This is a genomic window from Streptomyces sp. NPDC048507, from assembly GCF_043199995.1.
Taxonomy (GTDB): Bacteria; Actinomycetota; Actinomycetes; order Streptomycetales; family Streptomycetaceae; genus Streptomyces.
This window is the reverse complement of sequence record NZ_JBICWZ010000003.1, coordinates 103680-158740: the sequence shown is the minus strand read 5'-3', so window position 1 is coordinate 158740 and position 55061 is coordinate 103680. Positions and strand designations below refer to the sequence as shown.

The following is a 55061-nucleotide window of genomic DNA, read 5'->3' as shown; positions in this document are numbered from 1 at the left end:
CGTCCTCCGCGGTCAGCACCTCCTCGGTGCCGACGCCGGTGTGCACGCTCAGCCCCATCGACTCGATGGTGCGCAGCAGGGCCGCGCCGCCGCCCTCGTCGACCTGGACGGGCATCAGGCGGGGCGCGAACTCCACCACGCGCGTGTCCAGTCCGAGACCCTTGAGCGCGCCGGCCGCCTCCAGCCCGAGCAGCCCGCCGCCGACCACGGCCCCGCTCGCGCGCGTCTTCGCGTAGGCCTCGATCGCGAGGAGGTCCTCGACCGTGCGGTACACGAAGCAGCCGGGCGCGTCCCGCCCGGGGACGGGCGGCACGAAGGGGGAGCTGCCGGTCGCCAGGACGAGCACGTCGTACGGGAACACCCGCCCGGAGCGGGCGGTGACCGTACGGGCGTCCCGGTCGATGCTCTCGGCGGGGTCGTCGAGGTGCAGCGCGATGCCGTGGCGCTCCATGAACCCGTCCGGGGTCACGGAGAGGTCCTCGGGGGTGTTGCCGGAGAAGTACGAGGTGAGGCGCACGCGGTCGTAGGCGGGCCGGGGCTCCTCGGCGAGCACCGTGACGCGGTGGGTCGCGGTGGCGCCGCGCTCGGCGAGGGCCTCCAGGTAGCGCTGGCCGACCATGCCGTGGCCGATCAGTACGATCGCGGGCAGGGGCTCGGTCATGTCGGGGGCCTCCGTCGTCGGTGAGAGGGCGGAACGGGACGTCGTGTCCTCGAGCCTGCGCGCCCGCTGTTTCCCCGCCGCACCACCCCTGTTACCCGGACGGAACGCCGTCCTCAGCGCCGGGATTAAGGGTCGGTGAGGCCTCCCTCAAGGCCGTCTTAAGGATCACCGCGAGGGCCCCGGGCCCGCTTAGCGTGGCTGCCATGCGAGATGCGGCGGTACGGGTCAAGGGCGGGATGCTGGGCGGGGCGGGGCTGGTCGCCCTGCTCTGGGCGGCCCAGGTGCGCCCCTCGGCCCGGCTCGACGCGCTGTTCGCCACCGCCGCGCACCTGACCGGGCTGCTCGCCGGGTACGGGATCCTCGTGCTGCTGTTCCTCATGGCCCGGGTGCCCGCCGTGGAGCACGGCGTCGGCGCCGACCGGCTCGCCCGCTGGCACGCGCTGGGCGGCCGGCACGTGGTCCTGCTCTGCTTCGGCCACGGGCTCCTGGCGCTGCTCGGCTTCGCCGTCCACGAGGGGGTCGACGTGCTCACCGCCGTGCGGGACCTGCTCGGCTATCCCTGGCTCGGGGCCGCCGCGGCCGGGACCGTCCTGCTGGGCGCGGTCGGCGTGACCTCCGCCCGGGCGGTACGCCGCCGGGTCGCGCACGAAACCTGGCGCGGGGTGCACCTGGCCGTGTACCTCGCCGCCGCGCTTGCCTTCGGCCACCAGCTCGCCGGGCCTGACCTGGCGGCCGCCGCCTGGTTCTGGGCCCTGGCCTACGCCGTGGTGGGCGTGCTGCTGGTCTGGTACCGGGCCGTGGTCCCCGTACGGCAGGCCCTGCGGCACGCGCTGCGGGTGGCCGAGGTCAGGGTGGAGGGGCCCGGCGTGGTCTCCGTCGTCGTGCACGGGCAGCACCTCGCGGAACTGCGCGCCGAGCCCGGACAGTTCCTGCGCTGGCGGTTCCTGACCCGGCGGCTCTGGTACACGGCCCTGCCGTTCTCACTGTCGGCGCCGGTGCGCGGCACCGCCCTGCGGATCACCGTCAAGGGGCTCGGCGGACACTCCCGCCGGATCCGCCGGCTGCGCCCGGGTACGCGCGTCCTCGCCACCGGGCCGTTCGGGGCGCTCACCGCCGCCCGGCGGACCCGGCCCAAGGTGCTGCTGATCGCGGGCGGGGTCGGGATCACTCCGATGCGGGCCCTGTTCGAGACGCTGCCCGGCGGCCCCGGGGACATCACCCTGCTCTACCGGGCCGGTGCGGAGGACCAGCTCGTGCTGCGGGCCGAGCTGGAGGCCATCGCCGCCGGGCGTCAGGCCGGCCTGCACTACCTGCTCGGGCCGTCCGACGGGGCCTACGACCCGCTGGCCCCGCGGGCGCTGGCCGCGCTGGTGCCGGACCTGGCGGAGCACGACGTGTACCTGTGCGGGCCGCCCGGGATGACGGAGGCCACGCGGGGCGCGCTGCTGCGGGCCGGGGTGCCGGCCGGGCGCGTCCACACCGAGTGCTTCACCTTTTGAGGGGCCCGCGCGGTCCGGCCCGCGTGCCCGCTTCCGCTTCCGTTTCCACTGCCGCTTCCGTTCCCGCCCGTCCGTCGTGAAAGGCCCCCGCGTCATGCGCCACCCCCTGCACGTAGCCGTGCCCGTGACCCTGCCGGGGGCCCGCCCCGCCGCCCGGCACCGGGGGTCCCGCAGGTCACGCGGGTCCCGCGGGCTCCGCCGGGACTCCGCCCTGCGGGCCTGGGCGGCCGGGGTGGCCCGCGTACCCCCCGCGGGGCGGCTCGCGGCGGGGCTGGGGCTGGCCAGCGTGCTGGCGGCCAGCGCCCTGACGGCGCTGGTGGAGCCGGCCGCTCCGGTGGCCCCGGACCGGGTGCCGGCCCGGCAAAGCTCAACCTTTGCGCAAGTTTCCGGAGACTGATGGCTCCTGCATGGATCCGGTCCATAGGGTCGGCCCGTGCCTGACATATCACTGACCATGATCATCGTGCTGTGCGTCGCCGCGGCCGCCGCCGGCTGGATCGACGCCGTCGTCGGCGGTGGCGGACTGCTGCTCCTGCCCGCCCTGCTGCTCGGCCTGCCGCACGCCCACCCCGCCACCGTGCTCGGCACCAACAAGGCGGTGGCCATCGTCGGCACCACCGGGGCCGCCGTCACCTTCGCCCGCAAGGCCCCGGTGGACGTGAAGCTCGCCGTCCGGATCGGCCTGGCCGCGCTGGCCGGGTCGATGGGCGGGGCCGCGCTGGCGGGCGGGATCAGCAAGGACGCGCTACGGCCGCTGATCATGGGGGTGCTGGTGGTGGTGGCCGCCGTGGTCATCTTCAAGCCGGGCTTCGGCGCCGCACCCTCCACCACGCCCGTCTCCCGGCAGCGGGTGCTGCTCGCCATCGGCCTCGCAGGTCTCGGCATCGGCTTCTACGACGGCCTGATCGGACCCGGCACGGGCACCTTCCTGGTGCTGGCCCTCACCGCACTGCTCCACCTCGACCTGGTCACCGCCTCCGCCACCGCCAAGATCGTCAACGTGTGCACGAACGCCGGGGCGCTCGCGATGTTCGCGTACCAGGGGATGGTGCTGTGGCAGCTGGCCGCGCTGATGGCGCTCTTCAACCTGGCCGGAGGCATGATCGGCGCCGGCATGGCGCTCAGGAAGGGCAGCGGATTCGTCCGGGGCGTGCTGCTGACCGTGGTCGGCGCCCTGGTGATCAAGCTGGGCTTCGAACAGTGGGGATGACGCGACGCCGCCGCTGACGGCGGGCGGCGTCCTCAGTACGTCCCCGTGAGGTGGGCGAAGACGACCACGTTGCCCTGGTAGCCGGTCCGCGGGGAGAATCCGCCGCCGCAGGTGATCACCCGGAGCTCGGCGCGCGGCGCGGGGCCGTACACGCGCCCGTCCGGGAAGGCCCTGGCGTCGTAGACCTCGACCGCGTGGACCGTGAACACCGCCGTACGTCCGTCCGCGCGGGCGATCTCGATCTGGGCGCCCCGGCGCAGCGCGCCCAGGTGGTAGAAGACGGCCGGGCCGCCGGCGTCGTCGACGTGGCCCGCGACGACCGCGGTGCCGGTGGCCCCGGGCGTGGTTCCGTCGCGGTACCAGCCCGCGAGCTCGCGCCGGGTCGGCGGGGGCACTTCGAGGCCGCCGTCGCGGTCGAGGCCGAGGCCGGTGAGCGGGGCGTCGACGCGGATCGAGGGGATCCGGATCCGGCTCGGAGGGGAACCGGGGAGCGGGGCGATGGCCCCCGGGTAGCGGGCCCCGGCGCTCAGCGCCTCGGCGGCGGAGGGCAGCGGCGGCCCGACCGGCTCGCGGGAGCCGCTGGTCACGAGCCAGATGCCGATGACGGCGATGATCGCGACGAGTCCGGCGGGGCCGCGCAGGGCGCCCTGGGTGCCAGGGGCCGCTCCGGCCTCGAGGTGCCCGTGCGGGAGCCGGAAGCCGCCGTACATGCCTGCCCCCTCACCTCGCCGTTCGGGTCTGCCTCGCCGTTCGTGGGACTGGCCGTCGCCCGGCCCCGCGAACGGGGGGGACCTCGCGGGGCGGGCGACGGGGGGCGGTACCGGTCGGACCGCGGCCGGAGCCGCGGTGGGCGCCCGTCAGCTCCGCGTGCCGCTCGCCCGGCGACGCAGGAGCCAGGTACCGCCGACGGCGGCCGCGGCCAGTGCGGCCGCTCCCGCCGTGATCGTGGCGGGGTCGGCGGCGGTGGTCGTGCCACCACCCACCCCGGACTGCACGTGGCCTCGGGGGCCGTGCTCGCCGACGACCAGGTCGCCGGTGGCGAACTTGCCGTTCGCGCAGGTCGCGCCGATGCCGTAGGTGCCCGGCTTGAGCCCGCGCTCGACCCGGAACTGGCCCTCGACCACTTCCTTGTGGGTGCCCGGGACCAGTTTGAAGCGGCCGCCGCCGACCGTGCTGGCATCGCCCTCGGCCCGGCTGCCGGGTCCGCAGGCCTTGGTGTTCACCGTGACCGTGGTGCCCGGGACGGCGGACTTCGGCCAGACCTCCAGTACGGCGAAGTCCCCGGGGGCGAACGGGGCCATGCCGAGGTCCGCGGCGGCCACCGCTCCGGCCACCGGGCCGGCGAAGGCGGCCGCGGTCAGCGCGGTGGCGGTGAGCACGTGGGCGGTGCTGCGGCGCATGACTCACTCCTGGGGACACGGGGTCGTGTCTCGAGGAAAACCGGCGCCTCCGCCCCGCGCCTGCTGATGGTGCGTCAGATCACGCCCCGAGCGCCCCTCCGGAGGGCCCAGGCGCAGGTCAGAGGCCATGTGAGGGCATCGGGGTCCCCCCACCCCGTCCGAGTGACGCCGGGGACGCCCGCCGTCAGGCCCGGGGCAGGGCCACCGAGGCGGCCGCGCCCGAGGGGGCCGGGTTCGAGAGGGTCACGACGGCGCCGATCACCTGGGCCTGCCCGAAGGCGATCGTCAGGCCGAGCCCCGTGCCCTGGCCGCGTTCCGCCGTCCCCGTCCTGAACCGGCTCGGCCCCTCCCGCAGCAGGCTCCCGGGGAAGCCCGAGCCGTGGTCCCGTACCGTCACCGAGGCGCCGGACACCGTCACCGTGACCGGCCCCGACCCGTGCCGCCGGGCGTTGACCAGCAGGTTCGTCAGGATCCGCTCCAGCCGCCGGGCGTCGGTCCGCACCAGCGCGCCGTCGCCGTCGCCACCTGCCTGGTCCGACGGCCCGTCCTCGCCGGACGCGCCGACGAGTTCCGCCGCCACTCCCGAGCGCCGGGTGATCGAGGCGACCAGCGGCCCCAGCCGGTGCTCCTCCAGCCGCGCCTCCTCCCGGTTCGCGTCCAGCCGCGCCACCTCCAGCAGATCCTCCGTCAGCGTCCGCAGCGCCCCGACCCGGTCCCGCACCAGCTCCGTCGGCCGCCCGGGCGGCAGCAGCTCGGCCGCCGTGTGCAGGCCGGTCAGCGGGGTCCGCAGTTCGTGCGCCACGTCCGCCGTGAACCGCTGCTCGGCCTCCAGCCGGTGTTGCAGGCTCGCCGTCATGGTGTCGACCGCCGAGGCCAGCTCGACCACCTCGTTGCGGTTCCCGGGCGCCGCCGTGAAGCCGATCCGGGCATCCAGGTCGCCCGCGCTGATCCGCCGTGCCGTCTCGGCGGCCGACCGCATGTCCTTGCTGAGCCGGCTCGCCATCAGCGCCCCGCCCACCGCCGCGAGCGCCACCACCCCGGCCCCGGAGGCGATCAGCGTCCCGTCCAGCTCCGCCAGTTCGGCCTGCTCGGCGGCGAGGGAGTGCCGCACCGTCAGCACCTGGCCGCCCCCGACCGGCCGCGCCGCCCACACCGCCGGATCGGATCCGGTCAGCTCCAGATAGGTGGTCCGCCGGCCCGCCAGGGCCGCCGCGCGCAGCGGCTCCGGTGTGCCGGGGCAGTCGATGCGGGCATTGGCCTCCCCGACCTTGTCGTAGTCGAGACGCCCGGTGAGCTCGTACACCTGCCGTACGCGGACCAGCTGCTCGGTCGCGCTCTGGCGGGCCGCGTCGGCGATCTGCCGCACGCGCGCCTCGTGGATCAGGACCCCGATGGTCAGCGCGACCAGCGAGCAGCCGACCGCCAGCAGGGCGGCGATCTTCCAGCGCAGGCCGAGGGCCCGGACCCGCGCACGGCCGCGGCGCAGCGGGGCCCTCACCGGGAGGTCCCCGCGGGCGCGGTGGGGGCACCGGGCACCTTGTTGTAGCGGCGCTCGTCGCTGACCACCGTCATCCGTTCGCCGTCCCAGCGGTAGCGGACGGCCTGTTCGGAGCCGTCGTCGGCGGCCGTGTGGATCAGCAGGTCCCGGCCGAGGGACTCGGCGGCCATCCCACGCCCGATGGTGAACAGGACGGGGACGATCCGGGTGCCCTCGGCGGCGTAGACGCTCAGCGCGGTGCGGCCCGACTCGGTGTCGGCGGCGATCAGCAGTTCCTTCTTCCCGTCGCCGGTCACGTCGAGGAGCACGGGCGGGCGGATCCCGGCCCGCCCGGGAGCGTTGATCTTCCCGGTGCCCAGGAACTGTCGCATCCGCTTGTCCGCCCGTACGACGTCCAGCTCGTTCACCGCCCCCAGGCCCCGCGCACCGACCGCCGGCCCGTTCGCCAGCGGTGACGGAGCGGGCTGGCGGGTGCCGGTGGCGACGCCCGTGCCCGGGGAGGAGCCCTCGGCCCAGGCGGGCCAGAGCGTCTCCGGCAGCGGCTGCGGGGACGCCGGAGCCACCGGCTCGCCCGTGGCGAGCCCGTCGGGCGAGGCGCAGCCGCCGAGGGCCAGCGCGGTGGCGCAGAGCAGCAGGGCGGCGGTGGAACGGCGGGGTGATGGCGTCATGGAGGAGGGAACCGTGGGGTCGGGGAGGGGTCGGCTCCCGACGGTAGCCGGGAGTCGTCACGGGGGCCGGGAGATCGTGTAACAGCGGTGCGTACGGTGGGGGTGCGCGGCCGGGACGGGACCTTGGACCCGGGCCGTGCACAGCCAGTCGTAGTCGAGGGGAGGGCTCCGTGACATCGGTCGAACGGCCGGAACCGGCCCAGCTGCCGTTCTTCGTGTACGGGACGCTGCGGCCGGGGGAGGTCAACCACGACCTGTTCCTGCGCGGCCGCACGACGGCCGAGGAGCCCGCGTCGCTGCCCGGCGCGGTGCTCTACGAGGGCCCGGGGTACCCGTACGCGGTCGAGCGGCCCGGCTCCGCCGTCGCCGGGGAGCTGATCACCGCGTCGCCGCAGGCGTACGGGGAGCTGCTGACCGCGCTGGACCGGCTGGAGGAGTACCGCGGCCCGGGCCGCCCGGACAACCTCTACGACCGGCTCGCCCGGGTGGCCGTCCGCCCCGACGGCGTCCGCGTCCGCGCCTGGGTCTACCTGGCCGCCGCCCCGCTGGCCGGCCGCCTCGCGCGATCGGGCACCGAGATACCCGGCGGCGACTGGCACCGCCGCGCCGGGGCCGGGAGTTCCTAGAGGCCCTCGGCGCCGCGGTTGCGCAGCCGCCGGCCGTACTGCTGGAGGACCCACAGCTCCTGCTGGACCGCCGCGTGCTGCTCCGGCGGCGCCTGCGGGCTCAGCCGGGTCATGGTGCCCTGGATCTCCAGGACCCGCCGGTCGACGGCGCGCAGGCGGACCTGGACGAGCTGGACGCCCGCGTAGATCTCGTCCACCGTCTTGGCGTGGATCGCCTCCACCGCCAGCTCCGTGACCATCGCGCGGACGGTGTCGTTCGGTGCGGCCTCGCGCACCCGGGCCAGGTAGTCGTCGGTGCCCTGCGCGGCGCCGCCGGCGTCCTGGATGGCCTGGCGGACCGCCGCGTACGGCGGGGCGGTGAACTCGTCGATCCCGTACGCGTCGAAGGCGGGGGAGACCAGGGCCGGGCGCTGGAGCGCCAGCTTGAGGAGCTCGCGCTCGGTGCGGTGGGCCGGGCTGCGCAGGTTCAGCGCGGGTCCGCCGCCGTTCGGTGCCGGGGGCGCCGGGGCCGGCTCCTGCTGGCGGGCCCGGCCCTGCTGCTGCGGCTGGTTGCCGCGCTCGCGGGCCCAGCGGGCCAGCTGGGCCACCCGCTTGACGACGAACTGCTCGTCGAGGATGCCCAGCATCCCGGCGAGCTGGACCGCCGACTCGTGCTGGATCGAGAGGTCCTTGATGCTGGCGACGACCGGCGCCGCCTCGGCCAGCGCGGCCGCGCGCCCCGCCGGGTTCTCCAGGTTGTGCCGGGCCACGATGTGCCGCAGCGCGAACTCGAACAGCGGGGTACGGGCGTCCACCAGCCCGGACACCGCCGCGTCGCCCTGCGCGAGGCGCAGGTCGCAGGGGTCCATGCCGCCGGGGGCGATGGTGATGGAGGTCTCCGCGGCGAACTTCTGGTCGTCCTCGAAAGCGCGCAGGGCCGCCTTCTGTCCGGCCGCGTCCCCGTCGAACGTGAAGATCACCTCGGCGGTCGCGTTGTCCATCAGCAGCCGGCGGAGGATCTTGATGTGGTCCCCGCCGAAGGCGGTGCCACAGGTGGCGATCGCGGTGGTGACCCCGGCCAGGTGGCAGGCCATGACATCGGTGTAGCCCTCGACGACCACGGCCCGGGAGGTCTTCGCGATCTCCTTCTTGGCCAGGTCGATGCCGTAGAGCACCTGGGACTTCTTGTAGATCGCCGTCTCGGGGGTGTTCAGGTACTTCGGCCCGTTGTCGTCGTCGCGCAGCTTGCGCGCGCCGAAGCCGACGACCTCGCCGCTGATGTCGCGGATGGGCCACATGAGACGGCCGCGGAAGCGGTCGATGGGCTTGCCGCTGCGGCTGTCCTGAGCCAGGCCGGAGAGGATCAGCTCCTTGTCGCTGAAGCCCTTGCCGCGCAGGAACCGGGTCAGGTGGTCCCATCCGGCCGGGCTGTAGCCCACGCTGAAGTGCTCCGCCGCCGCCTGATCGAAGCCGCGCTCCGCCAGGAAGCGGCGGCCGATCTCCGCCTCGGCCCCGCCGAGCTGCTCCGCGTAGAAGAGGGCCGCCGCCTTGTGGGCCTCGACCAGGCGGATGCGCTCGCCGCGGCCGCTGGTGCCGGCGGTGTAGCCGCCCTCCTCGTACCGCAGGGTGATGCCGGCCTGTCCGGCCAGCCGCTCGACCGCCTCCGAGAAGGAGAGGTGGTCGATCTTCATGATGAAGTCGAGGGTGTCCCCGCCCGCCTGGCAGCCGAAGCAGTGGTAGAAACCCTTGCTCGGGCTGACCTGGAAGGACGGGGACTTCTCGTCGTGGAAGGGGCACAGGCCCTTGAGGTTGCCGCCGCCCGCGTTGCGCAGCTGGAGGTACTCGGAGACCACGGCGTCGATCGGGACCGCGTCCCGTACCGCCTTCACGTCGTCGTCGTTGATCCGTCCAGCCACCCGTGAAGTCTACGGCCGTGCGCGGACAGTGCGGTCAGCCCCCCTGGGCGGCGAGCAGCGAGTCGAGCGGAACCTCCGGGTCCGTGAGCTGGTCGGCGTTCACCGTGCGCCCCGACCTGATCAGGGCCTGGATGTGCTCCGTGACGTCCCACACATTGACGTTCATCCCGGCCAGCACCCGGCCCTCGGAGAGCCAGAAGGCGATGAACTCCCGCTTGCCCACGTCCCCGCGGATCAGTACCTGGTCGTAGCTCCCGGCCGGGGCGTAGCCCGAGTACTCCAGGCCGACGTCGTACTGGTCGGAGAAGAAGTACGGGACCCGGTCGTAGCTGACTTCCTGCCCGAGCATCGCCCGCGCGGCGGCCGGGCCGCCGTTGAGGGCGTTGGCCCAGTGCTCCACGCGCAGCCGGGACCCGATCCAGGGGTGGTGGGCGGCGGCCACGTCCCCGGCGGCGAAGACGTCCGGGTCGGAGGTGCGCAGGGACTCGTCGACCGCGATCCCGCCGCCGTGCTCCCGGTCGACCAGGGCCAGCCCGGAGGTCTCGGCGAGCGCGGTCCGGGGGGCGGCGCCGATCGCGGCGAGCACCGCGTGCGCCGGGTGCTCCTCGCCGTCCTCGGTACGGGCGGCCAGCACCATGCCGTCGTGCCCGACGATCTCGGTGAGGCGGGCCCCGAAGTGGAAGCGGACCCCGTGCGCGGCGTGCAGGTCGGTGAAGAGCCGGCCCACCTCCGGGCCGAGCACCGCGTGCAGCGGGGTGGCCTCCGGTTCGACGACGGTGACCTCGGCCCCGTACTCGCGGGCCGCCGCCGCGACCTCCAGGCCGATCCAGCCCGCGCCCGCGATCAGCAGGTGGCCGTTGTCCCGGCCCAGGGCGGCCAGGACGCCCCGCAGCCGCTCGGCGTGCGCGAGGCGCCGCAGGTGGTGCACCCCGGCGAGGCCCGTCCCGGGCACGTCCAGGCGGCGCGGCTCGGCGCCGGTGGCCAGCAGGAGCTTGTCGTAGTGCAGCAGGGTGCCGTCGCCGAGGCGGACCGTCTTGGCCTCGCGGTCCAGGTGCACCGCGGGCTGCCCGAGGTGGAGCTCGATCTCGGCTCCGGCATACCAGGACGGTTCGTGGACGAAGACGCTGTCGCGGTCGTCCTTGCCCACCAGGTAGCCCTTGGACAGCGGTGGCCGCTCGTACGGATGCTCGCGCTCGTCCCCGATCAGGATCACCCGCCCCGTGAACCCCTCCGCCCTCAGCGTCTCGGCGGCTTTCGCCCCGGCGAGCCCTGCGCCGACGATGATGAACGTCTGGTGTGCGTCGACCACCTGATGCCTCCTCATAACCTCTTCGTCACATGCGACCACATGCGAGCGTCCCGCACCGAGCCTGCCGCGTGAAGGGGGGATGGCCCGATCGGCTCACCCTTCGGCGCGTCGTCCGCGTCTGGTGAGACGGGCGTGCAGGGAGCGGGCCGAGGAGTCGGTCAGGCACGCGATCTGGTCGACCACCGCCCGCTTGCGCGCCTTGTCGTCGGGCGCGGCGTCGAAGATGGCCCTGAACTGGGGGTCGAGCCCCTCGGGCGCGCGGGCACTGAGGGCCTCGGCGAGTTCGGTCAGGACGACGCGCTGGTCCGCGCGCAGCCGCTCCTGTTCGTCGCGCTGCATCACGTACAGGTCGGCGACCGCCTTGAGGACGGCGCATTCGTTGCGCGCCTCGCGCGGCACCACCAGCTCGGCCTCGTACCGGGTGAGGCGGCCGGTGCCGAACGCCTCGCGGGTGGCGCCCTCGGCGGCCAGGCAGAAGCGGCCGATGAGCTGGCTCGTGGCGTCCTTCAGGCGGGCCTGGGCCACGGCCGAGCCGTCGTACCCGTGCGGCCACCAGTCCTGTTCCATCAAACGGTCCAGGGCTTCGCGCAGTTCCTCGGGGGCGGTGCCGGCGGGCACGTAGCGGCCGATGGCGACCTGCCAGATCGCGGCCCGCTCGGGCTCGGCGAAGAGCAGGTTGGGGTCGAGGTGCCCGGCGTGCAGACCGTCCTCGAAGTCGTGCACCGAGTAGGCGACGTCGTCCGCCCAGTCCATGACCTGGGCCTCGAAGCACTTGCGGTCGGCGGGGGCGCCGCGGCGCAGCCAGTCGAAGACCGGCAGGTCGTCCTCGTAGGCGCCGAACTTCACCGAAGCGGGATCGGTGGGGTGGTCCCCGCGCGCCCAGGGGTACTTGGTGGCGGCGTCGAGGCAGGCGCGGGTGAGGTTGAGGCCGACGCTCATCAGGGTCCCGCCGTCCGGGCCGGTGACGAACCGCTTGGGCTCCAGCCGGGTCAGCAGCCGCAGCGACTGGGCGTTGCCCTCGAAGCCGCCGCAGTCCTTGGCGAACTCGTTGAGGGCTTCCTCGCCGTTGTGCCCGAACGGGGGGTGGCCCATGTCGTGGGAGAGGCAGGCCGCCTCGACCAGGTCGGGGTCGCAGCCGAGGGCCGCGCCGAGCTCCCGGCCGACCTGCGCGCACTCCAGGGAGTGGGTCAGCCGGGTACGGGGGCTCGCGTCCCAGTCGTAGGAGCGGGTGCCCGGGGTGACGACCTGGGTCTTCCCGGCGAGCCGGCGCAGCGCGGCGGAGTGCAGCACGCGGGCGCGGTCGCGCTGGAAGGCGGTGCGGCCGGGTCGCTTGTCGGGCTCGGGGGCCCAGCGCTCGGTGGCTGAGGGGTCGTAGGAGTCGTAGGCGGGAGCGTGCGCGGTGCCTTCCATGCTCAGACGTTAACCGCAGTCACCGACAATCCGAGCAATCCGAACGAACACAGCCTTTATGCGGTGGCCAGTTCCCGGCGCCCGCCGGCGCCGCGTGCGAGGGCCTCGTCGTAGCGCCGCAGGACCAGCCGGGCCAGCGCCGGGTGGTCGCCGAGCGGGGCGGCGGCCGGGCCGGGCGCGGCGGCGGCGCACGCGGCGGAGAAGCGGCCCGGGGCGGCGAAGTACGAGGCCACGGCGACCCGGTGGTGGCCCCGGGCGGCCAGGGCGCGGACGGCGTCCGGTACGGAGGGGGCGGTCGCGGAGGCGTAGGCGGGGACCACCGCCGCCGCTCCGAGGCGTTCGGAGAGCAGGGCGGCGGTGCGGCGGGTGTCGGCGGCCGCGTCCGGATCGCGCGACCCCGCGGCGGCCAGCACCACGGCCGTGCCCGGAGTCCAGCCGGCCTCCAGGAGCCGCTCGGACAGGGCCTCCACCAGCAGCGGGTGGGGGCCGAGCGGGGCCGCGATCCGGACCCGCAGGTGGCCGGCCCGGGCCGCGGCGGCGGGCAGGTCCCGCTTGACGTGGGTGCCCCGGCCGAGCAGCAGCGGTACGAGCACCGCCGCACCGCGGGCCCCGCCCAGGGCCTCGCCGAGCAGGGGCCGGTTCAGCTCGATGTGGCCGAGGCGCACGTCGAGGCGCGGGCGGAGCTCGCGGACCCGTTCGAGGAGGGCGAGGGAGGCGTGCGGGGCGCGGGGGTCGCGGCTGCCGTGGGCCACGGCGACGAGGGTGGGCTGCATGGGCGGTCTCCGTGGTGCCGGGCGCGGGGCGGGCGCACTCCGCTGAGCTGGCTGCCGAGCTGGTCGGTGATCCGGGTCAGCAGCTCGGCCGCGCCGCCGAAGGGGAGGGGATGGCTTTCGGGAGGGTGCACCGGCTCCGTCATGGACCGATCCTGCGCGGTGGAGGTTGCGGTGGCGTTGCGCAGGGGTGACGGGTCGTTTCCGCCCCGCTCACTCGCTCATTCGTACGAGTGAAAGGCGGGGCGGACGGAACTGGCGGGGCCGGGTGGTTCGTCAATCCGTGCGAACGGTGTGTGGAGCGAGGGGGCGGTCATGGGGAAGTCCGGGCAGGTCACGGGGGACGGGCGGGGCGGCGAGCCGGTGGCGGGCGAGCCGGGTACGGGGCGGTGGCGGACGGCGCGGTGGCGTACGGGGCGGTGGCGTACGGTGCGGGCGCGGCGGCGGGCCGTCCAGACCGTGATGGGGCTGTGCGTGCTGGCGCTGCTGCCCTCGGCGTGGACCCACGCGGCGGCCGACGGGCGGCTGCGGAGCACGGCCCGCGCGCCCGACGCGGGGGTGGCGGTGGTGTTCGGGGCGGGCCTGTGGAAGGGCCGCCCGACCCCGTACCTGGCCGCCCGGCTGGACGCGGCCGTGGAGCTGTACCGCACCGGCAAGGTGAAGGTGGTCCTGGTCACGGGGGACAACGGCCGCACGGAGTACGACGAGCCCGACGCGATGCGCACCTACCTCACGGGGCACGGGGTGCCGGACGACAAGGTGGTCAGCGACTTCGCCGGCTTCGACACCTGGGACTCGTGCGTGCGCGCCCGGGAGATCTTCGGGGTGCGCCGGGCGGTGCTGGTGAGCCAGGGGTTCCACATACACCGGGCGGTGGCCCTGTGCCGGGCGGCGGGGCTGGACGCGTACGGGGTCGGGGTCGCCGACGAGCACGACGCCACCTGGTACTACGGCGGGGTCCGTGAGGTGTTCGCGGCGGGCAAGGCGGCCCTGGAGGCGGCGTTCCGCCCGGATCCCACTTTCCTCGGCCCGAAGGAGGAGGGGGTGTCGCGCGCCCTGGGGGCTCTGGCAGACTGACGCCGCGATCGGCTTATGCCGATTAGTCATATACCTATCTGTACGGCAGGGGCGTGGAACCGTGGCTGTTGTGGATCTGAGCGGCAAGGTCGTCGTCATCACCGGTGGGGCCCGCGGCCTCGGTGCGGCGATGGCGCGGACGGTCGTCGACGGTGGCGGCCGGGTGCTGATCACCGACGTGCTGGAGGAGGAGGGTGCCGCGACCGCGGCCGGGCTCGGCGACGCGGCCCGCTTCCTGCGGCACGACGTGACCAGCGAGGACGAATGGCGGGCGGCCCTGGAGTACGCCGTCGCCGAGTTCGGCCGGATCGACGGGCTCGTCAACAACGCCGGGATATCCACCGGCCAGTTCCTGGAGCACGAGAGCGTCGAGCACTTCCGCCGGGTCGTCGAGATCAATCTGGTCGGCGTGTTCATCGGCATCAAGGCGGCGATCCCGCTGCTCCGGCAGAGCGGCGGCGGTTCCATCGTCAACATCTCCTCCGCCGCCGGGCTCACCGGCCTGGCCCTCACCGCCGGGTACGGCGCCTCCAAGTGGGCGGTGCGCGGCCTGTCGAAGATCGGCGCCGTGGAACTCGCCGAGGCGCGGATCCGGGTGAACTCCGTCCACCCGGGCATGACGCTGACCCCGATGACGGCCCCGGTCGGCATCCAGGCCGGCGAGGGCAACTACCCCGGAGCCCCGCTCGGAAGGGTCGGGGTCCCCGAGGAGATAGCCGCGGCCGTCGCCTTCCTGCTCTCGGACGCCGCCGGGTACATGACCGGCGCCGAGCTGGCCGTGGACGGCGGCTGGACGGCCGGCCTGACCGTGAAGTACCTCACCGGCCAGTAGCCCCGGCCGTCGGGCGGCCGAGACCATCTCTTGCCGGAGTCTTGGCCGCCGCTTTGGCGAGCGGTCAACCCGCCCGAACTACCGTTCCCGCCATGGTCTTTCGCCCCGCGCAGCCCCAGGCCTCCCGCGGCCTTCCGGTGCTTCCGTACCGCAAGCCGACCCGCGGCCGCGACTACTGGGTGCTGGACGACGTACTGCCCGACCCGGACGCCGTGCGGGCCCGCTGCCTGGCCAAGGAGGACTGGGTCCAGGGGGCGCCGCACAGGCCCGAACCCTGGCCCGGGCTGCGGGCCATGCCCGGGCTGGAGCCGGCCGAACTGGCCCGGGTGGAGCGGCTGGTGCGGCAGGCCACCGGAGCGGGGCGGATCTGGGCGCAGGACCCGGCGGGCGCGGGCACCTTCAACCACAACTGCGTCCAGGTCGTCGGCAAGGACGAGTGCGAGCCCCGCCCGCACACCGACTCCCGCACCCTGTGCCGCTACGCGGCCGTGCTCTACCTGAGTCCGGACACGCCCATGGACTGCGGTACCAGCTTCTACCGCCAGAGCCTGCCGGGCGGAGTCCTCGGCGGCAACCAGGTCCTCGCCCCGCACAACAACCTGGTCGACGCCCTCGGCACCCGCTTCGTCCCGGAGGACTCCTTCACCGAGGACGTCCGCGTCCCCCACCGCTACAACCGCCTCCTGCTCTACTCCGCCCATCTGATCCACAGCGCGACCGGATACTGGGGCACGACCCTGGAGGACAAACGGATGACGGCCGTCTTCTTCTGGATGGCCTAGGTCCCCTCCCCGTCCGCCCCCTCCCCGTCCGCCCCCTCCCCGTCCGTGTCCGCCTCCGCCGACAGGTCGCTGTCGTACAGGACGAGTTCGCGCTCCTCCGAGCGGATCTCGTAGCCCGCCGCCACCAGCTCCGCTATCAGCGTGTCGCAGGCCGCCGTCGCCCGCGAGGCGGAGCTGCGGACCCGCTGGGTGACGTAGCGCTCCTGGTGCCCGCCGGGGCCCGGCGGCACGCGGCGGGCGTTCCACGACACGTGGGCCCCGTGCAGGCGCACCAGGCCCTCCAGCACCGCGTGGTCGTAGCCGGCCGGCAGCAGCAGCTCCAGGCGGTGTTCGAAGTAGCCCCCGCCCGGCCCCGCGGGCTCCGTGCTCCAGGGCACCGTCTCGATCGTCACCCGCACCGGGTCGAAACCCGCCGCCCTCAGCTGCGGCACCAGCCGCTCGTGGCCCGTGCGGTCGGGCAGGGTCAGCATCGGCTGCGCGCCCGGTCTGCCCCGGGCGGACACGAGATGCGTGATCGTCAACTCCCGTGCCCCGGCCCAGGATTCGAGACGGTCCAGCTCCGCGGCGTCCGGGCAGCGGACCGTCACGTGGGTTTCGTGGGTTCCGTACGAAGACATGATGTCGATCATCTCGGACATGCGTCCGATCCGCATCGGGGTTGCCGCCGGGGGGTAACCATCCGGTCACGCACCGGACTCAGAAAGTGCTCGCACGCCCCTCGTGGCGGCGATGTGTCGTACCCCACACTGAGGTGCGGTGCTCGAGTCCTCGCCAGCCCTGGAGGTCGCCCCCGTGCAGACCCAGACCCTGACCGTGAACGTGAGCCACCCCGCCGGGACCGCGCTCTTCCCGGAGGACGAAGCAGCGGACGAAGCAGCGGACGAGGCCGTGGACGAAGCAGCGGACCAAGCAGCGGACGACCAAGCGCCCGACCCCGCCGCTGACGCGGCCGCCGACGCCGCGGGCGACGACGAACCCGAAGTCGTCGAGCTGATCGAGCAGGTCCCCGCGCAGCGCGCCCGCGCCGCGGACGCGGCCGGGGCGGCCGGGCCCTCCGCCGACCTCTTCCGCCAGTACCTGCGCGAGATCGGCAGGATCCCGCTGCTCACCGCCGCCGAGGAGGTCGACCTCGCGCGCCGTGTGGAAGCCGGCCTGTTCGCCGAGGAGAAGCTCGCCGGCGCGGACGACCTCGACTCCCAGCTCGCCGTGGACCTCGACCGGCTCGTCGTCATGGGCAGGATGGCCAAGCGCCGGCTCATCGAGTCGAACCTGCGCCTGGTCGTCTCCGTCGCCAAGCGCTACGTCGGGCGCGGACTCACCATGCTGGACCTGGTCCAGGAGGGAAACCTCGGCCTGATCCGGGCCGTCGAGAAGTTCGACTACGCCCGCGGCTACAAGTTCTCCACCTACGCCACCTGGTGGATCCGGCAGGCGATGTCCCGGGCGCTGGCCGACCAGGCCCGCACCATCCGCGTCCCCGTCCACGTCGTCGAGCTGATCAACCGCGTCATCCGCGTCCAGCGCCGGATGCTCCAGGAACGCGGGTACGAGCCCACCGCCGAAGAGGTCGCCGTCCACCTCGAACTCACCCCCGAGCGGGTGCTGGAGGTGCTCCGCCTCGCCCAGGAGCCGGTCTCCCTGCACGCGCCGGTCGGCGAGGAGGACGACGTCGCCCTCGGCGACCTCATCGAGGACGGCGACGCCGCCTCCCCCGTGGAGTCCGCCGCGTTCTTCCTGCTCCGCGAACACCTGGAAGCCGTGCTCTCCACCCTCGGCGAACGCGAACGCAAGGTCGTCCAGCTCCGCTACGGACTCGCCGACGGCCGCCCGCGCACCCTGGAGGAGATCGGCCGGATCTTCGGCGTGACCCGCGAGCGGATCCGCCAGATCGAGTCCAAGACCCTCAACAAGCTGCGCGACCACGCCTTCGCCGACCAGCTGCGCGGCTACCTCGACTGACGCGCCGCAGCCCCCGGACCCGCCCGGACACACGGAAGGGGGCGCCCCGCAAGGCGCCCCCCAGCCCGTCGTGCCGCCCGAGGCCCGAGGCCTAGTCGACCTCGGCCACCGCCTGCGCGAACTGCGCCGCGTACAGCCGCGCGTACGCGCCGTCCGAGGACAGCAGCTCCTCGTGCGTGCCCTGCTCCACGATCGAGCCGTTCTCCATCACCAGGATCACGTCCGCGTCGCGGATCGTCGACAGCCGGTGGGCGATCACGAAGGACGTGCGGCCGTGCGCCAGGCGCGCCATCGCCTTCTGGATCAGCACCTCGGTACGGGTGTCCACCGAGCTCGTCGCCTCGTCGAGGACCAGGATCACCGGGTCCGACAGGAACGCCCGGGCGATGGTGATCAGCTGCTTCTCGCCCGCGCTGACGCCCGCGCCCTCGTCGTCCAGCACCGTGTCGTAGCCGTCCGGCAGGGTGCGTATGAAGCGGTCGGCGTGCGCCGCCCGCGCGGCCTCCTCGATCTCCTCGCGGGTGACCTCGCGCGAGGCGCCGTAGGCGATGTTCTCCGCGATGGTCCCGCCGAACAGCCAGGTGTCCTGGAGCACCATGCCGATCCCGCCGCGCAGTTCCTCGCGGGTCATCTTGGCGATGTCCACCCCGTCCAGGGCGATCTCGCCGCCCGTGACCTCGTAGAACCGCATCAGCAGGTTGACCAGCGTGGTCTTGCCCGCGCCGGTCGGCCCGACGATCGCGACGGTCTGGCCCGGCTCCACGCTCAGCGAGAGGTTCTCGATGAGCGGCTTGTCGGGCTCGTAGCGGAACGCCACCTTGTCCAGCGTCACCTGGCCGCGCAGCACCTCCGGACGCTCCGGAACCTCCGCGTCCGGCTCCTGCTCCGCCGCGTCCAGCAGCTCGTACACCCGCTCCGCCGAGGCGACGCCGGACTGCACGAGGTTCGCCATCGAGGCCACCTGCGTCAGCGGCATCGAGAACTGCCGCGAGTACTGGATGAAGGCCTGCACGTCACCGATCGACAGGGTGCCCGAGGCCACCCGCAGGCCGCCGACGACCGCGATCAGCACGTAGTTGATGTTCGAGACGAAGAACATCACCGGCTGCATGATGCCGCTGACCAGCTGCGCCTTGAACGAGGCCCGGTACAGCTCCTCGTTCTGCTCGGCGAAGACCGCCGCGGACTCCTTCTGCCGCCCGAACACCTTCACCAGCGTGTGGCCGGAATACATCTCCTCGATGTGGGCGTTCAGTGCGCCGGTGCTCTTCCACTGCGCCACGAACTGCGGCTGCGACTTCTTGCCGATCTTCGCCGCGATCACCACCGACACCGGTACGGTCGCCACCGCGACCAGCGCGAGCAGCGGCGAGATCCAGAACATCATCACCAGCACGCCGACGATCGTCAGCAGCGAGTTGAGCAGCTGCCCCATCGTCTGCTGGAGCGTCTGCCCGATGTTGTCGATGTCGTTCGTCGCCCGGCTCAGCACCTCGCCGCGCTTCTGCTGGTCGAAGTACGACAGCGGCAGCCGCGACAGCTTCGCCTGGAGCTCCTCGCGCAGCCGGTACACGGTGCCGTTCATCACGTGGTTCGACAGCCGCGTCGCCACCAGCATCAGCAGGCCCGCCAGCGTGAACGTCACCAGCGCCCAGAGCGCCACGACGCCGACGGCGCCGAAGTCGATGCCCTCGCCCGGGGTGAAGTCGAGGCCGGACAGCATGTCCGCCATCCCGCCCTGACCCTTGGCGCGCAGCCCCTCCAGGGCCTGCTCCTTGGTCAGCCCGGCCGGCATCTGCCGGCCGACGATCCCGCCGAACACCAGGTCGGTGGCCTCGCCGAGGATCTTCGGCCCGACCACCGCACAGCCCACGCTGCCGACCACGGCCGCGACCATGCCCCACAGCTTGGCCCGGTCGTACGCCAGCTGGCGCAGCAGCCGCTTGCCCGAGCCCTTGAAGTCCATGGACCTCTGGACCGGGCCCGCCATCATCCGTCCTCCGGGCCCGCTCATGCGGCCTCCGCCTCCGTCAGCTGGGAGAGCACGATCTCCCGGTAGGTCTCGTTTCCGGCCATCAGTTCGTGGTGCCGGCCCTCGCCCACCACCTGACCCTCGTCCAGGACGATGATCCGGTCGGCATCGCGGATCGTCGAGACCCGCTGGGCCACGATCACCACCGTCGCCTCCTCGGTCTCGCGGGCGAGCGCCGAGCGCAGCGCCGCGTCCGTCGCGTAGTCCAGGGCGGAGAAGGAGTCGTCGAACAGGTAGATCTCGGGCCGCTGCACCAGGGTGCGGGCGATGGCCAGGCGCTGGCGCTGGCCACCGGAGACGTTCGTACCGCCCTGGGTGACGGGCGCGTCGAGCCCGCCGTCCAGTGCCGACACGAAGTCCTTGGCCTGGGCCACCTCCAAGGCGCGCCACAGTTCCTCGTCGGTCGCGTCCGGGCGCCCGTAGCGCAGGTTCGAGGCGACGGTCCCGGAGAAGAGGTACGGCTTCTGCGGAACCATGCCGACCGTCCGGGCCAGCAGCTCCGGGTCGAGGCGGCGTACGTCCTCACCGTCTACGAGGACGTCGCCGCCGGTCGCGTCGAACAGCCGGGGCACCAGGCCGAGCAGCGTGGACTTGCCGCTGCCCGTGGAGCCGATCACGGCGGTGATCTCGCCGGGGCGGGCCACCAGGTCCACCCCGCGCAGCACCGGGACCTCGGCCCCCGGGTAGCGGAAGTCGGCGCCGCGCAGTTCCAGCTGACCGCGGCGCAGCAGCTTGCGTACCGGATCCGCCGGCGGCACGACGCTGGTCTCGGTGTCCAGGACCTCCTGGATGCGCTCGGCGCAGACCTCGGCGCGCGGCACCATCATGAACATGAAGGTGGCCATCATCACGGACATGACGATCTGCATCAGGTAGGCGAGGAAGGCCGTCAGCTGGCCGATCTCCATGCCGCCGCTGTCCACGCGCATCGCGCCGAACCAGATGACGGCCACGCTGGAGACGTTCACGACGACGATGACGGCCGGGAACATCAGCGCGAGCAGCTTGCCCGAGGCCAGGGAGACGCCCGTCAGGTCGGCGTTGGCGGTGCGGAACCGCCCCTCCTCGTACTCGTCGCGGACGAAGGCCCGGATCACGCGGTTGCCGGTGATCTGCTCGCGCAGCACCCGGTTCACGGTGTCCAGGCGCTCCTGCATCTGACGGAACAGCGGTCGCGTCTTGTAGACGATCGCGCCGACCGCCAGGCCGAGCGTGGGCACCACCGCGAGCAAGACGCCCGAGAGCTGCACGTCGAGCGAGAGGGCCATCACGATGCCGCCGACGCACATGATCGGCGCCGAGACCATCAGCGTGAAGGTCATCAGGACCAGCATCTGGACCTGCTGGACGTCGTTCGTCGTCCGGGTGATCAGCGACGGTGCGCCGAACTGGCCCAGCTCGCGGGCGGAGAAGCTCTGCACCCGGTCGAAGACGGCGGCCCGGACGTCGCGGCCGAGCGAGGCCGCGGTACGGGCGCCGTAGTAGACGGCCCCGACGTTGCACAGGAGCTGGACGAGCGAGACACCGAGCATCAGGGCGCCGGAGCGCAGGATGTAACCGGTGTCACCGTTGACGACACCGCGGTCGATGATGTCGGCGTTGAGGGTGGGCAGGTAGAGGCTCGCACTGGTCTGCAGCAGCTGCAGCAGCACCAGTGCGGCGATCGGTTTCCGGTACGGACCGAGATGGGTCCGCAAAAGTCGTATGAGCACGCGCAGGCTCCGGTCGGCATGATCGAGGGGGTTCAGTCCATCTTCTGCCAACCGGTGGGGTGATCCCCACCCGTTTTCGCAAAGCCCGGTCAAAAGGAGTAGGCCCCCCTGCGTCCCGCGCCCCACCCTGCGCCGGGCGTGCGGCGCCCCCGTGCGAGCCCCTACGCCTGGAAGGCCCCCGGGTGGAGCTGCTCACGGGTGGTCACGTACTGCTGGCGCACGGCCTGCCAGGCCGGGAACTCCTCGCCCGGCTCGAACACCTGCGCCGCGGCGGCCGGCCAGACCGGCGGGGTGTGCGCGGGCAGCGTGCCCTGCTGCACCCCGAGCGCCCAGGCCGCCTGACGGGCCGCGCCGAGCGCCGCGTAGTCCGCCGGTGCCGGTACGACGACCTGCGTCCCGAACAGCCCCGGAGCGGCGGCCTGTACGGCGGGCAGCTCGGCCGCCGCGCCCAGCAGGAACACCCGCCGGATCGGCACCCCCCGGTGCCGGAGCACGTCGAGGGCGTCCACCAGCCCGCAGAGCATGCCCTCGAAGGCGGCCCGCGCCAGGTGCTCGGGCTTCATCGAGTCCCGGCGCAGCCCGGACAGGGTCCCGGCCGCGTGCGGCAGGTTCGGGGTCCGCTCGCCCTCCAGGTAGGGGAGCAGGACGAGGCCGTGGGCACCCGGGGTCGACTTCAGCGCGAGCGCGCTCAGCCCCTCCAGGTCGGTGCCCAGCAGTTCGGCGGTGCCGCGCAGGGCCCGTACGGCGTTGGAGGTGTTCACCACCGGCAGGTGCATGCCGCCCGCGTCGGCCAGCGAGGTGATCAGCCCGCCCGGCTCCGACAGCGCCTCGTGGTGCACGGCCATCACCGACCCGGACGCGCCCAGCGAGACCACCGCGTCGCCCGGCCCCAGGCCCAGCCCGAGCGCGGCTGCCATGGTCTCCCCGGTCCCGGCCGATATCAGCAGGCCCTCGGGGGTCATCCCGGCGGCGTCGGCGGGGCCGAGCACCTCGGGCAGCAGCGCCTGGTGCCCGAGCGCCAGCTCGACCAGGTCGGGACGGTAGGAGCCGGTGGCCGCCGACCAGTACCCGGTGCCGGACGCCCCGGCGCGGTCGGTGGTGCGGCGGGCGGGCCGGCCGAGCAGCTGCCAGACGAGCCAGTCGTGCGGGGACATCACCACCGCGACCCGGCGCGCGGCCTCCGGCTCGGTACGGGCCAGCCAGGCCAGCTTCGCGACCGGCTGCGCGGAGTGCGGGACCGAGCCCACCGCGGCGACCCAGGCCTTGCGCCCCCCGAGCGCGTCGATCAGCTCGGCGGCGGCGACCTGCCCGCGCTTGTCGTTGCCGACCAGCGCGGGCCGGACCAGCGCGCCCTGCGCGTCCAGCGGCAGCACGCCGTGCTGCTGCGCGGAGACGCCGATGGCCTGGACGCCCTCCAGCAGCCCGCCGCCGGCGGCTTCGCCGAGGGAGAGCAGCCAGGCCTGCGGATCGGTTTCGTGGGGGAGGGTCTCACCCGCGGACGGTGGATGGGGCGCGTAGCCCTGGCGCAGCACGGCGCCCGTCTCCGTGTCACAGACCACGATGCGAGTGAAGGTGGAAGAGCTGTCCAGCCCGGCGACTATCCCCATGGGGTGAATTCTGCCGCACGCCGGGCCGGACTCATCGCGTCCGGAACCGCTCTCAGGTGTTGCTGGTGCCCCACTCGTCCTCGGGGGCCCCGCCCGCCCTGCCGCGCAGCACCCGCACCCGCTCGGCCAGCGAGTCCGGAACGGCGTCCCCGACCTTGTCGCCCACCACCGCGAACGCCTTGCCCGCGAAGGCGCGCCCGCTCTGCCCGGCGGTCTCGGCGGCGTTGCGCACCGCCGGGTTCTGCGCGATCTGCCGCGCGGATTTCCGCAGCTGCTCGTACCGCTCGCGTCCGGCCCGGGTCCCGAGCACGTACCCGAGGGCCAGTCCGACCGCGAACGTGACCTTGTACCGCATGGCTGTCACCCTTCGTCGTGTGGTGCCCGGCCCGCTCTGGATACCGATTGGCGGAGCACCCCCCTGCTTGCGCTAATCTATGACTCGCAACGGGCAGTCGCCCCCCGGCCAGGCCGGAGGTGGGCTGTTCGGTGCACCGCAGCAATCCCCTGTAGCTCAATTGGCAGAGCAGCCGGCTGTTAACCGGCAGGTTACTGGTTCGAGTCCAGTCGGGGGAGCGCGGTCCCCTGTAGCTCAATTGGCAGAGCAGCCGGCTGTTAACCGGCAGGTTACTGGTTCGAGTCCAGTCGGGGGAGCAAGGAAGAAGAGGACCCTGGCGGGTCCTCTTTCTTTTTGCCCTGATCCGGGAACCGGGCAGCCTTCGGCGCGGTCTCCCTGAACAGGCGTAGCCGATCATGCGGGGCATCCGAGGCAGGAGATCGTATGAGCGGCTATGCTGCGGCAGACGGCGCGCACACATGTACGCGCCACGCCGTAAAGGGGCGGTAGCTCAGCCGGTTAGAGCAGCGGACTCATAATCCGTCGGCCGTGGGTTCGAGTCCCACCCGCCCCACCCTTGCGCATACGGCGTGCAGAAACGATAAGGCGGCCCCGAGGGGCCGCCTTTCGCATGTCCGGCGCGGGAAGCGGGACGCACGGTCAGTCCCAGCCGATGACCCTGGGGGCGGGGGGCTGTGGGGGCATGTGGGCTCCGGGGTGGGGTGCGGGCGGTGGGTTCATCCTGAGGGGTGCGGGGGGTGGGCAGAAGGGGGTGGGGGTGGCAGCAAGGTGACTGACAGCTTGGTGCCGCGTATGGATCCGGTGTAGCCGCCTTCGGGAGCATGGCTCCGGGGACGGATTCGTGCGGGGGGCTGACTTCATGCTGGAAGCGTTGGGGCTGGACGCGCGCGTCGAGGGCGTCTACCGGGAGATGCTCGTGGATCCGGCCGGTGGGGTGGCCGGCATGGGGGTGCGGCTCGGGCTGAGCGAGGAGCAGGTGCGCGAGGCCCTGGACCGGCTGGTCGACCTCGAACTGCTCACCGCCTCCCGCGAGAACACCGGCGGGCTGCGCACCGTCAGTCCCGAGGCGGGGCTGGAGCTGCTCCTGCGCCGGCAGGAGGAGGAGCTGATCCGCCGCCAGCAGGAGCTGGCGCTGAGCAAGGCGGCCGCCGCGCGCGCCGTCGCGGAGTACGCGGTCCTGCGGCCGAACACGGAGACCGACGGCGCCGAGCGGCTGGTGGGGCTCGACGCCATCCAGTCCCGGCTGGAGGTACTGGCCCGGGGGCTCACCCGGGAGTGCATGGCGATCATGCCCGGCGGCGCCCAGTCGCAGGCGAGCCTGGACGCGTCGAGGCCGCTGGACGAGGACGCGCTCGCCCGGAAGGTCGGCATGCGGGTGGTCTACCAGGACAGCGCCCGCAACGACCCGGCCACCCTCGCCTACGCGCTGTGGACCGTCGAGCGGGGCGGCCAGGTGCGCACCAGCCCCGTACTGCCGCCCCGGCTGGTGATCTTCGACCGGGCCACCGCGGTGGTCCCCATCGACCCCGCGAACTCCCGTCTCGGCGCCCTGTGCAGCACGGCCCCCGGCATCGTCGCCTCGCTCGTCACCCTCTTCGAGCAGACCTGGGGGACGGCGGCGCCGCTCGGCGCCGCCCGCGAGCGGGCCGACGCGGACGGGATCACCGCCGGTGAGCGCGAGCTCCTCAAACTGCTGGCCTGCGGGCTGACCGACGAGGCCGCGGGCAAGCGCCTGGGGGTCTCGCTGCGCACGGTGCGCCGCCAGATGTCCGGGCTGATGGAGCGCCTCGACGCGACGAGCCGGTTCGAGGCCGGTCTGCGGGCCGCCCGGCGCGGCTGGCTCTGACGGAGCCGCGGAGCCGCCGGCGCTCGCGGGCGCGCCGCGGCCGCGGGCCGGTGGGCGCCCGCGGCGGCGGAGCCGGGTTCCCCCGGGCGTCAGTAGGCCTCCGTCTCCTCCACCAGGAGCCGCAGGACGTCCGTCACCTCCCCGCGGCGGGCGAACTCCGCGCGCTGGCGGGCCGCGCCCGAGCCGTCGCGGAGCAGACCGCCCAGGGTCTTGGCCGCGTGGTCGAGGTCGCCGGCGGCGGCCAGTTCCGGGGCGACCAGGTCGAGCAGGGCCTCCGCCAGGTCGGCCGCCGGGAGTTCGGCGCCCGTGTACGGGTCCAGGCCGAACCCCTCCAGCCCGTCGTGCGCCGCCCGCCAGCGCGCCAGGCGCAGCACCTCGTCCCGTACGGGCGGCTCGGGCCGCTGTTCGGCGATCTCCCGCAGGGCCGTGGCCACCAGGGCGCGGCCCAGCTCGGCCTGGAGGACGGCCGTGTCGATGTCCGGGGACATGTCGGGCGCGCGGATCTCCAGCGTGGGCCAGTTCCCGGAGGGGCGGAGGTCCCAGTAGACCATCTTGGTGTCCAGGGCCGCCCCGGAGCCGAGCAGGGTCTGTACCGAGCGCCGGAAGTGGGCCGTGGACGTGAAGTGCGGGGGCGGGCCCGCCGAGGGCCAGCCCGACCAGGCCATGGCCCGCCAGCTGGCGTGGCCGGTGTCGCGGCCGTTCCAGAAGGGGGAGTTGGCGGCCAGCGCGATCAGCGTGGGCAGCCATGGTCTGACCCGGTTCGACACGGCGACGGCCGTGTCCACGTCGAGGGTGCCGATGTGGACGTGGCGGCCGCAGCTGACCAGGGTGTCGGTCAGGGCGCCGAAGCGGCGGTGCTGCTCGCGCTGGCGGGGCTCGTCGTCGGTCAGGTGCAGCGGCCCCGGCACGGCGACGACGGGCGAGGGGGCGGCCAGCAGCCGGCAGCCGTGTTCGCGGGCCGCCGCGGCGAGGGTGCGCCGGAGGCCGGCGAGCTCCGCGCGCAGGGTGGCCGCCGAGTCGGCGACCGGGGTGGATATCTCCACCTGGTAGCGGGTTCCCTCGGCGTGCACCTGTGCGGGGAGCCCAGCGACGGTGGCGAGGACGAGCGGTGCGGCCGGGACCACCCGCAGGGTGTCGGTGCCGACGAGGAGGAACTCCTCCTCGACGCCGATCGTGAGGGGGGTGGTGACACCGCCCATGGTGCGCAGGCCTCGGCCCGCGGGGCTGGTGAGATGGGTGGGGGCCGGGTGGCCGGCATGGCCCGTGTGGCCGGTGTCACTGGTGCTCGTGGTGCTGTTGCCAGGTTCGATCACTACGCCTCCCTGGACATACGAGTCTTTCATCATGAGCCGAACGGGAGGCCGGACGGGCACGCCGATTCGGTCAAATATGCGAGGGCGGTGGCGGGTTAGCGGCAAGCCGGACCCGCCGCTGGGGCGTCGGATCCCGGTGGGGAGGACGTTGCGGGTGTGTGAACGCCGACCTCGCTCCAGGGGCGCCCGACCGGCCGCTGGTTATCATCCGCTGTGACCGGTACCGCCTCGCCTCCCCGCCCCCGACGCCGCATATTCGCCGACCTGACCCCCCTGCGGGCCTCCGCCCACTACCGGCGGCTGTGGGTCGGCAGCACCATCTCGTGGATGGGCCAGGCGATGACCGCCCTGGCCATCTCCCTCCAGGTCTACGAGATCACCGGGTCCAGCTTCTCGGTCGGACTGGTCGGGCTCTTCTCGCTCGTCCCGCTCGTCGCCTTCGGCCTGTACGGCGGGGCCATCGCCGACACCGTGGACCGCCGCAAGCTCGGCCTCTACAGCGCGACGGGGCTCACCGTGCTCTCCGTCGGGCTCGCCGCCGCCGCGCTGCTCGACTACCACCGGGTCTGGCTGCTGTACGCCGTCGTCGCGCTCCAGGCGGTCTGCGGGGCGCTGAACGGGCCCGCCCGGTCGGCCATGATCCCGAGGCTGCTGCCCGCCGAGCAGCTGCCCGCCGCCAACGCGCTGAACTCCGTCACCATGACCTCCGGGATGATGGCCGGCCCGGTGCTGGGCGGACTCATCGTCGGCTGGTGGGGCTACCAGGCGGCGTACCTGATCGACGCGGTGACCTTCGTCGCGGCCCTGTACGCCATGTGGCGGCTGCCGTCGATGCTGCCGGAGGGGCGCAAGGGGCGGGCCTCGGTGCTCGACGGGCTGCGCTTCCTCGGCACCCGGCCCAACATCCGGATGACCTTCTTCGCCGACCTGGCCGCCATGGTGCTGGCCCAGCCGAGGGCGCTGTTCCCGGCGATCGCCGTGCTCTGGTACGGCGGTGACGCCAAGACGGTCGGCCTGCTGGTGGCCGCGCCGGCCGTGGGGGCGCTGCTGGGCGGGCTGTTCTCCGGCTGGCAGGGGCGCGTCCGGCGGCACGGGCTGGCGATCCTGCTCTCCGTCGCCGGTTGGGGGCTGGCCGTCGCGGTCTTCGGGCTGACCCGGAACCTGTGGCTCGGGCTGTTCTTCCTGGCGCTGGCCGGAGCCGCCGACACCATCTCGATGGTGTTCCGTTCGACGATGCTCCAGGCGGCGACCCCGGACGCGATGCGGGGCCGGCTCCAGGGCGTGTTCATCGTGGTCGTCGCGGGCGGACCCCGGCTCGGGGACTTCCTCGCCGGGACCACCGCCGACCTGGCCTCGCCGGCCGTCGCGATCACCGGTGGCGGTGTCGCCTGCGTGCTGGTGCTGGGCCTGCTCGCCGCCCGCTGGCGCGCCTTCGCCCGCTACGACGCCCGCTCGCCGCAGGCGTAGGCGCGGGCGCGGGCGCGGACCGGCGCCGGGACGTCCGTTCCGGGCGGGTGTGACGGGGAGTTGGCGGTTTCGTTGCGCTGCCGTTGCCGCGCCTTCCCTTTTGTTTCGAACCGGCATATGACAGTTCGGCAGTCTTCCGCCCTCGCCGACGCGGGCGGTCCCGCCGTACCAGCCGAACCAGGAGGAAGGCCTCCATGCGCCTTCGTACGCTCGTCACCACCGCGGTGGCCACCGCCGCGCTCTGCGGAGCATCCGTCCCGCAGGCCGTCGCGGCCACGGCGCCCGACGCCGCCGCGCCCGAGGGCCGGGCCCGGGCCTGCTCCCCGTACATGTCCGTCGCGGGCTACTCCGACTCCCTCGACAAGAGCCTGCTCGACGGCAAGCTCGTCGGCGGCATCTCCGGCCTCGCCCTGGACCGCAACGGCGCCGTCGCCGCGATCTCCGACCGGTCCGCCCTGTACGAGCTGAAGGTGGCGCGCGGGAACACCCCGACCGCCACGGCCACCTCGCGGCTGCCGCTCACCGACGGTGCCGGGACGGTCCTGGACTCGGAGGGGCTGGTGGTCGACCGCGACGGGAGCTACCTCGTCACCGACGAGACGGCCCCCGCGATCCGCCGCTACAGCCGCACCGGCCGGGTGCTCGCCACCCTCCCGGTCCCGCCCGCCTTCCGCATCGCGCCGCAGGGCCGGGCCACGGTGAACCAGACCTTCGAGTCGCTCACCCTGCTGCCGGGCGGCCGCACCCTGGTCGCGGGCCTCGAAGGCGCGCTCGCCGGGGACGGCAAGGACGCGCAGGGGCGCACCCTCCAGCGGATCCAGACCTGGGAGCGGCGCGGGAACGGGGAGTTCGTACTGGGCCGCCAGTACGCCTATCCGGTCGACGCGGGGCACGGGCTGGTCGAGCTCGCCCCGACCCGCGACGGCCGGCTGATCGTGCTGGAGCGGGGCTTCACGCAGCAGTTCGCGATCACCGTCCGGCTCTACGTCGCCGACCCGCTGGGCGCGAGCGACACCTCGAAGGCGGAGACGCTGACCGAGGGCCCCCGGCTGCGGCTCGCCCGCAAGACGCCGATCGGCGACTTCGACGACTGCCCGACGCTCGGCGCCCCGTCGAAGCTGCCGCAGAACCACCCGCTGGTGGACAACATCGAGGGCATGGTCGCCACCGACTACGACGGCCTCGGCCGGGTCCGGCTGCTGCTGGCCAGTGACGACAACGAGTTCCCGCAGCAGATCACCCGCCTGTACGCGGTGGACGTGAAGCTTCCGCGCCGCTTCTAGCCGCACCCGGGACGCCCGGCGCCGGGGCGACCACGCCGCGCGCCACCCCCAGGGCCACCAGGTCCTGGGGGCGGATCCGCAGCTGGCCGGCGGTGGCGGGCGCCTGCGCGGCGGGGCGTTTGAGGATGGCCGCCGCGAGCTCCGGGGCGATGACGGAGAAGTAGCTGTCCGGGGTGACCCAGGTGTTCCCGGGCGCGGCCAGGGCGAGCGCCCCGCCGGAGCCGCCCTCGCCGATGAGGAGGGTGGTCACGGGGACCCCGGCCGCCGCGACCGCCGCGAAGGCGTCGGCGATGGCCGGGCCGGCGCCCGCCCGTTCGGCGTCGGCGTCGTTGGCCGCGCCGGGGGTGTCCACCAGGGTGAGCACCGGGATGCCGAGCCGGTCCGCGAGGCGGATCACGCGGGCCGCCGTACGGTAGCCCGCCGGGCGGGTGGCGGTGCCGCACTGGGCCGCGTACGCGACCGCCCGGCCCGCGCGCAGGCCGATCCCGCACAGCATGCCGGGGTCGGCGGCGCCGGCCCGGTCCCCGCGCAGCGGCAGCCGCAGCTCGAAGTACGCGTCCAGGTACGCCCCGGCCCGCGGGCGCCCGGGGTGCCGGGCCTGCCGGACGGCGTCCCAGCCGCTCTGCGGGGGTGCGACGCCGGCCAGCGCGGCCGGGGGTTCGACGGGCTCGGTGGCGCGGGGCGCGGCCAGCACCCGCAGCCAGTCGCCGAGGACCGCCGGGAGCTCCGCGGCGGGCACCACGGCGTCGACGTGCCCGGCGGCGTACTGCCCCTCGGCGGTGTAGGCCGCCGGGTCCGCGTCCACCGGGCGCACCCGGGACCCGGCGAAGCCGACCTGCGCCCCGGGCAGCGCGAGCACCACGTCGGCACCCGCGCCGAGGGTGGCCCAGCCGCCGCCGGTGGTGGGATCGCGCAGTACCGCGATCTGCGGGAGGCCGGCGGCCCGGGTCAGCACGCACTGGCGGGCCACGCGCTGGAGCTGGCTCAGCGCGAGCATCCCCTCCTGCATGCGGGAGCCGCCGGTCGCGATCAGGGACACCAGGGGCAGGCCGTGCGCGCGGGCGTGGGTGTAGGCGGCTTCGAGACGGTCGCCGGTGCGTTCGCCGAGGGATCCGCCGAGGAAGCCGAACTCGAAGGAGATGACGGCGGCTTCGCGGCCCCCGACGCGGGCGGTGCCGGTGACGACGGACTCCTGCTCGCCGGTGCGGGCGGTGGCGCGGGCGCGGGAGGCGTCGTAGCCGGTCCAGCCGAGGGGGCCGTCGTCGGGGGACTCCCGTGGCGGGGCGGGGAGTTCGGTGAAGCTGCCGGGGTCGGTGAGGGCGGCGATGGCGGCGCGGGCCGAGAGGCGGGTCGTCACGCGGTCACCCTAGGCGGTGCCTTCCGTTCGCGGGCAGGGCAGGGCAGGGCAGGGCGGGGCAAGGCAGGGCGGGCGCGGGCGCGGGCCGGGCGGGTCCGCCGGGGTCCGGGGGTCAGAGGGGGGCTTCCCACGTGGTGGTCGTGCCGGTGGGGGAGGCGGGGGTGTGGCCGTCATCGATGACGGTCAGCCGGGCGTGCGCCGAGGTGGCTTCCACCTGGACCTCGATCGAGGTGATGCCGCTGCGGCGGTGCGCGGCGGCCAGGGCGCCGCGCAGGGCGGCGAGCAGACCGGCCGCCACCTGCTCCGGCAGCAGCGCGTCCACCGCGCCCGTGAACTGCACCGACGGCTGGAACCCCAGCAGGACCGCCGCCCCGCCCGTCTCGCGCAGCACCCGGCCCCGGAAGGTCGTGGGGGCGTCGGTCGGCGGCTGCTGGAGGGCGAAGATGGCCGTGCGGACCTCCTGGATGGTGGAGTCCAGCTCGTCGACGGCGCGGCTCAGCTCGTCGCCCACGGTGTCCCCGCTCGGTGCGTTCGCGGCCCGGCGGCGGGTGCTCTCCAGCATCATCTCCGTCGCGAACAGCCGCTGCACCACGAGGTCGTGCAGATCCCGTGCGATCCGGTCGCGGTCCTCGTACACCGCGAGCTGTTCCCGGTCGTGCTGGGCGTCGGCCAGGACGAGGGCCAGCGCGGCCTGCGAGGCGAACTGCGAGGCCAGCAGCCGGTCCACCGCGTCGTACGGGGGCCCGCCGCGCTCGCGCGGCAGGGCCAGGGTGCCGATCAGCTGGCCGCCGCTCTGCAGCGGCAGCATCATGCTGGGGCCGAACCGCTCCCGGACGTGGGTGGTCATCCGGGGGTCGGTGGCCGAGTCCTCGATGAAGACCGGCTCCCCGCCGAGGAGCTGGACGAGCACGGGCGAGCCGGGGGCGATGGCGGTGCCGACGAGGTCACCGGGGTCCCCGTGCGTGGAGGCGGCGACGATCTCCATGCCGCCCTCCGGGGTCGGCTGGAGCACCACCCCGGCCGCCGCGTCCGCGAGCAGCCGGGCCCGTTCGGCCACGCACCTGAGGGCGTCCGCCGCGGGGCGGCCCGCGAGCAGGGTGGTGGTCACGGCGGCGGCGCCCTCGATCCAGCGCTCCCGGCGCCGCGCCGTCCCGTACAGCCGGGCGTTGCCGATCGCTATCCCCGCCTGCGAGGCCAGGACGCGGACCAGGGCGACGTCCTCCTCCGTGAAGGTGCCGCCGCCGGCCTTCTCGGTGAGGTAGAGGTTGCCGAACACCTCGGTGTGTACGCGGATGGGCACCCCGAGGAAGCTGCGCATGGGCGGGTGGCCGGGCGGGAACCCCACCGAGCGGGGGTCCGTCGTCAGGTCCTCCAGCACCAGCGGGCGGGGGTCGTCGATGAGCGCGCCGAGCACCCCGCTGCGGCCGTCGGGTAGGCGGGGGATCGCGGCCCGTTCGGCCTCGCTCATGCCGGCGGTGAACAGCTGGGTCAGCCGGGCGCGCTCGGGGTCGACGACCCCGAGCGCGCCGTACCGGGCCCCGCAGAGCTCGGTGGCCGAGTCCACGATGTGCTGGAGCGTGGAGTGGAGCTCCAGCTCGGAGCCGACGCTGAGCACCGCCTCCAGCAGTACGGGGAGGCTGGCGGGCGGCTCGGCCTCCGCCGTGGTCCGGGCCCGCGAGTCGGGCCGGGTCTGCTCCGCGGGCCCGGGCTGTGTCTCCTGCCGGGCCTGCGTCGCGCCCCCGGCCCGCGTCGCGGGCCCGGACTGCTGATCGCGCGTGTCCCGCGTCATTCGGCCAGCGGGTTGAGGACCATCGGGGCGATCTTCCCTTCGAGCATCGCGCCGAGACCCATCACGGCGCACACGTCGGGCCGTTCCGCGATGGCCACGGGCATTCCGGTCGCGTCCCGCAGCATCTGGTCCAGCCCCGGCAGCAGGGCGCTGCCACCCACCATCATGATCCCCCGGTCCGTCAGGTCCGCGACCAGGTCCGGCGGGCAGTCGCGCAGGATCTTGCCGATGCCGTCGATCACGGCCGTCAGCGGGGTGTGGATCGCGTCGCGGACGGCGGCGGTGTCCACGTGGACGGAGCGGGCCAGCCCGGTGGCCACGTCGCGGCCGTGGATCAGGGTGGAGGCCGGGCCCTCGGCGGTGATGCCGTTGCCGTGCAGGGCCAGCTGGAGCGGCCGGACGGCCTGGCTGGGCAGCATCAGTTCGTGCGCGTGGCGCAGGTGCTGGACCACGGCGTGGTCGATGGCCTCGCCGCCGATCGGGATGCGCTCGGCGGTGACGATCGAGCCGAGGGAGAGGACCGCCACCTGGGTGGCCGCCGCCCCGCACACCATGATCATCGTCGCGGTCGGCTGCTCCACGGGCAGGCCGCAGCCGACGGCCGCCGCGATCAGGGTGTCGACCAGTTCGACGCGCCGGGCGCCGAGCCCGACGAGGGTCTCCACGGTCGCCCGCTGTGCGAGCGGGTCGGCGTCGTGCGGGGTGCAGGCGGCGGCCCGCAGCCGGGGCTTGCGGCGCAGGGCGCGCCGGAGCTTCTCGCCGAGCAGGTGGCGCAGCATCCGCTGGGCCATCTCGATGTCGACGACGGTGCCGCCGGAGACGGGACGTACGACCCGGATGTAGTCGGGCGTGCGGCCGGTCATCCGTTCGGCGAAGCTGCCGACGGCGATGAGCGCGCCGGTCCGCGTGTTCACCGCGGCGACGCTGGGCTCGTCCACGACCAGTCCGGCGCCCTTGACGTAGACGCGTGTCCTGGCGGCTCCCAGGTCGACGGCGACGTGGCAGCGGCGCAACTGCTCAAGACTGACGGTCACGGCAGATCCTCCCGAGTGCGCTGACGCAAGAGACCGGCTGCTGCCGGTCGCAATTCATATCTTCTCGGGTAAACGGGTCAACACGCCCGTTGAAATGCTCCGGGTGGGGTGTGCCGTGCGGGGCGGGAGGTGCTGCACGGGGGTGGATTTCTGTACCGACAGGCACGACGATGCGCGCACCGTCCGTGCTACTCGTGCGTAACAAGGTAAAGGGGTCCCCGTGCTGACGCTCCGCCAGAAGTTCTTGGCGCTCCTCGCCCTCTGCCCCGCCCTGCTCCTGCCCTTCCCGGCGCAGGCGGCCGACGCCCCGTCCGTTCGGGCGGCCCCGCGGGTTCCGGTCGTCTTCGTCCACGGCTACAACGCCGACCCGGGCGTCTGGGGGTCCCTGCGCGAGGACCTCAAGGCCGACGGCTACACGGACGCGGACCTCTTCTCCTTCGGCTACGACACCCATCAGTCCGTCAACGAGGTGCTCTCGGGCCGCCTCGCCGCCTACGTCGACCAGGTCCGCGCGCGGACCGGCGCCGCCCGGGTCGACCTGGTCGGCCACTCCTTCGGCTCGCTCGTCAGCCGCTGGTACGTCAAGTTCGGCGGCGGTACGGCGGCCGTGGACCACTGGGTCTCCCTGGCCGGCCCCAACCACGGCACCTCCACCGCCTGGGCCTGCGCCCTGTGGGACCAGGCCTGCCGGGACATGACCCCGGGGTCGTACGTGGTGAAGAACCTCGCCGCCGGGGACGAGACCCCGGGCGCGGTGAAGTACGCGACCTTCTGGTCGTCCTGCGACGAGGTGGTCAACCCCGACGACAGCGTCCCGCTCGCCGGAGCGCTCAACACCCCGGTCGGCTGCCTGAAGCACAACGACCTGCTCGGTGACGACGCCACCTCGGCCGGCGTCCGCGCCTTCCTCGCCTCCTGACCGGCTGCCCGGCCGCCCGGGCCGTCTCCTCCGGATCTGGCCTAGGCCGCGGGCCCGGCCGTCGGCCGGACGCGCTGGAGCAGTCCGTACGTGAACTCCGCCACCAGGGGCCGCCCCGACGCGGTGAACGCCAGCTGCCAGCGCGTCGGCGCGGTGCCCTCCATCGGCCGGACCGGCGCGTAGGCGCGGGCCACCTCGTCCACCGTCGCCGACCAGGGCCGCAGGTCCCCGGCCGTCTCCAGTACGGGGCCCCGCGCGCCCGGGGCCCGCACCAGCCACTCGTTCCACACGGCCCCGTCCGGCGCCGCCAGCACCTCGAAGCGCAGCTCCGGCCAGAGCGGCAGCGCCCAGAGCAGCGCCCGGCACTCCAGGTCCCCGATCGTGCGCGACGAGTCCGACTCCGGCGGGCCGAGCACCGACCGGTAGCGGGCGAGCGCCCCGCGCGCCCGGGGCGAGCGGACCATCGCCTGCCAGCGCCGGTTCGCCTCCCGCTGCTCGGCGAGCGTGGCGCCGAGGCGCAGCCGGGCGGCTTCGGCGAGGTCCGGCTGGAAGTCGGCCATCCGGCGCAGCAGCACCAGCTGGAAGGCGCCGGGGCCGAAGGAACCGGGACCGCCCGGGGTCGGGGTCGCTGTCATGGACGTAACCATTCCACACAGGATCCTTACGTTCCCGGAATGATTATGTTGCCGGAGACGGCATAGCCTGCGGGCGCCATGAACTACTGCCCCGCCTGTCAGAGACATCTCAACGGAGCACTCGCGTGCGCCGGCTGCGGCACCCCGGCCGAGTACCTGGCCCCGGCCGGGCCGGCCGGGGTGCGGCCCGTCCACGAGCCGCAGGCCGCGCTGGCCGAGGTGTTCGCCGATTCCCTCGTCGTGCTGTCCGGTCCCCAGGGAGGCAGGGCGGGCACCCGCAAGCGCGCGGCCAGCCGCCGCCGGCGCGGCCGGGGCGTCCTGGCGCTCGGGCTGGGTCTGGTCCTCGCGGCCGGGGGCTCGATCGCGGTGGCCCGGATCGTGACGGACGACGAGGGCGTCGACCGGGCCGACGAGGTGGTGCTGACCGACGCCGGGCCCACGGCCCCCGAGCCGTTGCCCAGTGGAGTGCCCGCCGCGCCGTCGTCGTCGCCGGCCGCCGAGGGTTCCGGGGGAGCGGCCAAGACGGCCCGGCCCGGCGGCGGCCCGAGCGGGTCCGCGCAGCCGTCGGCGAGCGCGAGCGCCTCCGCCTCCGCGACGGCGGCGCCGTCGCAGAGCGTTCCCGGCGGTGGGGTGTCCGTACGTCCGTCGAAGCCGGGGAAGCCCGCGCCCGGTCCCACCGCCACGGCACGGCCGCCCGGGCCGACGCCGACGAAGACGGGGCAGCCGAAGCCCACGCCGAAGCCGACCCCGACCGAAGACGACTGCTGGTTCTTCTGCGGCCTGTTCTGACGCGCCCGTCACCGGCGGACGGCCGGCTCAGGCCAGCATGCGCCTGAGCAGGTCCCGCAGGGCCGTGCGCTCCTCGGCCGAGAGCCCGGCCAGCGGTTCGCGCGCGAAGCCCAGCGACTCGCGCAGCCGCTCCGCGGTCTGCAGCCCCTCCTGCGTGGGCGCGGCCAGCTTCACCCGGCGGTCGGCCGGGTCCGGACGGCGTTCGACCAGGCCGCGGGTCTCCAGCCGGTCGACGATCCCGGTCACGTTCGAGGGCTCGCAGCGCAGCTTCTGCGCGATGCGGCGCATCGGCAGCGGCTCCAGCGACAGCAGGGTCAGCACCCGGGCCTGGGCGCCGGTGAGCTGGTGGCTGGCGGCCGCGTCCTCGTACTCCATGTGGTAGCGGGCCACGACGTCGCCGATGAGTTCGACGACCTCGACGGTCACTGGGTCTGCGCGACGACTGGGCATGCTTCCAGCGTACCCATTTACTTGACAACATGAAATATCCAGGCGCATGGTTGTTTCACCTAGTGAAGTATCTGCCGTCTCGTACGGCCCCCTCGCCCCAGGAGTTCCGCATGTCTCAGATCCCCGCAGTCAGCCGCGAGTGGCACCTCGTCCGCCGTCCGCAGGGCTGGCCGGTGGCCGAGGACTTCGCCCTGCGCGAGGCCCCCGTCTCCGCCGAGCCCGCCCCCGGCCGGATCCTGGTGCGCAACCTCCACATGTCCGTGGACCCCTACATGCGCGGCCGGATGAACGACACCAAGTCCTACGTCCCGCCCTTCCGGCTCGACGAGCCGATGCAGGGCGGTGCGGTCGGCGAGGTCGTCGCCTCCGCGGCCGAGGGCTTCGCGGTCGGGGACCACGTCCTGCACCACCTCGGCTGGCGCGAGTACGCGGAGCTCGACGCGCAGCACGCCACCAAGGTCGACGCCTCCCTCGCCCCGCTCTCCGCCTACCTCGGCGTCCTCGGCATGCCGGGCCTGACCGCCTACGCCGGACTCTTCGAGGTCGCCTCCTTCAAGGAGGGCGACGCCGTCTTCGTCTCCGGCGCGGCCGGCGCGGTCGGCAGCCTCGTCGGCCAGTTCGCGAAGATCAAGGGCGCGTCCCGGGTGATCGGCTCCGCCGGCTCCGACGAGAAGGTGACGCTGCTCACCGAGAAGTACGGCTTCGACGCCGCCTTCAACTACAAGAACGGCCCCGTCGCCGAGCAGCTGCCCGCCGCCGCCCCCCAGGGCATCGACGTCTACTTCGACAACGTCGGCGGCGACCACCTCGAAGCGGCCATCTCCGCCCTGAACGTGCACGGCCGCGCCACCCTGTGCGGTGCCATCGCCGGCTACAACGACACCGAGGCCGCCCCCGGCCCGCGCAACCTGATGATGGTCATCGGCAAGCGGCTGCGCCTCCAGGGCATCCTGGTCGGCGACCACGCCGGACTCCAGCAGCAGTTCGTCCAGGACGTGGCCGGATGGCTGTCCTCCGGTGAGCTGCGCTACGACGAGACCGTCGTCGAGGGCGTCGAGAACGCCACCGCCGCCTTCCTCGGAATGCTGCGCGGGGACAACACCGGAAAGATGATCGTTTCCTTCACCGGTTAGGCTCACTCCACACCGTCGCGATCGTGGGCGCGCATCGCGGCGATTCATCTGGAGGATCTTCTTCATGTCCATCACGCAGTCCGACGTCGCTTACACCGCTGTCGCCACCGCCGAGAACGGCCGTGACGGCCGCGTCGCCACCAACGACGGGCAGCTCGACGTCGTCGTGAACCCGCCGAAGGAGCTCGGCGGCAGCGGTGCGGGCACCAACCCGGAGCAGCTGTTCGCCGCCGGCTACAGCGCCTGCTTCCAGGGCGCCCTCAGCGTCGCGGCCCGCAACGAGAACGTCGACGTCACCGGCTCCACCGTGACCGCCGAGGTCGGCATCGGCAAGAACGACGAGGGCTTCGGCATCATCGTCAAGATCACGGCTTCGATCCCGACCGTGGACGCCGCCACCGCCAAGGACCTGGTCGAGAAGGCCGACCAGATCTGCCCCTACTCCAAGGCGACCCGCGGCAACATCACGGTCGAGCTCACCGTCGCCTGACCCGCACCACACCGCACCACACCCCGCGCTCGTGGCGCGACGGTGACGGCCGCACCCCCCGGGGTGCGGCCGTCGCCGTTTAAACTGGGCCGCATGCGTGATCTTGCGGGGGGATTCCGGTACTTGCTGGCCGGCCAGGGATGGGTGTTCCGGAACGGCCGCTGGCTGGGCTTCGGCCTGCTGCCGGGCCTGGTCTCGCTGCTGCTCTACGCGGCCGCCCTGACCGGCCTCTTCTACGGCGCCGACGACTTCACCGCCTGGGCGACGCCCTTCGCCTCCGACTGGTCCTCGCCCTGGCTCGGCCTCTTCCGCGGGTTCCTGACCGCGCTGGTCATCTCCCTCGGCCTGTTCCTGACGGTGATCACCTTCACCGCCGTGACCCTGCTCGTCGGCCAGCCCTTCTACGAGTCCCTCTCCGAGCAGGTCGACCGCAGCGAGGGCGGCGAGGTCCCCGAGTCGGGCCGCTCGCTCTGGGCGGACCTGTGGATCTCCGCCCGGGACAGCCTGCGGCTGCTGGTGCGGGTGCTGCTCTACGGGATCCTGCTGTTCGCCCTCGGGTTCATCCCGGTCGTCGGCCAGACCGTCGTCCCGGCCATCGGGTTCTGCGTGTCCGGCTTCTTCCTGACCCAGGAACTCACCTCCGTCGCCCTCCAGCGCCGCCGGGTCGACCTCGACGAGCAGCTGGCCCTGCTGCGCGGGCGGCGCGCGCTGGCGCTCGGCTTCGGGGTGCCGCTGGTGCTGGTCTTCCTGATCCCGCTGGTCGCGGTCTTCCTGATGCCGGGTGCCGTGGCCGGCGCGACCCTGATGGTGCGGGACCTGACCGGTGCGGACGGGGCCGGGCAGGACGCCCGGGAGGACGCCGGGGAGGATCCCGGACAGGAGCCGGAGGGGGACGCCGGTGCGGGGCGGCCCGCGCGGGCCCCGGCCGGCGGGTTCGGTCCGCCGCCGCCCTCGTTCCCGTAGCCCCGGGCCGGCCGCGGCACGCCGCTACGCGGCGCCGCGCCGCAGCAGGGTGATGGCCCCGACGGTGTCCTCCGCGCCGTGCCGGGCCGGGTCGGCCTCCAGCCGCTCCCGCATGAGGTCCAGGTACGGGGAGATCAGCCCGGCGCCGACCCCCTGCTCCGCGGCGGTGCGCAGGAGGGTGCGGCTCCCCGCCACCTGCATGGCCAGGCTGGAGACCACCCCGGTGGTGAAGTCCCGCGAGGTCAGCCGCTCGGCGGCGTTCCCGACGAAGAAGCCCATCGCGCCGAGCCACTCCGACAGCAGCGGAGCCAGGTCCTTCGGGGCGACGTCCTCGCCCTCGATCAGCGCGTAGGCGTGCGAGATCCCCGCGAACAGCCCGTACATCGCGCTCAGCAGCGCCACGTCGTGCAGGGCCGCGTGGCCGGGGTCCGTCCCGACGAAACGGGCGGCCGCCGGTACCTCCAGGACGGCCCGGTGCCTGTCGAACAGGGGCCGGGAGCCGCTGTAGAAGACGTACGCCCCCGAGCCGGGGACGCCGACCATCGCCGGGGTGCCCATGATCCCCGCGTCGAGGAAGCGGGCTCCGCGCTCCCGGGCCCAGGCCGCCCGGGCCCGGCCCTCGGCGGGGGTGCCGGTGGTGAGGTTGACCAGGTCCTTGCCGGTCAGGTCGGCTCCCTCCAGAGCCGAGTCCAGGCTCGCGTCGTCGAGCAGGCACACGACGACCAGGTCGGCGGCGGCCACCGCCCCGGCGGCGCTCTCGGCGACCCGGGCGCCCGCGGGGGCCAGGGCCCGGGCCTTGGCGGCGGTGCGGTTCCAGACGGTGAGGGGGTGGCCCGCGGCGAGCCAGCCGTGGGCGAGGACGGTGCCCATGTCGCCGAGTCCGAGCAGGGCGAGGGGGCGCTTCGGAAGGTCTGTGTCGGTCATGACGTTTAGCCTGGTGGCAGGCCGTGAGGCACTCAAGTACGCACTTCGGAGTGGGTGGTTACCCCGAGGTGAGCGAGCAGGTGGGAGGGGTGGGCGCGATGGCGCTGACGCGAAGGCCCGGGGCGGACCACTGCGGGATCGCCGCCGCGATGTCGGTGATCGACGGCAAGTGGAAGGTCTCGCTCCTGTGGGAGCTGGAGCAGTGCCCGCGCCGCTTCGGTGAACTGGGCAGGCTGGTCCCGGGGGTGTCCGAGAAGGTCCTCGCCGCGCAGCTGCGCGAACTGGAGGCCGACGGCATCGTCCGCCGGGAGGTCTACGACGAGGTCCCGCCGCACGTCGAGTACTCCCTGACGCCGCTCGGCCGGGAACTCAACGGCGCCTTGGCGGCGTTGGGGAAGTGGGGCACCGAGAACCTCCTGGACCCCGGCCCCGCCTGAGCGGCCGCGGCCCCGGACCGGCCCCGGCCCGGGGTGCTCAGGGCGCGGTCGCGACGTCGGCCACGACCACCGCCGGGGTGCGGTCGTCGGCCTCGGCGAGCAGCGCCCCGCCCGGCGCCCACACCGCCGAGCGCCCGCAGCCCGTCCAGGGGCCCGCCGCCCCGGTGTGGTTGGCGAGGACCACGTGGAGACCGTGCTCCGCCGCGATCCCGGGGTACACGGCCGCCCGCTCCGCGATCCCGCCGCCCGTGCCGTACAGGGAGCTCGCCAGGTGCACCCGGCAGCCGTCGGCGGCGGCCCGGCCGGTCAGCTCCGGGAAGTGGTTGTCGAAGCAGATGCCGAGCGAGAAGCGGATCCCGCCGAGCTCGAAGCGCCCGTCGGCCGTGCCCGGGGCGAACACGCCGCGCTCGTGCCGGAACAGGTGCTGCTTCGCGTACGTCGTCAGGTGCGCGCCGTCCGCGTCGAACACCAGGGTCGCGATGGCCGGCAGCGGCCCGCCGGTGCGCAGCGCGGCGTTGACGGCCGTCGCGGTCCCGGCGGAACGGACCGGGTCCAGCCGGGGGTCGTCGGCGCCGTCCAGCCACAGGCCGGGATCCCCGGCCAGCACGGGCAGCTCGTAGCCGGTCAGGGCGAGCTCCGGGAACACCACCAGCCCGGCCCCCTCGGCGCGGGCCCGGACGGCCAGGCGGGCGGCCAGGGCGGCGTTGGCGGCGATGTCGGCGGGGACGCAGGTCAGCTGCGCGGCGGCGATCCTCATGACCTTCATGGTGACGGCGCCCGCGCACCGGGATGGCCGCGGGGGTCGACGGCGGGGCCCGCGGCCGCGATGCTGGAACGGCACGTCCGCATCCGGCACGTGACGGGGGGTCATGCCGTGGGGGGCCATGTCATCGGGAGCCGGGCCGTCCGGCGCGTCCGCAAGCCCGCACGCCGCGTCCGTCGCGCGATCCGGGGCGGGCGGCGGTGACGGCGCCCGGCTGGCTGCTGCCGGTCCTCGCCGCGGCCTTCCTGGTCCTGGCGTACCGCACGGTGCGCGCCGGCGGCGCCGGGCTGCGGGTGGCCGTGGCGCTCATGGCCGTACTGAACGCGGGGCTCCTGTGGCTGTTGTGGGACAAGGGGCCGCCCTGGTCGGTGCCGGTGGTCGCGGGGGTGTCCCTGGTGGCGGCCGTGGTGAACCTGCGGGCCGCCGCACTCGCCCTGATGGCCCGGGTCGAACGGATCGACCTGGCCGGGTTCCGCTCCCTCGTGGGGACCGTGGCCGCGGCGGCGGGGCCGCAGGTGATGGGCGTCTGCGCGCTGCACACCGGCACGGTGGCGCTGACCGCCTTCGGTGACGACGCCCGGCCCGAGGGACGGCAGTTCCACCTGCCGCCCGGTGCCCACTGCCCCCTGTGCCTGGTGGAGGACCAGATGCGGGACTTCCTCGCGGAACCGGAGCCGCTGCTGCGGGAGTACCGGGCCCACCTGCGGGCCGGCAGCAGTCGCCACCTGCTGGTCAAGCGCCGCTCGCCGCAGGACCCCTGGACGGGCCGGCTGCGCGACCGGGCCTTCTACCGGGTCCCGGCGGTGCGCCCGACCTGCCCGGTCCACGACCCGCTGTTCACTCCGTAGCACCGCCGGGAGCCCCGGCGGCCCCGGCCGCCGGACCGCGCAGGAGGGTGAGGAAGGCGCGGAACGCGGCGGGCATGTCCACCGCGTCGGGGGCGAGCAGCCACTGGTACTGGAGGCCGTCCATCACCGCCGTCAGCAGCGGGGCGGCCTGGTCCGGGGTGAGGCCGGAGGGCAGCCGCTCGCCGAACTCGGTGCGCAGCACCGCGGCCATCTCCCCGCGGACCTGGGCGTACCGCTCGGTGAAGAACTCCCGCGCCGGGTGCCCGTCGGTGACGCTCTCGCCGAGCAGCGCCGAGAAGGTCTGCACGATGCCGGGCCGCATGGCGTTGTACTCCACCAGGGAGTCCAGCAGGTCGAGGCGCCAGGTGCCGGCGGAGGCGCGCGAGCCGCCGCCCGTGTCCCAGCGGTCGCGTTCCTCCAGCACGGCCACCAGTAGGGCCTCCTTGGTGGGGAAGTAGTGCAGCAGCCCCTGCTGGGTGAGGCCCACCCGCTCGGCGACGGAGCTCAGTGACGCTCCCCGGTAGCCGCGCTCCGCGATCACCTCGACGGCCGCGCGGACGATCTCGCCGCGCCGTTCTTCGCTCTTCGCCCTGGCCATCGCCCGGCACCCCTTCCGTTCGTACGCGCCAGAAGGACCGTACGACACGTGGACATCACGAAAAGATTACAACCCCTACCGGTCTACAGGTAACGGGTCCACGATGGGGGGCACCACACGCACCGCACCGCACTCAACGAGGAGGCACGGCCGTGACCGATGCCGATCAGGCCCGCGACCGGATCCGCGAAGACGCCGTGGAAACGGCTCTCGACAAGCTGGATCTCGACACCAAGACCCGTCTCCTGGCCGGCCAGGACATGTGGTCCCTGCCCGCCGTCCCCGGGATCGGCCTCGGTTCGCTGGTGATGTCCGACGGACCCATCGGGGTGCGGGGCGTCCGCTGGAGCGCCGACGACCCCTCCGTCGCCCTGCCCTCCCCGACCGCGCTCGCCGCGTCCTGGGACCCCGAGCTCGCCCGCCGCGCCGGCCGGCTGCTCGCCCAGGAGGCCCGCCGCAAGGGCGTCCACGTCGTCCTCGCCCCCACCGTCAACCTGCACCGCACCCCGCTCGGCGGGCGCCACTTCGAGTGCTACTCCGAGGACCCCCTGCTGACCGGAGCCATCGGCACGGGCTACGTCAGCGGCGTCCAGGACGGCGGGGTCGCCACCACCGTCAAGCACTACGTCGCCAACGACGCCGAGACGGAACGCTTCACCGTCGACTGCGTCATCGCCCCCCGGCCGCTGCGCGAGCTGTACCTCGCGCCCTTCGAGGCCATCGTGGTCAACGCCCACCCGTGGGGCATCATGACCTCCTACAACCGGGTCAACGGCATCTCCATGACCGAGAACCAGTACCTGGTGAACGAGGTCCTGCGCGCCGAGTGGGGCTTCGACGGCTACAACGTCTCGGACTGGATGGCCGCCCGATCCACCACCGGGGACATCCTCGGCGGCCTGGACGTGGCCATGCCCGGCCCGCAGACCGTCTACGGGCCCGCCCTCGCCGCGGCCGTCCGCGCCGGGGAGGTCCCCGAGTCCGCCGTCGACGCGGCCGTGCGCAACGTCCTGCGCCTCGCCGCCCGCGTCGGCCTGCTGGACGGCGCCCCCGCCGCGGTCGGCGAGCCGCCCGCGGAGCTCGACGGGCAGGCCCTGGCCCGCGAACTGGCCGTACGCGGCTTCGTCCTCGTGCGCAACGCCGACGGCGCCCTGCCGCTCGGCGCGGCGGCCCTCGGCTCCGTCGCCCTCTCCGGCGCCGCCGCCCGCGACGCCCGCGTGCTCGGCGGCGGCTCCGCGACGGTCTTCCCCGAGCGGGTGGTGTCCCCGCTCGACGGGCTCGCCGCCGCGCTCCCCGAGGGCGCGCTCAGCTACAGCATCGGGGCCGACCCGAGCGAGGAGCCCGTCCCCGCCGACAAGGGCTTCGCGCTGCGCGCCGTCTGCCGCGACGCCTCCGGGACCGTCCTCGGCGAGGGCACCCTGCCCAGCGGCCAGGTGCAGTGGATCGGCGACGACCTGCCCGAGGGCGCCACGTACGAGACGATGGCGAGCATCGAGGTCATCGGCACCTTCGTGCCGCGCGAGAGCGGCGAGCACGTCTTCGGCACCCGCGGACTGGGTGCCTTCACCCTCGCCGTCGGCGGCCGGACCCTGTGGGAGGGGGTCCAGGAGGTGGGCGACGAGGCCGACCCCTTCGAGGCCTTCTTCGGCGCCCCCAGCGAACGCGCCCGGCTGTCCCTGACCGAGGGGGAGCCCGTCGAGGTCTCGCTGACCTACCAGGTCCCCGACATGAGCGCGATCCCGCTCAAGGCGATCATGTTCTCCCTGCTCCACCTCGGCCCGCGCCTCGACCCCGACGAGCTGATCGCGCAGGCCGTCTCGGCCGCCCGGGAGGCCGACACCGCCGTCGTGGTCGTCGCCACCACCGACCGCGTGGAGTCCGAGGGCTACGACCGCCGCGACCTCACCCTCCCGGGCCGCCAGGACGACCTCGTGCGCGCCGTCGCCGCCGTGAACCCGAACACCGTGGTCGTCGTGAACGCCGGCTCGCCGGTCGAAATGCCGTGGCGCGAGGAGGTCGCCGCCGTCCTGCTCACCTGGTTCCCCGGGCAGGAGGGCGGGGCCGCGCTGGCCGACGTGCTCCTCGGACACGCCGAGCCGGGCGGGCGCCTGCCCACCACCTGGCCGGCCGCCTTCGCCGACGCGCCCGTCACCGAGGTCATCCCCACCGACGGGCGCCTGGAGTACGAGGAGGGCCTGTTCATCGGCTACCGCGCCTACGAGAAGCACGGCGTGAGCCCCGCCTACCCCTTCGGCCACGGCCTCGGCTACACCGACTGGGCCTACGAGTCCCTCGACGTCACCGACGGCACGGCCCGGGTGCGCCTGACCAACACCGGCACCCGGCCGGGCCGCGAGGTGGTCCAGGTCTACCTGGCCCCCGTAGCCGACCCCGTCGAGCGTCCCGCGAGCTGGCTGGCGGCCTTCGCGGGCGTCGAGGCGGCCCCCGGCGAGAGCGTCGAGGTGCGCATCCCGCTGCCCGCCCGCGCCTTCGAGATCTGGGACGAGACCGGGCACGGCTGGCAGCGGATCGGCGGGACGTACGAGGTCCGCGCGAGCCACTCGCACGCCGACACCCGGCTGTCGGTCACCCTCGACCTGTGACCCGCCCGGCGGTCCGCTGACCCGCGCGACACGCCGTAGGGCCGACTTGGCCGGAAAACAACCATGAAAACGGCCGATGGACCGGACCGGGGGCGGGCCCTGACACCCGCCCCCGGTCCTTCGGCGTCAACGCGGAGGCTGCGCCGCCGTCACCTGTCGGTGCGCGAGTTCCGCGAGCCGCGCCTGCCCGTCCCGACCCGGGTGGAACCAGTCCCAACGGCTCAGCTGCTCCGCGGAGAAGGGGTACTGGAAGACGGCCCCGCCGTCGTAGCGGCACAGCTCGTCCTTCGCGCAGACCTCGCGCAGCACCTCGTTGTACTCGACCACCCGCGCCCGCACCTTCTCCCGGCGGGCGGTCGCGGCCCCGGCCCCCGACAGCGGGTCGGCCAGCATGGACTGACAGATCCCCAGCTTCCAGACCTGCCGCACCATCGGGGCGTCCTTGCCCTGCTCCCACAGCCGCTGGAGGTCCGGCACCGAGGACACGTACACCTGGGAGGCCGGCGAGGCCGCCCGCAACTGCCCCAGGGCCCGCTCGAAAGAGGCCCGGAAATCCGCCACCGGAGTCATCGAGGAAACCGTCGGACGACAGGCGTCGTTCGAGCCCACCATGACCGTGACCAGGCCGGGCTTGTTCTGCGCGGCCGCGGCGAGCTGTCCCGCGAGGTCCGCCATCCGCGAGCCGGTCACCGCGTGGTTCCAGCTGTGGGCAGGTGCCTCGGACGCGCCGAGCAGCCGGGTCGCGAGGGACTGCACCGCGGGATCGCTGCCGGTGGCCCAGGACACCTCCGGGCAGTCGGCCAGCACCGAACAGGCGTCGAAACCGCGGGTGATGGAATCCCCGACGGCCGCGACCGACGTGGGCGCGGTGTTCCAGCGCGGGGCCGCGGCCTGCGCCCCACGCTCACCCCCGGCAGCCGGCCCGTCCGAGTCGCAGCCCGTGACCGACGCGGCCAGTACGGCCACCGCCACGCCCGCCCCCGCGACGGTCCGGCGCACGCTGCGGCGCGGAGCGGTGGTGCGCATCGCGTGGTCCCTCCCTCGTCTCCCCCGTCCCTCCGGGGGCGTCCTGCTGAGTGAATGCTCCGTGTTTACGGCCCTCGGAGCGACCGTACGTCACACCAGGACCCCCGGCGCACGGTAGCTTTTTCCCGTGGCGTTTCGGCCGCAGGTGCCGCTACGCAATGTCAAATAATTTCCGTTACATTACATCACGTCACATACTGTCCGTTTTCTGGAGTTTATTCCCGACCTCGTCCCACACTGGAGGTCCCGGTGACGACACGTGGAGTTCTGTACGTGCATTCCGCACCGCGCGCGCTCTGCCCGCATGTGGAATGGGCTGTTGCGGGCGTGCTCGGGGTGCGGGTGAACCTCGACTGGATCCGGCAGCCCGCCTCCCCCGGCACCTGGAGAGCCGAGTTCTCCTGGCAGGCAGAGGCGGGAACCGCCTCGAAACTCGCCTCCGCCCTGCGCGGCTGGCATCTGCTCCGCTTCGAAGTGACCGCCGAGCCCTGCCCGACCGCCGAGGGGGAGCGCTACAGCTCGACCCCGGAGCTGGGCATCTTCCACGCCGTCACCGGCATGCACGGCGACATCCTGATCCCCGAAGACCGGCTGCGCGCCGCGCTCGCCCGCTCGGCACGCGGCGAGACCGACCTGGAGGCGGAGATCGCCAAGCTGCTCGGCAAGCCCTGGGACGACGAACTGGAGCCCTTCCGCTACGCGGGCGAGGGCGCCCCGGTCCGCTGGCTGCACCAGGTCGTCTGAGCCCGGCGACGCGAAAGGCCCACCCGGAGTCCGGGTGGGCCTTCGTCGTGTCCGGGACCGCTACACGCTGCGGAACGCCAGGGTCACGTTGTGACCGCCGAAACCGAAGGAGTTGTTGATCGCCGAGATCGGACCTTCGACCGGCAGCTTGCGCGGCTCGCCGCGCACGATGTCCGCGTCGATGTCGTCGTCCAGCTCCTCGACGTTGATCGTCGGAGGGGCGATCCGGTGGTACAGCGCCAGGACGGTCGCGACGGTCTCGATGCCGCCCGCACCGCCCAGCAGGTGACCGGTCATCGACTTGGTCGCGGAGATCGCGATGTGGTCGAGGTCGTCGCCCAGGACCTTGCGCAGCGCCTTCAGCTCGGCCGTGTCACCCTGCGGGGTGGACGTGGCGTGCGCGTTCAGGTGCACCAGCTCGGACGTGTCCAGGTTCGTGTTGTCGAGCAGGTTCTGCACGGCCGCCGCGACACCGCGGCCCGTCGGCTCCGGCTGCGCGATGTGGTGGCTGTCCGCGGACAGACCCTGGCCCAGCACCTCGCAGTAGACCCGGGCGCCGCGCGCGGCGGCGTGCTCGGCGGACTCCAGCACCACGACGCCCGCGCCCTCGCCGAGGACGAAGCCGTCACGGCCCTTGTCGTACGGACGCGAGGCGCCCGTCGGGTCCTCGTTGTTCTTGGACATCGCCATCATGTTGGCGAACGCCGCGATCGGCAGCGGGTGGATGGCCGCCTCGGTGCCGCCGGCGACGACCACGTCGGCACGGCCCGTACGGATCATCTCGACGGCGTAGCCGATGGCCTCGGCACCCGACGCGCACGCGCTGACCGGGGTGTGCACACCGGCACGGGCGTTGACCTCGAGGCCGACGTTGGCCGAGGGGCCGTTCGGCATGAGCATGGGGACGGTGTGCGGGGAGACCCGGCGCACGCCCTTTTCCTTCAGTACGTCGTACTGGTCGAGCAGGGTGGTGACGCCGCCGATGCCGGAGGCGATCACGGTGCCCAGACGCTCCGGGGTGATGGACGCGTCCTCGCCGGCCGGAGCGGTGTAACCCGCGTCGGCCCAGGCCTCGCGGGCCGCGATGACGGCGAACTGGGCGGAGCGGTCGAGCTTGCGGGCCAGCGGGCGGGGCAGTACCTCGCTCGGGTCCACGGCGGCCTGTGCGGCGATGCGTACCGGCAGTTCGGCGAAGCGCTCGCCCTCCAGGGGCGAAACGCCGGACCGGCCGGCGAGCAGACCTTCCCAGGTCGAAGCGCTGTCGCCACCCAGCGGAGTGGTTGCGCCGATACCGGTGACGACCACGGTGCGATTGGTCGGGCTCACAGGAATTCTTTCTCCACGTCTCAGGGGGTGCTGAATTGTCACGGCGCCACCGCCAGGTGGCGACAAACGCTCGTCAGGCTCAGGCCTGGTTCTTCAGGATGTAGTCCGCGGCGTCGCCGACCGTCTTGAGGTTCTTGACGTCCTCGTCCGGGATCTTCACCTCGAAGCGCTCTTCGGCGGCGACGACGACCTCGACCATGGACAGCGAGTCGACGTCCAGGTCGTCGGTGAAGGACTTGTCCAGCTGGACGTCCTCCTGCGGGATGCCGGCGATCTCGTTGACGATCTCCGCGAGACCTTCGAGGATCTCTTCCTGCGTGGCGGCCATGTGGCGCTCCTTCTGTAGCTAACTGGATGAATCAGGGCCGGAACGGGTCCCGTGCCCTAGGGGAGGGTAACGACCGTCGCGGCGTAGACGAGCCCCGCCCCGAAGCCGATGACGAGCGCCGTGTCGCCGCTCTTCGCCGCTCCGGTCGCCAGGAGCCGCTCCATGGCGAGCGGGATCGAGGCGGCCGACGTGTTGCCGGTGGTTTCCACGTCACGGGCGACCGTGACGTGTTCCGGCAGCTTCAGAGTCTTCACCATCGAGTCGATGATCCGCATGTTCGCCTGGTGCGGAATGAAGACGTCCAGGTCTTCCGCGGTGATCCCGGCCGCGTCGAGCGCCTGCTGGGCCACCTTGGCCATCTCGAAGACGGCCCAGCGGAAGACCGCCTGACCCTCCTGCGTGATGGCCGGGAACTTCTCCCCGCCGTCCTTGCCGAGGTACTCGTCCCACGGCACGGTCTGCTTGATCGTCTCGGACTTGTCGCCCTCGGAACCCCAGATCGTGGGGCCGATGGCCGGCTCGTCCGAAGGACCGACGACCACGGCGCCGGCGCCGTCACCGAACAGGAAGGCCGTCGCGCGGTCCTCCAGGTCGGTCAGGTCCGACAGCCGCTCGACACCGATGACGAGGACGTACTGCGCCGACCCCTCGACCACCAGGCCCTTGGCGAGGGTCAGGCCGTAACCGAAACCGGCACAGCCGGCGGAGATGTCGAACGCGGCGGGCTTGCCCGCGCCGATCCGGTGCGCGATCTCGGTCGCGACGGCCGGGGTCTGCTTGAAGTGCGAGACCGTCGAGACGATCACCGCACCGATCTGCTCCGGGGCGACCCCGGCGTCCGCCAGCGCCTTCCCGGAGGCCTCCACGGACATCGCGGCGACCGTCTCCTGGGGCGAGGCCCAGTGCCGGGTCGCGATGCCGGAACGGGAGCGGATCCACTCGTCGGACGAGTCGATCGTCTCCAGGATGACCTCGTTGGGCACCACCCGGGTCGGGCGGTAGCCCCCGACGCCGAGGATGCGGGCGTACGGGGAGCCCTTGGCCGGTTTGATCTTCGACATGCTGTGTGGGCTCCTTCTCTCAGGCCTGCTGCTCGGCGAGGAGCGCCGCGGCCTTGTCGAGATCGTCCGGGGTCTTCAGGGCCACGTTCGGAACGCCCTTCAGCGCCCGCTTGGCCAGACCCGTCAGGGTGCCCCCGGGGGAGAGCTCGACGATCCCGGTGACGCCCAGATCGGCGAACGTCTCCATGCACAGGTCCCAGCGGACCGGGTTGGCGACCTGGCCGACCAGGCGGGCGACGACGTCGGCGCCCTTCTCGACGACGAGGCCGTCCCTGTTCGAAACGTACTTCAGCGCCGGGTCCGCCGGGGCCAGGGCCTCCGTGGCCTTCTGGAGCGCCGCGACCGCGGGCGTCATGTGGTGCGTGTGGAAGGCGCCCGCGACCTTGAGGGCGACGACCTTCATGGACCCCTCGGGCTTCTCGGCCACCAGGGCGGCGATCTGCTCCGCGGTGCCCGCGGCCACGATCTGGCCCGCGCCGTTGATGTTGGCCGGGGTCAGCCCCAGCTTCTCCAGGTGCGCGAGGACCACGTCCTGGTCGCCGCCGAGGACCGCGGCCATGCCGGTCTCGGAGACGGCGGCGGCGTCGGCCATGGCCAGACCCCGCGTGCGGACGAAGGACAGCGCGTCCAGCTCGGAGAACACGCCGGCGTACGCGGCGGCGGTGATCTCACCGACGCTGTGACCCGCCACCGCGCCGAACGCGGCCGGGGCGCCGAGCGCGGTCGCCGACAGCAGACCGGCGGCGACCAGCAGCGGCTGGGCCACGGCGGTGTCGCGGATCTCGTCCGCGTCGGCGTTCGTGCCGTAGTGGGCAAGGTCGAGCCCGATGGCGTCCGACCACCCGGCGACGCGTTCGGCGGCGCCGGGGAGTTCGAGCCAGGGAGTCAGGAAGCCGGGCGTCTGAGCGCCTTGGCCGGGAGCGACGAGTACGAGCACCCTCACACTCTCTCTTGTGGACGGTCCCCGCCGCCCGTGGGGACAGGGACGAAGAACCGTCGGGCTAATTGTTGATGTCCGACAAATTCTAGGACTGCGGATCCCCGTCGGCCAGACGCCCCAGGATCAGGGCGATCCGCAGCGTGAACGCCGAACGCACGTCGGAGGGTGACCAGCCGGTGACGTCGGTCACACGTCGGAGCCGGTAGCGCACCGTGTTCGGGTGCACGAACAGCATCCGTGCGGCCCCTTCCAGGCTGCTCGCCTGCTCCAGATAGACGCTCAGCGTCTCCAGCAGAGCGGAACCGGCCTCTTCGAGCGGTCTGTAGATCTCCTCCACCAGCTGCTCCCTGGCCGAGGGATCCGAGGCGATGGCGCGCTCCGGCAGGAGATCGTCCGCCAGCACCGGCCGGGGCGCGTCCTGCCAGGCGGTGCAGGCCTTCAGCCCGGCCGCCGCGGCCTGCGCCGACTTCGTCGCGTTCAGCAGGTCGGGCACCACGGGCCCGGCCACCACCGGACCGGCCGCGAACGGGCCGATCAGCGACTTGGCCACCTGCATCGGGTTGTCGCTGCCACCCGCGATGACCACCAGCCGGTCGCCCAGCACACCCGTCAGCACCTGGAGCTTGTGGTGGCGCGCCGCGCGCCGGATCGCCTCGACCGTCAGCTCGCTGTCCCCCTCGGGGGCGGTGCCCAGCACCACGCACACGTGCTCCGGCGAGTTCCAGCCGAGCGCCGCGGCCCGCGACAGCGCGCCCTCGTCGGCCTCGCCCGAGAGCACGGCGTTGACCACCAGCGACTCCAGCCGGGCGTCCCAGGCGCCGCGCGCCTCGGCGGCCTGCGCGTACACCTGGGCCGTCGCGAAGGCGATCTCCCGGGCGTACACCAGCAGGGCCTCGCGCAGGATGGACTCGTCGCCCGGGGCCGCCACCTCGTCGATCGCGGTCTCCATGACCTCGATCGTCGTACGGACCATCTCGACGGTCTGGCGCAGGGTGATCGCCCGGGTCAGCTCGCGCGGGGCCGTCCCGAAGACGTCCGTCGAGATGGCCTGCGGGGTCTCCGGGTGCCGGAACCACTCCGTGAACGCGGCGATGCCGGCCTGTGCGACCAGGCCGATCCACGACCGGTTCTCCGGCGGCATCGCCCGGTACCACGGCAGGGTCTCGTCCATCCGCGCGATGGCGTTGGCGGCGAGCCGGCCGGAAGACTTCTCCAGCCGCCGCAGCGTCGCGCCGTGCGGGTGGGACGGATGCGCGGGACGGGTCTCGGGGGACTGCTCACGTTCGGGTTGGGGCACGGGACAAGACTGCCTTATCGGCGCCCCGGCGCGGACGCGGGTCCACGGGCGCCCTTCCGCCGGGAGCTACGGTGACCCCCATGATTGATGTACGCCGCGCCGCCGACCGGTACCGGGGAGGGGACGAGGACGCCGGGATCAGCACCCGCCACGCCTTCTCCTTCGGGTCCTCCTACGACCCGGACAACATCCGCTTCGGCCCGGTACTGGCCTGCAACGAGGAGCACCTCACCGCCGGATCCGGCTTCGACGAGCACCCGCACAGCCACACCGAGATCGTCACCTGGGTGCTGGAGGGCGAACTGACCCACTGGGACGCCACCACCGGCGAGAGCGGCCTGGTGCGGCCCGGGGACGTCCAGCGGCTCGGCGCCGGCGCCGGGGCGCGGCACGTGGAGCGCAACGACGGCGCGGCCCCGCTGCGGTTCGTGCAGACCTGGCTCGCGCCGCTGACCGCGGGCGGGGAACCCTCGTACGAGGTCGTACGGGGCCTCGCGGACGGTACCCCCTACGAGGTTCCGCGGGCCGGCGCCGTGCTGCACGTGCGGCGGCCGGGCGCGGGCGAGCGGGTCCCCGTACCGGCGGCCGAGCGGGTCTACCTGCACGTGGTGCGCGGCGACCTGCGGCTCGACGGGGCCGAACTGGGCCCCGGGGACTCGGCGCGGATCACCGGCGAGAAGGGCCTGGAGATCACCGCCGGGTCCCCGGGCGAGCTGCTGATCTGGGAGCTGCCGCTCTAGGCCGTGCGCAGCTCGGCGAGGACCGCGTCGGTGAAGGGGGTCCAGGCCTCCACCGCCCAGGGGCCGAAGGCGCGGTCGGTCAGCGCCACGCAGGCGGCGCGGGCGTCCGGGTCCACCCACAGGAAGGTGCCGGACTGGCCGAAGTGGCCGAAGGTGCGCGGGGAGGAGGTGGTGCCCGTCCAGTGCGGGGACTTGCCGTCGCGGATCTCCAGCCCGAGGCCCCAGTCGTTGGGGGACTGGTGCCCGTAGCCGGGCAGCACGCCCTTGAGGCCCGGGTGCACCACGGAGGTGGCCGCGGCGACGGTGCGGACGTCCAGCAGCCGGGGCGCCTGCAGTTCGGCGGCGAAGCGCGCGAGGTCGCGGACGCTGGAGACGCCGTCCTTGGCGGGGGAGCCCTCCAGGCTGCTCGCGGTCATGCCCAGGGGCTCGAAGACGGCCTGGTGGAGGTAGTCGGCGAAGGGGATCCCGGTGGCCTTGGCGATGTGGTCGCCCAGCACCTCGAAACCGGCGTTCGAGTACAGCCGGCGCTGTCCGGGCGGACCCATCACGCGGTGCTCGTCGAAGGCCAGGCCGCTGGTGTGCGCGAGGAGGTGACGGACCGTCGAACCCTCGGGGCCGGCCGGTTCGTCCAGCTCGACCGCCCCCTCCTCGTACGCGACGAGGACGGCGTACGCGGTGAGCGGCTTGGTGACCGAGGCCAGCGGGAAGCGGTGGTCCAGCGGTCCGTGGGAGCCGGCCAGGCTCCCGTCGGCGCGCACGACGGCCGCGGCGGCGGTCGGTACCGGCCAGCTCTCGACGGTGCGCAGGCTTTCCAGCGTGTTTGCGGACTCCAGGCTCTCCATGCCGTCGAGCCTACTTGCTTGGAGTGCACTCCAGGGTTTTAGCGTGGAGCCATGAGCCAGAGCCTGACGCAGACGCGGTACACGATCAGCGAGGTCGAGGCCCGGACCGGTCTGACCCAGCACACGCTGCGCTGGTACGAACGGATCGGCCTCATGCCGCACGTGGACCGCTCCCATTCGGGTCAGCGGCGGTTCACCGACAAGGACCTCGGCTGGCTGGCGTTCGTGGGCAAGCTGCGCGCCACCGGGATGTCGGTGGCGGACATGGTCCGCTACGCGGAACTCGTCCGCGAGGGCGACCACACGGTCGACGAGCGCCGGGAACTGCTGGAGCACACCCGCCGCGAGGTGCGGGCCCGGATCGCGGAGCTGTCCGACGCGCTGGGCGTCCTGGACTACAAGATCGAGACGTACGCGCTGAACACGGTCGCGGGGAAGGCACGGTCATGACGGAGTACAACACCGAGCACACCACCATCGGGCGGGTCGAGCTGGGCGCGGGCGGCCCCCTCGTCGGGATCCAGGGGCTCGGCTGCATGGGCATCAGCGAGTTCTACGGGGACACCGACGAGGCGGCCGCGCGGGCGACCCTGGACGCGGCACTGGCCGCCGGGGTGACCCTCTTCGACACCGCGGACGCCTACGGGCGCGGGGCGAACGAGGAGTTCCTCGCGCCGTTCGTCGCCGCCCACCGCGATGAGATCACCCTCGCCACGAAGTTCGCCATCGAGCGCAGCGACGACCCCGCCCACCGGGGCGTGCGCAACGACCGGGCCTACGTCCGCCGGGCCGTCGAGGGCAGCCTGCGCCGGCTCGGGGTGGAGGTGATCGACCTGTACTACATGCACCGGCGCGACCCGGCCGTGCCCTTCTCCGAGTCCGTCGGCGCCATGGCCGAGCTTGTGCGCGAGGGCAAGGTGCGCCACCTGGGGCTCAGCGAGGTCACCGGGGCGGAACTGCGCGAGGCGTACGCGGTGCACCCGATCGCGGCGCTCCAGTCGGAGTGGTCGCTCTTCAGCCGGGACGTGGAGCGCAGCGCGGTCGGGGCGGCGGCGGAACTGGGCGTGGCCTTCGTGCCGTACTCCCCGCTCGGGCGGGGCTTCCTGACGGGGTCCTTCGCGGACGCCACCGCCGAGCTGCCGGCCGGCGACTACCGGCGCGACCAGCCCCGTTTCACCGGGGTCAACGCCAAGACCAACGCGGCGCTGCTGGACCCGGTGCGGGAGATCGCGCGGGCGCACGGGGCCAGCCCGGCGCAGGTGGCGCTGGCCTGGGTGCAGCAGCGGGCGGTGGTGCACGGGCTGCCGGTGGTCCCGATCCCGGGCACCCGCAGGCCCGGCCGGGTCGCCGAGAACACCGCGGCGACCCGGATCACGCTGAGCGGGCCGGAGCTGGCACTGCTGGAGCCGATCGCGGACCGGGTCGCGGGGGACCGCTACCCGGACATGACCTTCAGCTCGGCGGCGCGCGAGGAGGGCTAGGGCGTCTCGGGTGCGGGTGCGGGCTACGCGTCCGCGGAGAGGCGCTCGCGCAGGGCCTCGTATTCCGAGTCGGTCAGCAGGCCCGCGCCGTAGAGCTCGCTCAGGTGCCGCAGGCGGCCGTCCTCGGCGGAGCGGGCGCGGGGGAGCGAGGCCACCGGGGTGCGGGCGCGCAGGGCCGCGAGGACGGCCGCCGCGAACGGCAGCGACTCGTGGACGGCCCCGTAGCCGATCCCGAACACGGCGGCGGCCAGGTCGTGGTCCGCGCGGGCGTCGCCGGCCCCGGGGACGGGGTCCCTGGGCAGCAGGCGCAGGTGGCCCACGCCCGGGCGCTCG

General features: G+C 73.7%; 53 protein-coding genes and 3 tRNA genes (2 of these 56 cut by a window edge). 25 read left to right on the top strand and 31 right to left on the bottom strand.

Features of this window, described 5'->3' with window-relative positions; all coding sequences use genetic code 11:
- On the bottom strand, window positions 1-661 hold the start of the coding sequence (gene nirB, locus ACGFXC_RS09790) for a nitrite reductase large subunit NirB (protein ID WP_393711248.1). It extends 1862 nt beyond the left edge of the window; 661 of the gene's 2523 nt are visible here — the first part of the coding sequence; it begins with the start codon at window positions 659-661; the stop codon falls past the left edge of the window.
- A gap of 203 nt (window positions 662-864) precedes the next feature.
- Between nirB and ACGFXC_RS09785 the strand changes: the two genes are divergently transcribed.
- Both ACGFXC_RS09785 and ACGFXC_RS09780 read left to right on the top strand, forming a co-directional pair.
- Window positions 865-2160, top strand: coding sequence for a ferric reductase-like transmembrane domain-containing protein (locus ACGFXC_RS09785; RefSeq protein WP_393711246.1), 1296 nt, complete (start codon window positions 865-867; stop codon window positions 2158-2160).
- A 433-nt stretch (window positions 2161-2593) separates the two neighbouring features.
- On the top strand, window positions 2594-3370 hold the full coding sequence (locus ACGFXC_RS09780) for a TSUP family transporter (protein WP_351819156.1): 777 nt from the start codon (window positions 2594-2596) through the stop codon (window positions 3368-3370).
- Between the two features lie 32 nt (window positions 3371-3402).
- On the opposite strand, the gene ACGFXC_RS09775 is transcribed toward ACGFXC_RS09780, so the two are convergent.
- The 4 genes from ACGFXC_RS09775 to ACGFXC_RS09760 form a co-directional block, all read right to left on the bottom strand.
- Window positions 3403-4080: a class F sortase gene (locus ACGFXC_RS09775; RefSeq protein ID WP_393711244.1), complete on the bottom strand. Its 678-nt coding sequence runs from the start codon at window positions 4078-4080 to the stop codon at window positions 3403-3405.
- A gap of 147 nt (window positions 4081-4227) precedes the next feature.
- Window positions 4228-4770 carry a hypothetical protein gene (locus ACGFXC_RS09770; RefSeq protein WP_393711242.1) on the bottom strand — a complete coding sequence of 181 codons (543 nt, stop codon included), beginning with the start codon at window positions 4768-4770 and terminating at the stop codon, window positions 4228-4230.
- Window positions 4771-4954: 184 nt separating this feature from the next.
- Entirely contained in the window at window positions 4955-6268 is a 1314-nt protein-coding gene (locus ACGFXC_RS09765) for an ATP-binding protein (protein WP_393711240.1), read from the bottom strand.
- Window positions 6265-6936 (bottom strand): hypothetical protein, encoded by a 672-nt coding sequence (locus ACGFXC_RS09760; RefSeq protein WP_393711238.1) that lies wholly within the window; start codon window positions 6934-6936, stop codon window positions 6265-6267. The genes ACGFXC_RS09765 and ACGFXC_RS09760 overlap by 4 nt, the downstream gene beginning before the upstream one ends.
- 170 nt (window positions 6937-7106) lie before the next feature.
- On the opposite strand from ACGFXC_RS09760, the gene ACGFXC_RS09755 reads away from it, so the two are divergent.
- Window positions 7107-7562, top strand: coding sequence for a gamma-glutamylcyclotransferase family protein (locus ACGFXC_RS09755; protein ID WP_393711236.1), 456 nt, complete (start codon window positions 7107-7109; stop codon window positions 7560-7562).
- Here the strand turns inward: ACGFXC_RS09755 and dnaG are convergent.
- The 4 genes from dnaG to ACGFXC_RS09735 all read right to left on the bottom strand — a co-directional run bounded on the left by dnaG (window position 7559) and on the right by ACGFXC_RS09735 (window position 12949).
- A complete protein-coding gene (gene dnaG, locus ACGFXC_RS09750; RefSeq protein ID WP_393711234.1) occupies window positions 7559-9457 on the bottom strand; it encodes a DNA primase in 1899 nt (632 codons plus the stop codon). The two genes, ACGFXC_RS09755 and dnaG, sit on opposite strands and share 4 nt — an antisense overlap.
- Window positions 9458-9491: 34 nt before the next feature.
- Complete coding sequence (locus ACGFXC_RS09745) at window positions 9492-10766, bottom strand: NAD(P)/FAD-dependent oxidoreductase (protein WP_393711232.1); 1275 nt, start codon at window positions 10764-10766, stop codon at window positions 9492-9494.
- Between the two features lie 93 nt (window positions 10767-10859).
- Window positions 10860-12176 (bottom strand): deoxyguanosinetriphosphate triphosphohydrolase, encoded by a 1317-nt coding sequence (locus ACGFXC_RS09740; RefSeq protein WP_393711230.1) that lies wholly within the window; start codon window positions 12174-12176, stop codon window positions 10860-10862.
- 56 nt (window positions 12177-12232) lie between these two features.
- Window positions 12233-12949, bottom strand: coding sequence for a sirohydrochlorin chelatase (locus tag ACGFXC_RS09735; RefSeq protein WP_393711228.1), 717 nt, complete (start codon window positions 12947-12949; stop codon window positions 12233-12235).
- A 312-nt stretch (window positions 12950-13261) separates the two neighbouring features.
- On the opposite strand from ACGFXC_RS09735, the gene ACGFXC_RS09730 reads away from it, so the two are divergent.
- The 3 genes from ACGFXC_RS09730 to ACGFXC_RS09720 all read left to right on the top strand — a co-directional run bounded on the left by ACGFXC_RS09730 (window position 13262) and on the right by ACGFXC_RS09720 (window position 15637).
- Window positions 13262-14023, top strand: a complete 762-nt coding sequence (locus ACGFXC_RS09730; protein WP_393711226.1) for a vancomycin high temperature exclusion protein — start codon at window positions 13262-13264, stop codon at window positions 14021-14023.
- A gap of 61 nt (window positions 14024-14084) precedes the next feature.
- Window positions 14085-14855, top strand: coding sequence for a glucose 1-dehydrogenase (locus tag ACGFXC_RS09725; RefSeq protein ID WP_393711224.1), 771 nt, complete (start codon window positions 14085-14087; stop codon window positions 14853-14855).
- Between the two features lie 92 nt (window positions 14856-14947).
- Window positions 14948-15637, top strand: a complete 690-nt coding sequence (locus ACGFXC_RS09720; RefSeq protein ID WP_393711222.1) for a DUF6445 family protein — start codon at window positions 14948-14950, stop codon at window positions 15635-15637.
- Here the strand turns inward: ACGFXC_RS09720 and ACGFXC_RS09715 are convergent.
- A complete protein-coding gene (locus ACGFXC_RS09715) occupies window positions 15634-16275 on the bottom strand; it encodes a hypothetical protein (protein WP_393711220.1) in 642 nt (213 codons plus the stop codon). The two genes, ACGFXC_RS09720 and ACGFXC_RS09715, sit on opposite strands and share 4 nt — an antisense overlap.
- A 118-nt stretch (window positions 16276-16393) precedes the next feature.
- On the opposite strand from ACGFXC_RS09715, the gene ACGFXC_RS09710 reads away from it, so the two are divergent.
- Entirely contained in the window at window positions 16394-17596 is a 1203-nt protein-coding gene (locus ACGFXC_RS09710; protein WP_393711218.1) for an RNA polymerase sigma factor, read from the top strand.
- A 91-nt stretch (window positions 17597-17687) separates the two neighbouring features.
- On the opposite strand, the gene ACGFXC_RS09705 is transcribed toward ACGFXC_RS09710, so the two are convergent.
- From ACGFXC_RS09705 to ACGFXC_RS09690, 4 genes are all read right to left on the bottom strand, one after another.
- The gene (locus ACGFXC_RS09705) at window positions 17688-19610 is read right to left on the bottom strand and encodes an ABC transporter ATP-binding protein (RefSeq protein WP_393711216.1); all 1923 of its coding nucleotides are present in this window, start codon (window positions 19608-19610) and stop codon (window positions 17688-17690) included.
- Window positions 19607-21340, bottom strand: a complete 1734-nt coding sequence (locus ACGFXC_RS09700; RefSeq protein ID WP_393711214.1) for an ABC transporter ATP-binding protein — start codon at window positions 21338-21340, stop codon at window positions 19607-19609. Before ACGFXC_RS09700 ends, ACGFXC_RS09705 begins: the two co-directional genes overlap by 4 nt.
- Before the next feature lie 161 nt (window positions 21341-21501).
- Window positions 21502-22947, bottom strand: coding sequence for an FGGY family carbohydrate kinase (locus ACGFXC_RS09695; protein WP_393711212.1), 1446 nt, complete (start codon window positions 22945-22947; stop codon window positions 21502-21504).
- A 52-nt stretch (window positions 22948-22999) separates the two neighbouring features.
- Window positions 23000-23302 carry a YtxH domain-containing protein gene (locus tag ACGFXC_RS09690; protein ID WP_393711210.1) on the bottom strand — a complete coding sequence of 101 codons (303 nt, stop codon included), beginning with the start codon at window positions 23300-23302 and terminating at the stop codon, window positions 23000-23002.
- Window positions 23303-23447: 145 nt separating this feature from the next.
- Between ACGFXC_RS09690 and ACGFXC_RS09685 the strand changes: the two genes are divergently transcribed.
- The 4 genes from ACGFXC_RS09685 (at window position 23448) to ACGFXC_RS09670 (ending at window position 25148) form a co-directional block, all read left to right on the top strand.
- Window positions 23448-23520: transfer RNA gene (locus tag ACGFXC_RS09685), tRNA-Asn, on the top strand.
- A 5-nt stretch (window positions 23521-23525) separates the two neighbouring features.
- Window positions 23526-23598, top strand: a tRNA-Asn gene (locus ACGFXC_RS09680).
- Between the two features lie 183 nt (window positions 23599-23781).
- A tRNA-Ile gene (locus ACGFXC_RS09675) sits at window positions 23782-23855 on the top strand.
- A 306-nt stretch (window positions 23856-24161) separates the two neighbouring features.
- Window positions 24162-25148, top strand: coding sequence for a LuxR C-terminal-related transcriptional regulator (locus ACGFXC_RS09670; RefSeq protein ID WP_393711208.1), 987 nt, complete (start codon window positions 24162-24164; stop codon window positions 25146-25148).
- 89 nt (window positions 25149-25237) lie between these two features.
- On the opposite strand, the gene ACGFXC_RS09665 is transcribed toward ACGFXC_RS09670, so the two are convergent.
- The gene (locus tag ACGFXC_RS09665) at window positions 25238-26461 is read right to left on the bottom strand and encodes a glutamate--cysteine ligase (protein ID WP_393711207.1); all 1224 of its coding nucleotides are present in this window, start codon (window positions 26459-26461) and stop codon (window positions 25238-25240) included.
- A 213-nt stretch (window positions 26462-26674) separates the two neighbouring features.
- Between ACGFXC_RS09665 and ACGFXC_RS09660 the strand changes: the two genes are divergently transcribed.
- Entirely contained in the window at window positions 26675-27928 is a 1254-nt protein-coding gene (locus ACGFXC_RS09660) for an MFS transporter (RefSeq protein ID WP_393711206.1), read from the top strand.
- A gap of 194 nt (window positions 27929-28122) precedes the next feature.
- Window positions 28123-29211, top strand: coding sequence for an esterase-like activity of phytase family protein (locus tag ACGFXC_RS09655; RefSeq protein WP_393711205.1), 1089 nt, complete (start codon window positions 28123-28125; stop codon window positions 29209-29211).
- Here the strand turns inward: ACGFXC_RS09655 and ACGFXC_RS09650 are convergent.
- The 3 genes from ACGFXC_RS09650 to ACGFXC_RS09640 form a co-directional block, all read right to left on the bottom strand.
- Window positions 29165-30568, bottom strand: a complete 1404-nt coding sequence (locus ACGFXC_RS09650; protein WP_393711204.1) for a carboxyl transferase domain-containing protein — start codon at window positions 30566-30568, stop codon at window positions 29165-29167. The two genes, ACGFXC_RS09655 and ACGFXC_RS09650, sit on opposite strands and share 47 nt — an antisense overlap.
- A gap of 112 nt (window positions 30569-30680) precedes the next feature.
- Entirely contained in the window at window positions 30681-32357 is a 1677-nt protein-coding gene (locus ACGFXC_RS09645) for a GAF domain-containing protein (RefSeq protein ID WP_393711202.1), read from the bottom strand.
- Window positions 32354-33391 (bottom strand): rod shape-determining protein, encoded by a 1038-nt coding sequence (locus ACGFXC_RS09640; RefSeq protein WP_362123511.1) that lies wholly within the window; start codon window positions 33389-33391, stop codon window positions 32354-32356. Before ACGFXC_RS09640 ends, ACGFXC_RS09645 begins: the two co-directional genes overlap by 4 nt.
- 220 nt (window positions 33392-33611) lie before the next feature.
- Between ACGFXC_RS09640 and ACGFXC_RS09635 the strand changes: the two genes are divergently transcribed.
- Window positions 33612-34310, top strand: a complete 699-nt coding sequence (locus ACGFXC_RS09635) for an esterase/lipase family protein (RefSeq protein WP_393711200.1) — start codon at window positions 33612-33614, stop codon at window positions 34308-34310.
- Between the two features lie 41 nt (window positions 34311-34351).
- Here ACGFXC_RS09635 and ACGFXC_RS09630 read toward each other — a convergent pair whose 3' ends face one another.
- Complete coding sequence (locus tag ACGFXC_RS09630; RefSeq protein WP_393711199.1) at window positions 34352-34945, bottom strand: hypothetical protein; 594 nt, start codon at window positions 34943-34945, stop codon at window positions 34352-34354.
- Between the two features lie 78 nt (window positions 34946-35023).
- On the opposite strand from ACGFXC_RS09630, the gene ACGFXC_RS09625 reads away from it, so the two are divergent.
- Window positions 35024-35734 (top strand): hypothetical protein, encoded by a 711-nt coding sequence (locus tag ACGFXC_RS09625; protein ID WP_393711197.1) that lies wholly within the window; start codon window positions 35024-35026, stop codon window positions 35732-35734.
- A 27-nt stretch (window positions 35735-35761) separates the two neighbouring features.
- On the opposite strand, the gene ACGFXC_RS09620 is transcribed toward ACGFXC_RS09625, so the two are convergent.
- Complete coding sequence (locus ACGFXC_RS09620) at window positions 35762-36184, bottom strand: MarR family winged helix-turn-helix transcriptional regulator (RefSeq protein ID WP_393711195.1); 423 nt, start codon at window positions 36182-36184, stop codon at window positions 35762-35764.
- A 110-nt stretch (window positions 36185-36294) separates the two neighbouring features.
- Here ACGFXC_RS09620 and ACGFXC_RS09615 point away from each other — a divergent pair, with 110 nt between their 5' ends.
- The 3 genes from ACGFXC_RS09615 to ACGFXC_RS09605 all read left to right on the top strand — a co-directional run bounded on the left by ACGFXC_RS09615 (window position 36295) and on the right by ACGFXC_RS09605 (window position 38770).
- A complete protein-coding gene (locus ACGFXC_RS09615) occupies window positions 36295-37317 on the top strand; it encodes an NADP-dependent oxidoreductase (RefSeq protein ID WP_393711193.1) in 1023 nt (340 codons plus the stop codon).
- A gap of 64 nt (window positions 37318-37381) precedes the next feature.
- Window positions 37382-37807, top strand: coding sequence for an organic hydroperoxide resistance protein (locus ACGFXC_RS09610; RefSeq protein ID WP_393711191.1), 426 nt, complete (start codon window positions 37382-37384; stop codon window positions 37805-37807).
- Window positions 37808-37900: 93 nt separating this feature from the next.
- Window positions 37901-38770 carry an EI24 domain-containing protein gene (locus ACGFXC_RS09605; RefSeq protein WP_393711190.1) on the top strand — a complete coding sequence of 290 codons (870 nt, stop codon included), beginning with the start codon at window positions 37901-37903 and terminating at the stop codon, window positions 38768-38770.
- Window positions 38771-38794: 24 nt separating this feature from the next.
- Here the strand turns inward: ACGFXC_RS09605 and ACGFXC_RS09600 are convergent, their stop codons facing one another.
- Window positions 38795-39694: an NAD(P)-binding domain-containing protein gene (locus ACGFXC_RS09600; protein WP_393711188.1), complete on the bottom strand. Its 900-nt coding sequence runs from the start codon at window positions 39692-39694 to the stop codon at window positions 38795-38797.
- 98 nt (window positions 39695-39792) lie between these two features.
- Between ACGFXC_RS09600 and ACGFXC_RS09595 the strand changes: the two genes are divergently transcribed.
- The gene (locus tag ACGFXC_RS09595) at window positions 39793-40131 is read left to right on the top strand and encodes a winged helix-turn-helix transcriptional regulator (RefSeq protein WP_393712182.1); all 339 of its coding nucleotides are present in this window, start codon (window positions 39793-39795) and stop codon (window positions 40129-40131) included.
- 37 nt (window positions 40132-40168) lie between these two features.
- On the opposite strand, the gene ACGFXC_RS09590 is transcribed toward ACGFXC_RS09595, so the two are convergent.
- Complete coding sequence (locus ACGFXC_RS09590; protein WP_393711187.1) at window positions 40169-40888, bottom strand: carbon-nitrogen hydrolase family protein; 720 nt, start codon at window positions 40886-40888, stop codon at window positions 40169-40171.
- A 206-nt stretch (window positions 40889-41094) separates the two neighbouring features.
- Between ACGFXC_RS09590 and ACGFXC_RS09585 the strand changes: the two genes are divergently transcribed.
- On the top strand, window positions 41095-41742 hold the full coding sequence (locus tag ACGFXC_RS09585) for a hypothetical protein (protein WP_393711185.1): 648 nt from the start codon (window positions 41095-41097) through the stop codon (window positions 41740-41742).
- Here ACGFXC_RS09585 and ACGFXC_RS09580 read toward each other — a convergent pair.
- Window positions 41732-42340: a TetR/AcrR family transcriptional regulator gene (locus ACGFXC_RS09580; RefSeq protein WP_393711183.1), complete on the bottom strand. Its 609-nt coding sequence runs from the start codon at window positions 42338-42340 to the stop codon at window positions 41732-41734. The two genes, ACGFXC_RS09585 and ACGFXC_RS09580, sit on opposite strands and share 11 nt — an antisense overlap.
- 152 nt (window positions 42341-42492) lie before the next feature.
- Here ACGFXC_RS09580 and ACGFXC_RS09575 point away from each other — a divergent pair, with 152 nt between their 5' ends.
- Entirely contained in the window at window positions 42493-44943 is a 2451-nt protein-coding gene (locus tag ACGFXC_RS09575) for a glycoside hydrolase family 3 protein (RefSeq protein ID WP_393711182.1), read from the top strand.
- A 126-nt stretch (window positions 44944-45069) separates the two neighbouring features.
- Here ACGFXC_RS09575 and ACGFXC_RS09570 read toward each other — a convergent pair whose 3' ends face one another.
- Window positions 45070-45969, bottom strand: a complete 900-nt coding sequence (locus ACGFXC_RS09570) for a GDSL-type esterase/lipase family protein (RefSeq protein WP_393711180.1) — start codon at window positions 45967-45969, stop codon at window positions 45070-45072.
- Between the two features lie 249 nt (window positions 45970-46218).
- Here ACGFXC_RS09570 and ACGFXC_RS09565 point away from each other — a divergent pair, with 249 nt between their 5' ends.
- Complete coding sequence (locus ACGFXC_RS09565) at window positions 46219-46713, top strand: DUF3145 domain-containing protein (protein ID WP_030160508.1); 495 nt, start codon at window positions 46219-46221, stop codon at window positions 46711-46713.
- A 60-nt stretch (window positions 46714-46773) separates the two neighbouring features.
- Here ACGFXC_RS09565 and fabF read toward each other — a convergent pair whose 3' ends face one another.
- The 5 genes from fabF to ACGFXC_RS09540 form a co-directional block, all read right to left on the bottom strand.
- Entirely contained in the window at window positions 46774-48039 is a 1266-nt protein-coding gene (fabF, locus tag ACGFXC_RS09560; RefSeq protein ID WP_393711178.1) for a beta-ketoacyl-ACP synthase II, read from the bottom strand.
- Window positions 48040-48118: 79 nt separating this feature from the next.
- Window positions 48119-48367, bottom strand: coding sequence for an acyl carrier protein (locus ACGFXC_RS09555; RefSeq protein ID WP_053677848.1), 249 nt, complete (start codon window positions 48365-48367; stop codon window positions 48119-48121).
- A 56-nt stretch (window positions 48368-48423) separates the two neighbouring features.
- Window positions 48424-49428, bottom strand: a complete 1005-nt coding sequence (locus ACGFXC_RS09550; protein WP_393711176.1) for a ketoacyl-ACP synthase III — start codon at window positions 49426-49428, stop codon at window positions 48424-48426.
- A gap of 19 nt (window positions 49429-49447) precedes the next feature.
- Window positions 49448-50365, bottom strand: a complete 918-nt coding sequence (locus ACGFXC_RS09545) for an ACP S-malonyltransferase (RefSeq protein ID WP_393711174.1) — start codon at window positions 50363-50365, stop codon at window positions 49448-49450.
- 88 nt (window positions 50366-50453) lie between these two features.
- Window positions 50454-51665: a PucR family transcriptional regulator gene (locus tag ACGFXC_RS09540; protein ID WP_393711173.1), complete on the bottom strand. Its 1212-nt coding sequence runs from the start codon at window positions 51663-51665 to the stop codon at window positions 50454-50456.
- Between the two features lie 80 nt (window positions 51666-51745).
- Between ACGFXC_RS09540 and ACGFXC_RS09535 the strand changes: the two genes are divergently transcribed.
- Entirely contained in the window at window positions 51746-52405 is a 660-nt protein-coding gene (locus ACGFXC_RS09535; RefSeq protein ID WP_393711171.1) for a pirin family protein, read from the top strand.
- Here the strand turns inward: ACGFXC_RS09535 and ACGFXC_RS09530 are convergent.
- Window positions 52402-53220: a serine hydrolase domain-containing protein gene (locus ACGFXC_RS09530; protein WP_393712181.1), complete on the bottom strand. Its 819-nt coding sequence runs from the start codon at window positions 53218-53220 to the stop codon at window positions 52402-52404. The genes ACGFXC_RS09535 and ACGFXC_RS09530 overlap by 4 nt on opposite strands.
- A gap of 78 nt (window positions 53221-53298) precedes the next feature.
- Between ACGFXC_RS09530 and ACGFXC_RS09525 the strand changes: the two genes are divergently transcribed.
- A complete protein-coding gene (locus ACGFXC_RS09525) occupies window positions 53299-53697 on the top strand; it encodes a MerR family transcriptional regulator (protein ID WP_393711170.1) in 399 nt (132 codons plus the stop codon).
- Window positions 53694-54728 carry an aldo/keto reductase gene (locus ACGFXC_RS09520; RefSeq protein WP_393711168.1) on the top strand — a complete coding sequence of 345 codons (1035 nt, stop codon included), beginning with the start codon at window positions 53694-53696 and terminating at the stop codon, window positions 54726-54728. The genes ACGFXC_RS09525 and ACGFXC_RS09520 overlap by 4 nt, the downstream gene beginning before the upstream one ends.
- Before the next feature lie 23 nt (window positions 54729-54751).
- On the opposite strand, the gene ACGFXC_RS09515 is transcribed toward ACGFXC_RS09520, so the two are convergent.
- Window positions 54752-55061: the end of a DUF4429 domain-containing protein gene (locus tag ACGFXC_RS09515; RefSeq protein WP_393712179.1), read on the bottom strand. The gene runs 554 nt beyond the window's last position; the window shows 310 of its 864 coding nt (coding positions 555-864); the start codon falls outside the window, past its right edge; its stop codon occupies window positions 54752-54754.

What these genes read in the sequence shown, in the direction of transcription:
- ACGFXC_RS09760 (WP_393711238.1), bottom strand. Translation starts at nt 6,936, where the DNA reads ATGACGCCATCACCCCGCCGTTCCACCGCCGCCCTGCTGCTCTGCGCC.
- ACGFXC_RS09785 (WP_393711246.1), top strand. Translation starts at nt 865, where the DNA reads ATGCGAGATGCGGCGGTACGGGTCAAGGGCGGGATGCTGGGCGGGGCG.
- ACGFXC_RS09670 (WP_393711208.1), top strand. Translation starts at nt 24,162, where the DNA reads ATGCTGGAAGCGTTGGGGCTGGACGCGCGCGTCGAGGGCGTCTACCGG.
- ACGFXC_RS09720 (WP_393711222.1), top strand. Translation starts at nt 14,948, where the DNA reads ATGGTCTTTCGCCCCGCGCAGCCCCAGGCCTCCCGCGGCCTTCCGGTG.
- ACGFXC_RS09555 (WP_053677848.1), bottom strand. Translation starts at nt 48,367, where the DNA reads ATGGCCGCCACGCAGGAAGAGATCCTCGAAGGTCTCGCGGAGATCGTC.
- ACGFXC_RS09620 (WP_393711195.1), bottom strand. Translation starts at nt 36,184, where the DNA reads ATGCCCAGTCGTCGCGCAGACCCAGTGACCGTCGAGGTCGTCGAACTC.
- ACGFXC_RS09690 (WP_393711210.1), bottom strand. Translation starts at nt 23,302, where the DNA reads ATGCGGTACAAGGTCACGTTCGCGGTCGGACTGGCCCTCGGGTACGTG.
- ACGFXC_RS09655 (WP_393711205.1), top strand. Translation starts at nt 28,123, where the DNA reads ATGCGCCTTCGTACGCTCGTCACCACCGCGGTGGCCACCGCCGCGCTC.
- ACGFXC_RS09590 (WP_393711187.1), bottom strand. Translation starts at nt 40,888, where the DNA reads ATGAGGATCGCCGCCGCGCAGCTGACCTGCGTCCCCGCCGACATCGCC.
- ACGFXC_RS09775 (WP_393711244.1), bottom strand. Translation starts at nt 4,080, where the DNA reads ATGTACGGCGGCTTCCGGCTCCCGCACGGGCACCTCGAGGCCGGAGCG.
- ACGFXC_RS09605 (WP_393711190.1), top strand. Translation starts at nt 37,901, where the DNA reads ATGCGTGATCTTGCGGGGGGATTCCGGTACTTGCTGGCCGGCCAGGGA.
- ACGFXC_RS09695 (WP_393711212.1), bottom strand. Translation starts at nt 22,947, where the DNA reads ATGGGGATAGTCGCCGGGCTGGACAGCTCTTCCACCTTCACTCGCATC.
- ACGFXC_RS09525 (WP_393711170.1), top strand. Translation starts at nt 53,299, where the DNA reads ATGAGCCAGAGCCTGACGCAGACGCGGTACACGATCAGCGAGGTCGAG.
- ACGFXC_RS09715 (WP_393711220.1), bottom strand. Translation starts at nt 16,275, where the DNA reads ATGTCCGAGATGATCGACATCATGTCTTCGTACGGAACCCACGAAACC.
- ACGFXC_RS09645 (WP_393711202.1), bottom strand. Translation starts at nt 32,357, where the DNA reads ATGACGCGGGACACGCGCGATCAGCAGTCCGGGCCCGCGACGCGGGCC.
- ACGFXC_RS09600 (WP_393711188.1), bottom strand. Translation starts at nt 39,694, where the DNA reads ATGACCGACACAGACCTTCCGAAGCGCCCCCTCGCCCTGCTCGGACTC.
- ACGFXC_RS09615 (WP_393711193.1), top strand. Translation starts at nt 36,295, where the DNA reads ATGTCTCAGATCCCCGCAGTCAGCCGCGAGTGGCACCTCGTCCGCCGT.
- ACGFXC_RS09630 (WP_393711199.1), bottom strand. Translation starts at nt 34,945, where the DNA reads ATGACAGCGACCCCGACCCCGGGCGGTCCCGGTTCCTTCGGCCCCGGC.
- ACGFXC_RS09570 (WP_393711180.1), bottom strand. Translation starts at nt 45,969, where the DNA reads ATGCGCACCACCGCTCCGCGCCGCAGCGTGCGCCGGACCGTCGCGGGG.
- ACGFXC_RS09520 (WP_393711168.1), top strand. Translation starts at nt 53,694, where the DNA reads ATGACGGAGTACAACACCGAGCACACCACCATCGGGCGGGTCGAGCTG.
- ACGFXC_RS09625 (WP_393711197.1), top strand. Translation starts at nt 35,024, where the DNA reads ATGAACTACTGCCCCGCCTGTCAGAGACATCTCAACGGAGCACTCGCG.
- ACGFXC_RS09580 (WP_393711183.1), bottom strand. Translation starts at nt 42,340, where the DNA reads ATGGCCAGGGCGAAGAGCGAAGAACGGCGCGGCGAGATCGTCCGCGCG.
- ACGFXC_RS09730 (WP_393711226.1), top strand. Translation starts at nt 13,262, where the DNA reads ATGGGGAAGTCCGGGCAGGTCACGGGGGACGGGCGGGGCGGCGAGCCG.
- ACGFXC_RS09595 (WP_393712182.1), top strand. Translation starts at nt 39,793, where the DNA reads ATGGCGCTGACGCGAAGGCCCGGGGCGGACCACTGCGGGATCGCCGCC.
- ACGFXC_RS09535 (WP_393711171.1), top strand. Translation starts at nt 51,746, where the DNA reads ATGATTGATGTACGCCGCGCCGCCGACCGGTACCGGGGAGGGGACGAG.
- ACGFXC_RS09735 (WP_393711228.1), bottom strand. Translation starts at nt 12,949, where the DNA reads ATGCAGCCCACCCTCGTCGCCGTGGCCCACGGCAGCCGCGACCCCCGC.
- ACGFXC_RS09550 (WP_393711176.1), bottom strand. Translation starts at nt 49,428, where the DNA reads ATGTCGAAGATCAAACCGGCCAAGGGCTCCCCGTACGCCCGCATCCTC.
- ACGFXC_RS09610 (WP_393711191.1), top strand. Translation starts at nt 37,382, where the DNA reads ATGTCCATCACGCAGTCCGACGTCGCTTACACCGCTGTCGCCACCGCC.
- ACGFXC_RS09740 (WP_393711230.1), bottom strand. Translation starts at nt 12,176, where the DNA reads ATGGAAGGCACCGCGCACGCTCCCGCCTACGACTCCTACGACCCCTCA.
- ACGFXC_RS09705 (WP_393711216.1), bottom strand. Translation starts at nt 19,610, where the DNA reads ATGAGCGGGCCCGGAGGACGGATGATGGCGGGCCCGGTCCAGAGGTCC.
- ACGFXC_RS09770 (WP_393711242.1), bottom strand. Translation starts at nt 4,770, where the DNA reads ATGCGCCGCAGCACCGCCCACGTGCTCACCGCCACCGCGCTGACCGCG.